Source organism: Salinisphaera hydrothermalis C41B8, assembly GCF_000732535.1.
GTDB lineage: Bacteria > Pseudomonadota > Gammaproteobacteria > Nevskiales > Salinisphaeraceae > Salinisphaera > Salinisphaera hydrothermalis.
Window position 1 is genome coordinate 1 of record NZ_APNK01000027.1, and the last position, 49,865, is coordinate 49,865.

Annotated in this window: 45 protein-coding genes and 1 pseudogene; 19 read left to right on the plus strand and 27 right to left on the minus strand. The window is 64.5% G+C overall.

The window, feature by feature from the left end:
* Window positions 1-119: 119 nt before the first annotated feature.
* Window positions 120-1,331 carry a tyrosine--tRNA ligase gene (gene tyrS, locus C41B8_RS14390; protein WP_037339666.1) on the minus strand — a complete coding sequence of 404 codons (1,212 nt, stop codon included), beginning with the start codon at window positions 1,329-1,331 and terminating at the stop codon, window positions 120-122.
* 430 nt (window positions 1,332-1,761) lie between these two features.
* On the opposite strand from tyrS, the gene C41B8_RS14395 reads away from it, so the two are divergent.
* Window positions 1,762-3,228, plus strand: coding sequence for an OapA family protein (locus tag C41B8_RS14395; protein WP_051883574.1), 1,467 nt, complete (start codon window positions 1,762-1,764; stop codon window positions 3,226-3,228).
* Entirely contained in the window at window positions 3,225-4,376 is a 1,152-nt protein-coding gene (locus C41B8_RS14400; RefSeq protein WP_037339668.1) for an anhydro-N-acetylmuramic acid kinase, read from the plus strand. The genes C41B8_RS14395 and C41B8_RS14400 overlap by 4 nt, the downstream gene beginning before the upstream one ends.
* Before the next feature lie 552 nt (window positions 4,377-4,928).
* On the opposite strand, the pseudogene C41B8_RS21240 reads toward C41B8_RS14400, so the two are convergent.
* The 3 genes and pseudogenes from C41B8_RS21240 to argC all read right to left on the minus strand — a co-directional run.
* Window positions 4,929-5,054: pseudogene (locus C41B8_RS21240) on the minus strand (iron-sulfur cluster insertion protein ErpA); the annotation flags it as partial.
* A 47-nt stretch (window positions 5,055-5,101) separates the two neighbouring features.
* Window positions 5,102-5,470, minus strand: coding sequence for an iron-sulfur cluster insertion protein ErpA (gene erpA, locus C41B8_RS14405; RefSeq protein WP_037339671.1), 369 nt, complete (start codon window positions 5,468-5,470; stop codon window positions 5,102-5,104).
* Window positions 5,471-5,566: 96 nt separating this feature from the next.
* Complete coding sequence (argC, locus tag C41B8_RS14410) at window positions 5,567-6,607, minus strand: N-acetyl-gamma-glutamyl-phosphate reductase (protein WP_037339674.1); 1,041 nt, start codon at window positions 6,605-6,607, stop codon at window positions 5,567-5,569.
* A gap of 260 nt (window positions 6,608-6,867) precedes the next feature.
* On the opposite strand from argC, the gene C41B8_RS14415 reads away from it, so the two are divergent.
* Together C41B8_RS14415 and C41B8_RS14420 are read left to right on the plus strand one after the other, a co-directional pair.
* Window positions 6,868-8,661 (plus strand): chloride channel protein, encoded by a 1,794-nt coding sequence (locus C41B8_RS14415; RefSeq protein WP_051883575.1) that lies wholly within the window; start codon window positions 6,868-6,870, stop codon window positions 8,659-8,661.
* An 84-nt stretch (window positions 8,662-8,745) separates the two neighbouring features.
* On the plus strand, window positions 8,746-9,174 hold the full coding sequence (locus C41B8_RS14420) for a CopD family protein (protein ID WP_037339676.1): 429 nt from the start codon (window positions 8,746-8,748) through the stop codon (window positions 9,172-9,174).
* A gap of 79 nt (window positions 9,175-9,253) precedes the next feature.
* Here the strand turns inward: C41B8_RS14420 and bfr are convergent, their stop codons facing one another.
* The 3 genes from bfr to C41B8_RS14435 all read right to left on the minus strand — a co-directional run bounded on the left by bfr (window position 9,254) and on the right by C41B8_RS14435 (window position 10,667).
* The gene (bfr, locus tag C41B8_RS14425) at window positions 9,254-9,751 is read right to left on the minus strand and encodes a bacterioferritin (RefSeq protein ID WP_037339680.1); all 498 of its coding nucleotides are present in this window, start codon (window positions 9,749-9,751) and stop codon (window positions 9,254-9,256) included.
* Between the two features lie 80 nt (window positions 9,752-9,831).
* Window positions 9,832-10,062, minus strand: a complete 231-nt coding sequence (locus C41B8_RS14430) for a (2Fe-2S)-binding protein (RefSeq protein WP_037339732.1) — start codon at window positions 10,060-10,062, stop codon at window positions 9,832-9,834.
* Window positions 10,063-10,181: 119 nt separating this feature from the next.
* Window positions 10,182-10,667 carry an RNA pyrophosphohydrolase gene (locus C41B8_RS14435; RefSeq protein WP_037339683.1) on the minus strand — a complete coding sequence of 162 codons (486 nt, stop codon included), beginning with the start codon at window positions 10,665-10,667 and terminating at the stop codon, window positions 10,182-10,184.
* Between the two features lie 196 nt (window positions 10,668-10,863).
* Between C41B8_RS14435 and C41B8_RS14440 the strand changes: the two genes are divergently transcribed.
* Window positions 10,864-11,541 carry a histidinol-phosphatase gene (locus C41B8_RS14440; RefSeq protein ID WP_037339685.1) on the plus strand — a complete coding sequence of 226 codons (678 nt, stop codon included), beginning with the start codon at window positions 10,864-10,866 and terminating at the stop codon, window positions 11,539-11,541.
* 22 nt (window positions 11,542-11,563) lie between these two features.
* Here C41B8_RS14440 and C41B8_RS14445 read toward each other — a convergent pair whose 3' ends face one another.
* The 5 genes from C41B8_RS14445 to C41B8_RS14465 form a co-directional block, all read right to left on the minus strand.
* A complete protein-coding gene (locus tag C41B8_RS14445; RefSeq protein ID WP_232226084.1) occupies window positions 11,564-12,373 on the minus strand; it encodes an inositol monophosphatase family protein in 810 nt (269 codons plus the stop codon).
* Between the two features lie 50 nt (window positions 12,374-12,423).
* Window positions 12,424-13,311 carry a regulatory signaling modulator protein AmpE gene (gene ampE / locus C41B8_RS14450; RefSeq protein ID WP_037339687.1) on the minus strand — a complete coding sequence of 296 codons (888 nt, stop codon included), beginning with the start codon at window positions 13,309-13,311 and terminating at the stop codon, window positions 12,424-12,426.
* Window positions 13,302-13,880, minus strand: a complete 579-nt coding sequence (gene ampD, locus C41B8_RS14455; RefSeq protein ID WP_198025219.1) for a 1,6-anhydro-N-acetylmuramyl-L-alanine amidase AmpD — start codon at window positions 13,878-13,880, stop codon at window positions 13,302-13,304. Before ampD ends, ampE begins: the two co-directional genes overlap by 10 nt.
* Window positions 13,880-15,859, minus strand: a complete 1,980-nt coding sequence (locus C41B8_RS14460) for an Lnb N-terminal periplasmic domain-containing protein (protein ID WP_051883577.1) — start codon at window positions 15,857-15,859, stop codon at window positions 13,880-13,882. The genes ampD and C41B8_RS14460 overlap by 1 nt, the downstream gene beginning before the upstream one ends.
* Window positions 15,860-15,992: 133 nt before the next feature.
* Complete coding sequence (locus C41B8_RS14465) at window positions 15,993-16,316, minus strand: hypothetical protein (protein WP_037339689.1); 324 nt, start codon at window positions 16,314-16,316, stop codon at window positions 15,993-15,995.
* Window positions 16,317-16,394: 78 nt separating this feature from the next.
* Here C41B8_RS14465 and C41B8_RS14470 point away from each other — a divergent pair, with 78 nt between their 5' ends.
* Together C41B8_RS14470 and C41B8_RS14475 are read left to right on the plus strand one after the other, a co-directional pair.
* Entirely contained in the window at window positions 16,395-16,709 is a 315-nt protein-coding gene (locus C41B8_RS14470; protein WP_037339691.1) for a putative signal transducing protein, read from the plus strand.
* An 11-nt stretch (window positions 16,710-16,720) separates the two neighbouring features.
* On the plus strand, window positions 16,721-17,167 hold the full coding sequence (locus C41B8_RS14475) for a tRNA (cytidine(34)-2'-O)-methyltransferase (RefSeq protein WP_037339693.1): 447 nt from the start codon (window positions 16,721-16,723) through the stop codon (window positions 17,165-17,167).
* 15 nt (window positions 17,168-17,182) lie between these two features.
* On the opposite strand, the gene C41B8_RS14480 is transcribed toward C41B8_RS14475, so the two are convergent.
* From C41B8_RS14480 to C41B8_RS14500, 5 genes are all read right to left on the minus strand, one after another.
* The gene (locus tag C41B8_RS14480) at window positions 17,183-17,839 is read right to left on the minus strand and encodes an HAD family hydrolase (protein ID WP_198025220.1); all 657 of its coding nucleotides are present in this window, start codon (window positions 17,837-17,839) and stop codon (window positions 17,183-17,185) included.
* A 1-nt stretch (window position 17,840) separates the two neighbouring features.
* Window positions 17,841-18,461 (minus strand): CDP-alcohol phosphatidyltransferase family protein, encoded by a 621-nt coding sequence (locus C41B8_RS14485; RefSeq protein ID WP_051883578.1) that lies wholly within the window; start codon window positions 18,459-18,461, stop codon window positions 17,841-17,843.
* Window positions 18,462-18,764: 303 nt separating this feature from the next.
* Window positions 18,765-19,778, minus strand: coding sequence for an NAD(P)H-dependent glycerol-3-phosphate dehydrogenase (locus C41B8_RS14490; protein WP_084189030.1), 1,014 nt, complete (start codon window positions 19,776-19,778; stop codon window positions 18,765-18,767).
* Window positions 19,779-19,796: 18 nt separating this feature from the next.
* On the minus strand, window positions 19,797-20,291 hold the full coding sequence (gene secB, locus C41B8_RS14495; RefSeq protein ID WP_037339702.1) for a protein-export chaperone SecB: 495 nt from the start codon (window positions 20,289-20,291) through the stop codon (window positions 19,797-19,799).
* A 30-nt stretch (window positions 20,292-20,321) separates the two neighbouring features.
* On the minus strand, window positions 20,322-20,747 hold the full coding sequence (locus tag C41B8_RS14500) for a rhodanese-like domain-containing protein (RefSeq protein ID WP_037339704.1): 426 nt from the start codon (window positions 20,745-20,747) through the stop codon (window positions 20,322-20,324).
* Window positions 20,748-20,904: 157 nt separating this feature from the next.
* Between C41B8_RS14500 and C41B8_RS19760 the strand changes: the two genes are divergently transcribed.
* Window positions 20,905-22,065: a murein hydrolase activator EnvC family protein gene (locus C41B8_RS19760; protein WP_051883579.1), complete on the plus strand. Its 1,161-nt coding sequence runs from the start codon at window positions 20,905-20,907 to the stop codon at window positions 22,063-22,065.
* A gap of 141 nt (window positions 22,066-22,206) precedes the next feature.
* The gene (locus tag C41B8_RS14510) at window positions 22,207-23,850 is read left to right on the plus strand and encodes a S41 family peptidase (protein ID WP_084189032.1); all 1,644 of its coding nucleotides are present in this window, start codon (window positions 22,207-22,209) and stop codon (window positions 23,848-23,850) included.
* Between the two features lie 206 nt (window positions 23,851-24,056).
* Here the strand turns inward: C41B8_RS14510 and ubiB are convergent, their stop codons facing one another.
* From ubiB to ubiE, 3 genes are read right to left on the minus strand one after another with little or no spacing between them, the layout of a single operon-like run.
* Window positions 24,057-25,697 (minus strand): ubiquinone biosynthesis regulatory protein kinase UbiB, encoded by a 1,641-nt coding sequence (gene ubiB, locus C41B8_RS14515; protein ID WP_037339707.1) that lies wholly within the window; start codon window positions 25,695-25,697, stop codon window positions 24,057-24,059.
* Window positions 25,697-26,323, minus strand: coding sequence for a ubiquinone biosynthesis accessory factor UbiJ (locus tag C41B8_RS14520; RefSeq protein WP_037339710.1), 627 nt, complete (start codon window positions 26,321-26,323; stop codon window positions 25,697-25,699). The genes ubiB and C41B8_RS14520 overlap by 1 nt, the downstream gene beginning before the upstream one ends.
* Window positions 26,320-27,093, minus strand: a complete 774-nt coding sequence (gene ubiE, locus C41B8_RS14525) for a bifunctional demethylmenaquinone methyltransferase/2-methoxy-6-polyprenyl-1,4-benzoquinol methylase UbiE (protein WP_051883580.1) — start codon at window positions 27,091-27,093, stop codon at window positions 26,320-26,322. The genes C41B8_RS14520 and ubiE overlap by 4 nt, the downstream gene beginning before the upstream one ends.
* A 393-nt stretch (window positions 27,094-27,486) precedes the next feature.
* On the opposite strand from ubiE, the gene C41B8_RS14530 reads away from it, so the two are divergent.
* From C41B8_RS14530 to C41B8_RS14540, 3 genes are read left to right on the plus strand one after another with little or no spacing between them, the layout of a single operon-like run.
* On the plus strand, window positions 27,487-28,689 hold the full coding sequence (locus C41B8_RS14530) for an efflux RND transporter periplasmic adaptor subunit (RefSeq protein WP_084189034.1): 1,203 nt from the start codon (window positions 27,487-27,489) through the stop codon (window positions 28,687-28,689).
* Window positions 28,689-31,790 carry an efflux RND transporter permease subunit gene (locus C41B8_RS14535; RefSeq protein WP_037339712.1) on the plus strand — a complete coding sequence of 1,034 codons (3,102 nt, stop codon included), beginning with the start codon at window positions 28,689-28,691 and terminating at the stop codon, window positions 31,788-31,790. Before C41B8_RS14530 ends, C41B8_RS14535 begins: the two co-directional genes overlap by 1 nt.
* On the plus strand, window positions 31,787-33,277 hold the full coding sequence (locus C41B8_RS14540) for an efflux transporter outer membrane subunit (RefSeq protein WP_051883581.1): 1,491 nt from the start codon (window positions 31,787-31,789) through the stop codon (window positions 33,275-33,277). The genes C41B8_RS14535 and C41B8_RS14540 overlap by 4 nt, the downstream gene beginning before the upstream one ends.
* A 43-nt stretch (window positions 33,278-33,320) precedes the next feature.
* Here C41B8_RS14540 and C41B8_RS14545 read toward each other — a convergent pair whose 3' ends face one another.
* On the minus strand, window positions 33,321-34,007 hold the full coding sequence (locus tag C41B8_RS14545) for a response regulator (RefSeq protein WP_037339715.1): 687 nt from the start codon (window positions 34,005-34,007) through the stop codon (window positions 33,321-33,323).
* A complete protein-coding gene (locus C41B8_RS14550; RefSeq protein WP_051883582.1) occupies window positions 33,997-35,415 on the minus strand; it encodes an ATP-binding protein in 1,419 nt (472 codons plus the stop codon). The genes C41B8_RS14545 and C41B8_RS14550 overlap by 11 nt, the downstream gene beginning before the upstream one ends.
* Before the next feature lie 1,035 nt (window positions 35,416-36,450).
* Here C41B8_RS14550 and dsbG point away from each other — a divergent pair.
* The 3 genes from dsbG (at window position 36,451) to C41B8_RS14565 (ending at window position 40,125) form a co-directional block, all read left to right on the plus strand.
* The gene (dsbG, locus tag C41B8_RS14555) at window positions 36,451-37,263 is read left to right on the plus strand and encodes a thiol:disulfide interchange protein DsbG (protein WP_051883583.1); all 813 of its coding nucleotides are present in this window, start codon (window positions 36,451-36,453) and stop codon (window positions 37,261-37,263) included.
* Between the two features lie 68 nt (window positions 37,264-37,331).
* Window positions 37,332-38,855 carry an apolipoprotein N-acyltransferase gene (lnt, locus tag C41B8_RS14560; RefSeq protein WP_084189038.1) on the plus strand — a complete coding sequence of 508 codons (1,524 nt, stop codon included), beginning with the start codon at window positions 37,332-37,334 and terminating at the stop codon, window positions 38,853-38,855.
* Between the two features lie 154 nt (window positions 38,856-39,009).
* The gene (locus C41B8_RS14565; RefSeq protein ID WP_037339718.1) at window positions 39,010-40,125 is read left to right on the plus strand and encodes an aromatic ring-hydroxylating oxygenase subunit alpha; all 1,116 of its coding nucleotides are present in this window, start codon (window positions 39,010-39,012) and stop codon (window positions 40,123-40,125) included.
* A 522-nt stretch (window positions 40,126-40,647) separates the two neighbouring features.
* Here C41B8_RS14565 and C41B8_RS14570 read toward each other — a convergent pair.
* The 4 genes from C41B8_RS14570 to C41B8_RS14585 form a co-directional block, all read right to left on the minus strand.
* A complete protein-coding gene (locus C41B8_RS14570; RefSeq protein WP_037339721.1) occupies window positions 40,648-41,619 on the minus strand; it encodes a sugar-binding transcriptional regulator in 972 nt (323 codons plus the stop codon).
* A gap of 22 nt (window positions 41,620-41,641) precedes the next feature.
* The gene (locus C41B8_RS14575; protein ID WP_037339723.1) at window positions 41,642-42,466 is read right to left on the minus strand and encodes a carbohydrate ABC transporter permease; all 825 of its coding nucleotides are present in this window, start codon (window positions 42,464-42,466) and stop codon (window positions 41,642-41,644) included.
* Between the two features lie 20 nt (window positions 42,467-42,486).
* The gene (locus C41B8_RS14580; protein ID WP_051883584.1) at window positions 42,487-43,395 is read right to left on the minus strand and encodes a carbohydrate ABC transporter permease; all 909 of its coding nucleotides are present in this window, start codon (window positions 43,393-43,395) and stop codon (window positions 42,487-42,489) included.
* Between the two features lie 93 nt (window positions 43,396-43,488).
* Window positions 43,489-44,862 carry an ABC transporter substrate-binding protein gene (locus tag C41B8_RS14585; RefSeq protein WP_051883585.1) on the minus strand — a complete coding sequence of 458 codons (1,374 nt, stop codon included), beginning with the start codon at window positions 44,860-44,862 and terminating at the stop codon, window positions 43,489-43,491.
* Between the two features lie 323 nt (window positions 44,863-45,185).
* Between C41B8_RS14585 and C41B8_RS14590 the strand changes: the two genes are divergently transcribed.
* The 3 genes from C41B8_RS14590 to C41B8_RS14600 all read left to right on the plus strand — a co-directional run bounded on the left by C41B8_RS14590 (window position 45,186) and on the right by C41B8_RS14600 (window position 47,629).
* Entirely contained in the window at window positions 45,186-46,322 is a 1,137-nt protein-coding gene (locus tag C41B8_RS14590; RefSeq protein ID WP_051883586.1) for an ABC transporter ATP-binding protein, read from the plus strand.
* Window positions 46,323-46,370: 48 nt separating this feature from the next.
* Complete coding sequence (locus C41B8_RS14595) at window positions 46,371-47,096, plus strand: SDR family oxidoreductase (RefSeq protein ID WP_037339774.1); 726 nt, start codon at window positions 46,371-46,373, stop codon at window positions 47,094-47,096.
* Between the two features lie 350 nt (window positions 47,097-47,446).
* Window positions 47,447-47,629 carry a CsbD family protein gene (locus C41B8_RS14600; protein WP_198025221.1) on the plus strand — a complete coding sequence of 61 codons (183 nt, stop codon included), beginning with the start codon at window positions 47,447-47,449 and terminating at the stop codon, window positions 47,627-47,629.
* Window positions 47,630-47,662: 33 nt separating this feature from the next.
* Here C41B8_RS14600 and C41B8_RS14605 read toward each other — a convergent pair whose 3' ends face one another.
* Window positions 47,663-48,682 (minus strand): DMT family transporter, encoded by a 1,020-nt coding sequence (locus C41B8_RS14605; protein ID WP_051883587.1) that lies wholly within the window; start codon window positions 48,680-48,682, stop codon window positions 47,663-47,665.
* Window positions 48,683-48,895: 213 nt separating this feature from the next.
* Here C41B8_RS14605 and C41B8_RS14610 point away from each other — a divergent pair, with 213 nt between their 5' ends.
* Window positions 48,896-49,807, plus strand: coding sequence for a LysR family transcriptional regulator (locus C41B8_RS14610; RefSeq protein WP_037339726.1), 912 nt, complete (start codon window positions 48,896-48,898; stop codon window positions 49,805-49,807).
* The last annotated feature ends 58 nt before the right edge of the window (window positions 49,808-49,865 follow it).

A 49,865-nucleotide genomic window follows, 5' to 3' on the forward strand; every position in this document is an offset into this window, starting at 1 on the left:
CGCTGCCTTGCGAGAGATGCGCATTCTAGACCTTCGTCGATACGTGTCAACGGTTTTTTTGAAATAAATCTGAAACACCTCTGAAAAGCCCGTCACACGGGCTTTTCTTCTGAAGGCCCTCAGGCGGCCTCCAGCCTCACCCGCGCAATTCGTCGCTTACCCACCTGCAACAGACAGGTCTCACCCGCGTGGACGGTATGCTTGGCGTTCTTGATCGGCTCGCCGTCGAGGCGCACAGCCCCTTGCTTGAGCAGGCGCATACCCTCGCCGTTGCTTTGAGTCAGGCCGGCCGCCACCAGCAACGCGGCCATCTGCAGCCCGTCGTTGTCCACCGGGACTGTAGTTATCGGCAGATCCTCCGGGACGACACCCTGACGAAAACGCGAGACGAAAGCCTCATGGGCATCGGCGGCCGCTTGCTCGCCATGAAAACGCGCGACGATCTCCCCGGCCAGCTTGTACTTGTAATCGCGCGGGTTCGCGCCCGCCGCGACCTCGTCGCGATACGCGGCAATGGTTTCCGCAGGCTCGAACGACAACAGCTCGAAGTAGCGCCACATCAGATCGTCGGATATCGACATGAGCTTGCCGTACTGTTCGTCCGGTGCCTCATCGATGCCCACGTAGTTGCCAAGCGACTTCGACATCTTGTTGACGCCATCCAGCCCTTCGAGCAACGGCATGGTCAGCACGGCCTGTGGCTTCTGGCCATAGATCTGCTGAAGATGACGCCCCATCAGCAGGTTGAACTTCTGGTCGGTACCACCGAGCTCAAGATCCGCCTCGAGCGCTACGGAGTCGTAACCCTGCAGCAACGGGTAAAGGAATTCATGAATCGCGATTGGCTGGTTCGACTGGTAACGCTTGTGGAAGTCGTCCCGCTCGAGCATGCGGGCCACCGTGTGCGTCGCGGCTAGCTTGATCATGTCCGCGCCGGTGAATTCATTCAGCCAGCTGGAGTTGAAGACCACGCGCGTGCGCTCGCGATCCAATATCCGGAAGATCTGAGCTTCGTACGTACGCGCATTCTCCGCGACCTCGGCCTCGGTCAGCGGCTTGCGGGTCACGTTCTTGCCCGTCGGGTCGCCGATCATGCCGGTGAAGTCGCCGATCAGAAACACCACGTCGTGGCCCATATCCTGGAACCAGCGCAGCTTGTTGAGCAGCACGGTATGTCCCAGATGCAGATCGGGCGCCGTAGGATCGAACCCCGCCTTGATTACCAGTCGCTCACCGGCGGCACTCGCTTTTTCGAAACGCTCGCGGAATTCGGCTTCCGGAATGACTTCATCCGCGCCGCGAACGATCTCGGCCCAGTCTTGACTCGTCAACGCCTGCTCCGTTTCTGATATCGCTTAGCGCGCCAAGTCTAGGGCCTGTTCGGATTTCGCGCGAGCCCACGCCATCACCCGGGGGCGCCCTATACGCGGTGCTGCGGCAACACCGTCTCGCCCAAGCGGCGAGGGTCGCTAGGTCGGACGTGCTATACGGAAAAACATCAAGCTTTCCTTGCACTGCAAGGCCCCGGCCCGGGGCATACATTACGGCCCGAACACCCGCACCGACGGCGCGACTCCCGCCTTCTCCTACCCCATATCCGAGCAGCGCACACGCGACATGCTGTTACCACCACGAGACCTCGGGCCGCGCGAATTTGCTAAGCCCCGGTAATTGTGCTCTTTTAAGCCAATTCCGGCGAGGCACGGCATCGGGGGCACGGCACGCCGGCATTAGACTCGGGCAGGAATACGACGGGAATCTATGGGCAAACTTGTCGATCGGGATTATCTGTGGCTGCGCGAAACAGCGCAGAAGTCGCCGGCTTGGCGCCCCTGGGCGCCGATTGCACTGGTACCGGTCGCCGCCGCTGCCCTGGCGTGGTATCTCACTACCCCTGACACGGCAGCCACCGACGGCGACAGCTATACCCCGCCTATCAGCCGAAGCGTGATCCCGGCCGCTCCGAACGCTCGTGCCATACCGGTCAACTTCAACCCGGCGCTCAGCCCGGCACGCGCCATGTCGCCGGCCCGGCCAATCGAGCTGGCGTTCGCTCCGGCCCAGTCACTGACGTCCAACAACGGTAATGGGCCGGATCTCAAGCCGGGCTGGCATCGGGTCACCATCGCGGACGGCGACACGCTTTCTCTCGCCTTCGCCCGCAATGGGCTGTCCTACATGGACTCATTGCGCATCGCCCACATGCCGAAACTGGGCCACTATTTCACCCGCGGGCTGCAGGCGGGCGACGTGCTCGACGTCAAGGCTGACGACACCGGGCGGGTGGAACAGGTCAGTTATACAGTCGACGCACTCCATCATCTGACCGTCCGACGAACCCAGGACGGTTTCGTCGGCGCATTGGCCGAACGTGCCGCCGAGCATCGACAAACTGCAGTCAGCGGCGTCATCCAGGAGAGCTTCTACAAGGACGCGGTGGCGGCCGGACTCACCGACCGGCAGGCCGCGGCGCTCCATCGTATTTTTGCCTGGGACGTGGACTTCAGCCGCGACATCCAGCCCGGCGATCGCTTCGCCGTGGTTTACGACACGCTGTATCACAAGAACAAGAAGATCGGCGTCGGACCGATTTTGGCAGCGGCACTGATCAACCACGGGCGTGTCATCCGCGCCATACGCTACACCGACTCCAGCGGGCAGAGTGAGTACTACCACCCGGACGGGAAGCCGATGCGCCAAGCGTTCGTGCGCGCGCCAGTGGATTACACGCACATCAGCTCGCCATTCAATCTGAACCGGCTGCACCCGATTCTGCATCGCATCCGCCGCCACGAAGGCACCGACTACGCGGCCCCCGAAGGCACGCCGATTCACGCCACCGGCAACGGACGAATCATCTTCGAGGGACGCCGTGGTGGCTATGGCAACGTGGTGATCATGCGACACGATCAACACATCACGATGCGGTTCGCTCACATGTCGCGTTTCGCTCACGGTCTGCACGTAGGCAGCCAGATCAAGGAAGGGCAGACCATCGGCTACGTGGGCATGACCGGATTGGCCACCGGCCCGCATGTGCACTATGAGTTCCGGGTCGATGGCAAGCCGCGTAACCCGCAGACCGTCTCGCTGCCCGGTGCGCCGCCTTTAACCGGCAAGGCGCTGGCGGCGTTCAAATCGCAACAGGCCGACGCGATCGCCAGGATCGACGACATGGCCGACGATGCCCGGGTTCGCATGGCTTCGGCGGCCGATCCGCATTCATGACGACAGCAGACTGCTATGTCGGGCTGATGTCCGGCACCAGCGTGGACGCCGTCGACGCCATCGTGGCGCGTTTTCCTGGCGACGACGAGCCGCCGGCTATCCTCGCGACCCACAGCGAGCCGCCGCCGGAGGCGTTGCGCCGCGAACTGCTGGAGCTGTCGAACGCCGAACGCCGACTGAGCCTGCTGGAGTTCGGTCATTTGGATCAGGCCGTCGGCCAATGGTTCGCCAAGGCTGCGAAAACGGCCATCGCCCGGGCCGGGCTCGCGCCGACACGGGTTACCGCCATCGGCAGTCATGGCCAGACCGTCTGGCATGCCCCCGATAATGACCCGGCGTTCAGCCTGCAGATCGGTGCGGCGCCCCGAATCGCGGCGGAGACCGGCTGCGCCGTCGTCTCGGATTTTCGCAATGCGGACATCGCCCTGGGGGGCCAGGGCGCCCCTCTGGTATGCGCTTTTCATGCCGCGCTGTTCGCTGCGGCCGACGTCAACCGCGTCGCCGTAAATATCGGCGGCATCGCCAATATCACGCTTTTGCCCCGCAGCGCGCGCGAAGACGCTACGACCATTCGCGGCTTCGATACCGGGCCGGGCAACGGCTTGATGGATGCCTGGATCCAGCGCCATCGAAACGTCGGCCACGACGCCGAAGGCGCCTGGGCGGCCTCGGGCCGAGTCGATGACCTGCTGCTGGCGCAGCTGCTCGGCGACGAATATTTCCGTCGTGAACCACCGAAGAGTACGGGCCGCGAATATTTCGGCCTGGCCTGGCTGGATCGGCACCTAGCCGCGCTCGATCACGCGCCGACGCCGGCCGATGTGCAAGCCACCCTCTGCGAACTGACGGCCATCACCATCGTCGACGCCATCGACCGCTTCGGCTCCGGCCGCGAGACGTTATATCTATGTGGCGGGGGCGTGCATAACCGTTATCTGGTCGAGCGCCTGACCGAACTGGCCACACCACGATCCGTGGCAACGACCGAGGCCCTGGGTCTTGATCCGGATTGGATCGAAGCTCTGGCGTTCGCCTGGCTGGCCCGTCAGCGCGTGCTGGGGCGCCCCGGCAACGCGCCCGGCGTAACGGGCGCACGCGGGTTAGCGGTTCTCGGCGGCTGGCACGCGCCACCGCCTATGGATTCCTGACTCGCCCGGCAGCTCAAGAGCAGCCGTACGTGCGCCAACGCCGGAAAGAAATGCGCCACGCAAACCCTACCGGCACGATGACGCGCCGGTACGATTGAGTCGGGCAGAAAGCGCCACGGTCCCGGCCAGCCATAGCATTGGGGTGACGAATCATGAACGGCGCCGCGCTGCGCGCGGGCTTTGCTCCGCAAAGCTCGAGCGTCGTTAATCACCCCGCTTCGCCTGCGGCGAAGCCGCCCCTCAAGGGGCTAGGGCGTGTTGAGGTTTCGTGCCAGTCCGCGTTGGCGTCCGCAAATCGTGTCCGGCAAGGCGCGAGTCGCCGCGTCGTGGCGTGCCACGACCCAGACTCGCTACGCCGAAGGGCGCCCCTGGTTAATTTTTTATGGGCGGCCCACCCCGAAGGGACAAGCGCTGTTTTGCGGCAATCCAGCGTTGTCGCTCTCTCGCGTAGAACGACTACGCCACGTTCGCTACGCCTCGTCTTGCCGCAAAACTGCGCTTGGCGCGGACTCGAACGAAACCTCAACACGCCCTAAGGCGCGCAGGCGGGATTTATACCGCGAACGAGTTACCGCAGCCGCAAGTGGTTGTGGCGTTGGGGTTACGAATCACAAACTGCGCCGCGCTGCGCGCGGGCTTTGCTCCGCAAAGCTCGAGCATCGTTGTCACCCCGCTTCGCCTGCGGCGAAGCCGCCCCTCAAGGGGCGAAGGCGCGCAGGCCGGACCTATACTGCGAACGAGTTACCGCAGCCGCAAGTGGTTGTGGCGTTGGGGTTACGAATCACGAACTGCGCGCCTTCGATCCCATCCGAAAAATCGATTTCGGCGCCCATGAGGTAGAGCACGCTCATGGGATCGACCAGCAGCGTCACGCCTTGTTTTTCGATCAGCGTATCGCCTTCCTCGACGTTTTCGTCGAAGGTGAAGCCGTACTGGAACCCCGAACACCCGCCGCCGGAGACGAACACGCGCAGCTTGAGGGCGTCGTTGTCCTCGTCTTCCAACAGCTCCTTGACCTTGATGGCCGCAGCGTCAGTAAAGACCAATGCAGCCTGGTCGGCTTCCTGGTCCATGGTTTCAGTCGCAGTACTCATAAGCGTTGTCCGTGTCGAACCCGCGTTGACTATCATACGACATCAGTGCGACTCGTATGTTTTCAAGGGGCGGGTCTGCAAGAAATCTCAAAAAATTCAGGGCACCGGCGCCGTAGCAGTCAATCCGCAGGTCTCCGGCGCGCCGATCATCAGGTTGAAGCACTGAACGGCCTGCCCGGCCGCGCCCTTGACCAGATTGTCGATGGTGGACAGCACCACGGCCTGGTCGCCGGCCTGCGGCCGATGCACGGCAAGACGACACATGTTGGTGGCGCGGACATGCCGTGTTTCCGGCGTACCGCCGGCCGCCAACACATCGACGAACGGCTCGTCGGCGTAGGCCTGCTCGTAGAGCTGCTGCAAATCGGCGTTCTCGGTAAGGCTCGCGTACAGGGTCGCATGAATCCCGCGCACCATGGGTACCAGATGCGGCACGAACGTCAATCCGACCTCGCGCCGGGCCAACTCGCCCAGGAACTGGCGAATCTCCGGCAGATGCCGATGCCCGGCCACGCCGTAGGCTTTGAAGGAATCGGTCGCCTCGGCGAACAGGAATCCCGGAGCCAGCTTCATGCCGGCGCCCGAGACGCCGGTCTTGGCATCTGCAATCAACCGATCGAGATCGACGACACCGGCATCGACCAGCGGCTTGAATCCCAGCAGGATCGCGGTCGGATAGCACCCCGGGCAGGCCACCAGATCGGCGGCCGCGATCGCCTCGCGCCGCCCGAGTTCGGGCAGGCCATAGACCGCGCGCTCGATCAGTTCGGGGGCGGCGTGCTCGGTGTTGTACCACTGGGCCCAGAGCTCGGCATCGCGCAACCGGAAATCGGCCGAAAGATCGATGACGCGAACGCCAGCGTCGAGCAGGCGCGGCACGTCGTGCATGGCCGCGGCGTGCGGCGTGGCGAAGAACACCACGTCGCAACTCTCGAGGCCGCCCTCGTCCGGGGTCGAAAACGCCAGATCGACCACACCGCGCAGCTGCGGGTAGGCATCGGCAACCGGCGTGCCCGCGGCGCTACGCGAGGTCACCGCTGCGATCTCGGCCTCCGGGTGCGCCGACAACAGACGCAGTAACTCAGCCCCGGCGTATCCCGTACCGCCGACCAGACCTATTTTCTGCCTGCCAGTCATGACTCGATCGCTACTGCCATAAAAATCAACGTCGCATATTACCACTCGCCATTGGTCGAACCCCAGCCGCCGGCTCCTCCCGTACAAAGCAAGGCCGCCCACCGTCGCATCGTGGCGTGCTATCGCCATCCAGCCAGCCCTCTTGCTCGTGTAAAGTAATTGGACCGCGAGCGCAGCGACCGGGCTGACCGCCAGTCGTCGTTTGCCGGGCACTGGCCGTCGCATGGCAAACCAGCCTCCAGGGGGGTCAACTCCGCCGCATGCCGCCGAAGTCCCGCATGGTGCATTGGCGCCGACGTGTTCGGCGCGCCTGGTCTCGCCGCACGGAGCATTGGCGCAGCCAGCTGGCGGACGTCGAAAACACGCCGGGCCTGGGCTTGTTATGCCTGCTGGGCGCGGTCACCGGCGGCCTCGCCGGGGCGGCCATCCTCGTGCTCTACGGCCTCATCGAAGCGATTCAGCTGCCGCTGTTCGCGCTTTTCGGCGATCACCAGGACACCTTCGTCGAATCCGATCTGGCCTTTCGCCTCGCCGTGCCAATCATTGGCGCGCTCGTGCTCGGCCTGATCGTCGAGTGGCGGCACAAGGCGCTGGAAAACGGCATCGTGCATGTCATCGAACGCCTGATGTATTACCAGGGCCTGCTACCGCTACGGGCGGCGCTCACCGATCTCGCCGCGTCGGCGATTTCGATCGCCACCGGCCAGTCGGTCGGCCGCGAAGGTACGGCCGTGCACGCGGGCGCATTCACGGGCAGCTGGCTAGCCCGACGCTTGTCGCTGCCCAATAACAGCGTGCGCACGCTGGTGGGTTGCGGCACGGCGGCCGGTATCGCCGCGTCGTTCAATACCCCGCTGGCCGCGGTGATTTTCGCGATGGAAGTGGTGATGATGGAGTACACCATCGCCGGTTTCGCGCCGATCATTCTCGCCGCCGTGAGCGGGTCGCTGGTCACGCTGGATCTGCCCAACGTGCACCCCGGCCTGACCGGTGCCGCCGAGCATTTCCACGCCGCCGAGTTGCCGATCATGACCGCGATGGGCCTTGCGCTCGGCGTACTCGGCGGCGGCTTTACGCGCTTGGTGGGCCAGACCGTGCCGTATTTCGCCAAGATACGGATCAGCCTGCGCATGGCGCTCGCCGGCCTGGTCACGGGCGTGCTGGCCATCGTCTTTCCGCAGATCATGGGTTTGGGTTTCGAGACCGTGAACCGCGCGCTGGCCGGCGACTACGGCGCCACGATGTCGCTCGGCATCGGCCTGGCCAAGCTCGTGGCCACCCTGTTCGCAGTCGCCGCTGCCATCCCGGGCGGGGTCATTCTGCCCATGTTTGTCGCCGGGGCCGCCCTGGGTAGCGCGTTCGGCGCCGCAGCCGCCGGCCTGCTGCCCATTCCGGTCAGCGGCCCGGGCTTGTACGCCTTGCTCGGGATTGGCGCCATGATGGCCGCGGTATTACAGGCGCCGTTGTCGGCCCTGGTGGCGGTACTCGAACTGTCCGGCCAGACCGATATGGTGCTCCCGGGCATGCTCGTGATCATCGCCGCGCTGGTTGTATCGCGCCGGATCGCGGTTTCGGATTCGATCTTCCGTTTGCTCATGCGCCGGCGCGGACTCGATTATCGCAACGACCCCGTCTCGCAGTATTTGCGGCGGGCCAGTGTGTTGAACGCCATGAACCGGCGTTTCCGCGTGCTCGATGCCAAGACCACCCGAGGCGCGGTCGTCGATGCCCTGGACGCCGGTGTCGACTGGCTGTTGATCCGGCCGGCCGAAGGCCGCGCCCAGCTCATGCGCCCGGACGAACTCAAGCGCATGCTGGCCGAGGACGAGACCGGCGACCCAAGTCGTGCGATCGATCTCATGGATATTCCCGCTCACCGCGCCGATGCCTATCCGATCGATGTGCGCGCCAGCCTGCAGGAAGCCTACGATCAGTTCGAGTCCACCGAAGCCGAGGCCCTGGTGGTCCAGCGCGCGACCTCGCTGACCGGGCGCCATCCGACGCCCTACGGCATCCTTACGCCGGCCGCCGTCGCCGCAACTTATCGCCGCTGACTGCGACCACAGGTCGCGCCATGCGGCCCCAGCATTCATGACCGATACAATGGCGCCGTTGCCCCATCGCTGTAGGAGAACCGAATGCTGTTTCTTTGGATCGAGGCCTTGCACGTCACATCCATGGTGCTGTGGCTCGCCGGGCTACTGAGCCTGCCCTGGCTGTTCGCTACCCACGCCGCGACGCAGGGCCAGGCCGAGCGCGCTCGGTTTGCGGGCCTCGAGCGCCAACTCTCGATGCTGATGTCGATCGCTGCTCTTGCCACGATCGTATTCGGCATCTGGATGCTGACACTGCTCGGGGGAGGCTGGCTTGCGGCGAACGGCTGGTTCCATGCCAAGCTCACCCTGGTCGTACTGATGATCGGTTACCACGGCTGGTGCCAGGTGCAAGCAAAAAAGTTGCGCGAGGATCGGGCCAGCCGCACCCCTTCCTTCTATCGCGGCGTGACCGTCGTGCCAACGGCCTTGCTGTTGCTGATCATGCTACTGGTCTTCGTCAAACCGTTCTGACCGACGGCGGGTTCCGCCAAGAAAAAACCCGCCGTGATCGCTCACGGCGGGTTTCTTTTCGGACCGTGCCAATCGCCCGCTATTCGGCGTCTGGCGTCTGGTTGATGTTCGGGCCGGTCTGCGACTGCAGATAGTTCGCCTCGCCCATGCTCTTGATCAGGTCGAGCTGGGTTTCGATGTAGTCGATATGTTCTTCCTCGTCCGCCAGGATCTCGACGAACAGATCACGCGTGGCGTAGTCGCCGGCCTCTTCGCAGACCTTGATCGCTTCCTTGTAATGAGCGTGGCCTTCGTATTCCGCCGCCAAGTCGCATTCGAGCATTTCCTGGGGTTTCTCGCCGATGCGTAGCTTGCCCAGATCCTGCAGGTTGGGCAGACCATTGAGGAACAGGATGCGCTTGATGAAGCGATCCGCGTGATGCATTTCCTCGATGGACTCGTTGTACTCGTGCTTACCGAGTTCGAAGAACCCCATGTCTTCGTACATGCGCGCGTGCAGGAAATACTGGTTGATGGCGGTCAACTCCAGTTTGAGCCCTTCCTGCAGATATTTGATGACGGTTGCGTCGCCTTTCATTGCTTGTTCCTGTGTGGGCCTGAGAACTCCCAGCAAGCCTAGCCAAAGACTTCACGCCACACAAATGGGGCCGATACGCGTCAGGCCGTCGCGGCAACGGGCAACGGCTGAGCCTGCTCCTCGGCCATCGCAGCGCGGCGCTCGCTTTCCTGGCGACACTCGCGCAGCACGTCACGAGCGCAGGGCGCACAGCGGCCGCAACACCCGGCTACGCCGAGCTTTTGACGCAGCAGACGCATGCTACAAGCGCCCTCGCAGTAGGCTTCGCGAATCTGGCAGTCGGTGACCGCATTGCACACGCAAACGTACATGAGCATTACCTCCGACGCGCAGTACAACGCTAATGAGAATTATTGTCAACTACGAATGCTTATATCGGTCTCGCCGCACGCTACTGACAGCGGCGGAGTCGCCTCGCCTGTCCTCGCGATCAGGGCGTCGGGCCAGGGTTCAGGCAACAAGCGAGTTCATCGAGCGCGCGCTGGTAAACCTGCCGCTTGAAGAACACGACTTCATCCACCGGGTGCCAGTAATCTACCCAACGGTAACCGTCGAATTCGGGTTTTTCAGTGGCATCGAAGCGCACGCAGGACTCGGGCGCGACCAGCTGCAACATGAACCATTTCTGTTTCTGGCCGATGCAGAGCGGTTGACGATGGCGCCGGATATAGCGCTTGGGCAGGCGATAACGCAGCCAGCTGCGGGTTGCGCCGACAATCTCGACGTGTTCCGGGCGCAACCCAACCTCTTCTTCCAATTCGCGATAAAGAGCAGCCGTTGCATCCTCGCCCTGGCGAATACCGCCTTGAGGGAATTGCCAGGATTGCTGACCAATGCGCTTGGCCCAGAACACCTGACCTTGCTGATTGCTCAAGATGATGCCGACGTTCGCTCGGAACCCTTGTGCATCAATCACGACACGACCCTCGGTAAAACTACTGAATCAATTCTTTCATAAAATCGCAAGAAACGAAAAAACACAGGCTGAATCCATCGAATCGATGCAGACGGCACGCAATTCTATTGTGCTCTAATTTCCCCGCTTCCCACGGCCCCTTGCAGCCGTCATCATTACCCGTCTTCGATTTTCAACGCCAGCCGGGAGCCCCGACGTGCGACTGACTTTTTTCGATCTCGATCAGACCCTGCTCGAAGGGGATAGCGACTACGAGTGGGGGCGTTTCCTGGTCGACGAAGCCGTGGTTGACGGGCCGACCTATGCCCGGGCCAACGAGCAATTCAAAGCCCAGTACGACGCGGGCGAACTGGATATCCATGCGTATCAGCGGTTCGTGCTGCAACCATTGATAGACGAGCCGATCGCGCGCATGCACGCGCTACGAGCGCGTTTCGTCGCCGAACGCATCGGCCCCGTGGTGGCGCGTCAGGCCAGCGCGGTGGTGGACTTCCATCGCCGCCGCGGCGATACCCTGGCCATCATCACCGCGACCAATCGCTTTGTGACTGAGCCCATCGCCGAGCTGCTCGGCATCGAGCACCTGATCGCGACCGAGCCGGAAGTCGTGGACGGCGCCTATACCGGCGCGATCGCCGGCACACCGTCTTATCGTGAGGGCAAGATCACACGCGCCCGGGATTTCGTCGCGAGCCTGGACGCCGCGCCGGAAACGATTACGTTCTATTCCGACTCACACAACGATTTGCCGTTGCTGCGCTGGGCCGATCGCCCGGTGGCGGTCGACCCCGACCCGCGACTCGCCGCCGCCGCACGAGAGGCCGGCTGGCCGGTGATCACGCTACGCGGCGAGACCATGCCAGCGATCGACTGATCGCTGGCTGCAGTCCCGCGCGTCAGTCGCGCGGGGCGTGCTCGGCTTCGTTCCAGGCCGCCAGATACGGGGCCAGCGGCGCACGCACGCGGCCGTTGGTCGCCAGGGCGGTCCGCGACTCCAGATCGATCGGGCCGCCCCCGAGTTCGGTCACGTCGCCGCCGGCCTCGCGCACGATCACCGTCAGTGCGGCGATATCGAGGATATTCAGATCGGACTCGATTACGGCATCGATCGCGCCGCTCGCCAGCAGGTGGTAGTGATAGAAATCGCCGTAGCCCCGAATACGATGCACGTCCCCGACCAGCTCGCCGATCTTCGGCCAGGCCGGCGACGCCCCCAGCGCCCCGATATTGCCGGTCGACAGGCTGGTTTCGGCGATCTCGTCAATCGTGGACACATGGATCCGTTCGCCGTTGAGGAACGCACCCTGCCCGCGTGCGGCATACGCCATGTCGCCGTTACCGAAGGCCGGCGCGTTGGACACGCCCACGATCAGCTCACCCTGGTGCATCAGCGCGATCTGGGTCGAAAAAAACGGGTAGCCGCGCACGAAGCTCTTGGTGCCATCGATCGGATCGATCAGCCAGACATAGTCGGCGTCGATCGATTCACGGCCGAGTTCCTCGCCATAAAACCCGTGGTCCGGAAAGGCCTCGGCCAGCACGCGCTTGATCGTGCGCTCGCATTCGACATCGGCGATCGTCACCGGCGAGGCATCGGCCTTGCGCTCGACCTCGAAATCGCCATGGTAATAGCGATTGATGACCGTCTCCGCCGCGCGCGCGGCCTCGATCGCGGTCTCCAGATAACGGCTCAGATCCTCGGCCACGGTCTCTCCTTGCTTGAACATCCGATGCGTATGCTACTTGCTCGTCCGCTTCAGCGCAGGATGCCGAACAGCGTGAACACGGCGAACAGGGCCAGCAGAATGAGCACGGCGCGCGAGATGAGCGACAACGCATCCAGCAGCGCCTGGTTGAAGCGCTCGGCCGGCATCTCGGTCGTATCGGCCGCGCTTTCGCCAAGCGCACCGCGCCCGACCACGGCCAACAGCTGCCAGCTCGCCGACCCGCTCAAGCGCGTGGTCGCACGCGCGGTCCGCCAGGCCGCGAAGGCGGCGCCGGTCTGACCGGCCACGGCATAGAGCAACGCCACGATCCGCGCCGGTATCCAGGCCGCGATACCGTGGACATACGCGGCCACGCGTTCGGTCGCACGGGTCGCCGGATCGCGCGCGGCCAGCGCCGGCAGCTCACGCACCAGACGATAGAACAACGCGCCGGTTGGCCCGGCCACGAAGAACCAGAGCAACACGCCGAGCACGCGCTCGTGGCCCTGAACCAGCACCGCGCCGAGAATGGTCGGCGCCTTGATGTCGGCAGCACGCTTGCCGGTGGCCCGCCGGCACAGCGCGATCGCACGCGCCTCGGCCTCGTCGTGCGCGGCCTGCGTGCGGGCATTGGCCAGCGCATATACGTCTTCCCAGAGATCGCGCGGGCCCAGACTGATCAGCAGGCCGAGCAGCCCGAAGGCCAGCTGCGCGCCCAGCCAGAGATGGGTATCGATCGCCCACTGGGCCGCGCCAACCACCAGTAGCGGCGGCAGAATCACGGCCACACCGGCCGGCCGCGCCAGCCACAGACGGCCCAGACTTGTGCGCTCGATGAGGCGGACGTAGGCCGAGAACGCATCGACCCGGCGCCAGCGCGTCAGCTGCCCGAGCGTACGCTCGATGAGCAGCGCGGCCACGATCACGATCAGGTGCATACGTGATCCAGCAAGCGGTTGAACACGGCCCAGTCGAACGCCGGCCCGGGATCGGTCTTGCGCCCCGGCGCGATGTCGCTGTGACCCACGATGCGCGAACGATTCATGCCCGCATAATGACGCAAAAGCGCGGCCGTGACAGCCGCTAGCCGACGATACTGGGCCGGCGCATACGGACATGCGTCGGTGCCTTCCAGCTCGATGCCGATACCGAAATCGTTGACGCGATCGCGCCCGTCGAAGTGCGAGACGCCGGCATGCCAGGCACGATCGTCGAAGCTGACGTACTGCGTAAGCGCGCCGGTGCGCTCGATCAGCGCATGGGCGGATACCCGCAGTTCGGCGATCTCGGCATAGACCGGGTGCGCGGTCGGGTCGAGCGTGTTGGTGAACAAGGCATCGACGCCGCCATGCCCGAATCGCCCCGGCGGCACGGTGATGCCGTGCACCACCAGCGTATCCACGGCCACGCCCGCCGGTCGATGATTGTGGTTCGGCGAAGGCAGGTGCCGCGCGCCGACCAGCCAGCCCGCGTCGTCGATCTCCAGCCGTGTCTCCCGTTCGTTCATCAGAAATACGCCTGAATACCAAAATCCACCCGCAGCCCGTCATCCACCCGGGTGTTTTCATAGCCCACGGTCGAACGGAAGGCGAAATTATCCACCAGCGGCACCTGCGCTCCGAATTTTGCCCAGCCGTAATGACCGTCCGCGCCGGCCGCATATTGCAGCCAGCCAGCCTCCGCCTTGAGCTGTACGCCCGGCACCGGATAAGCCAGCACGCCCGCGCTGCCGCCCGCGCCCAGCGCCCAGGCCGGCTGCAGGCCCGGGTTGGCGTCGAACGAGCCCAGACCGAAGGTATAGACCATCAGATCGCGCCCGCCCCAGGCCAGCCCGGGGCCGCCCTGCAAGTAATAGCCGAGATCGTTGGGTGCGTTCGTGAACACATGCGCCGACGGCCGGCGGCGGATCCCGGTGTCCGCCGTGAACGAAACCGGCTTGAACCAGGCATTGCGCGGCGACAGCGACGTGATCGATAACAGATGCACGTTATCGAGCCGGAGCCGACCGTCGCTCGGATCCAGCCGCAGGCCGATATCGGCGAAATCGATCGCCGCGCCGCGGGTGTAGCCGCCCGGGTTGTCCAGCAGATCATGATAGGCCGGCCGAATCCGGAAGCCGAGCGAGAAGTTGTCGTCGACATAGACCCCCGAGACATTCACGCGCAACGAGCGATGCCCATCCTCAGGCGAGGTTTTCGGCGTCGGCACTCGGCCGAACGGCGAGCGCCGCGGAATCGACGCGCGCACCGCGAGAATATGATTGGCGTAGTCGCGCCCGGCCTGGCCCGGCACGGCGGCTTTAACTTCCTTGCTCGACAGCTGATAGTTCAGCGCGTCGTAGGCGACTTCCAGCACGGCCGCGCGCCGCTTGGCCGGCAATGCGTTCAGCGCGGGCGCATCGGGCGCGAGTTCGTGTCGCGAGACCTTGCGCGCCAGCGTCTGTTCGGCCGGCGAGAGCTGCCGGGTTTCCCAGCGCAGCGTGGTCTCCATCGACGGCCGGTACTCCGCCGGGCCCATCAGCCCGGGCACGTCCGCCAGCGAGCGGATCGTATCGGACGGAATCGCATACCAGTTGTACTGACGTGTCAGATGCAGATGCGGCCGGGCGACGTCGAGCAGGCTCAACAACTGGTAGGAACAATTCTTGTTGAGGAAGTAATAGACGAAGTGGACGCTGTCCATCTCCCAGACATGATCCACCAGCCGCGACAGCTGCGCCTGGGTCAGGTTCAGCGGATACGACCAGACATCGCGGTTTTCGATCCAGGCGTATTGCTTGACCTTCTTATAGTAGGGAAACAGGCCGAAGACTCCCGGGTAACCGCCGGTCAGGCCTTTCCAGACAAAACCCAGCCCGCGATTGCCCTGGGGCGCGGCGGCAGCAAAGTTGACCGCATACGACAACAGCTCGGTCCCATGACGTCGGCGGGCCGAGTCGATACGCAACAGTGTATGGCCGAACATCGACGACGGACTGTTGGGAAACGCGGTTGGGAAAACCAGGCTGGCGGCATCCGGCGCGATCACCGCCCGCCAATGACGATAGCCGGGGCAGTCATGTACCGGCAGCGTCGACGTATCGATATCCAGTTTGCGGACCAGAAACTTGCGACGCGCCACGAACAGGCAATACGCCGGCAGCTTGCGCGGGCCGATGGGCTGCTTCGAGAACAGCCCGGCGAGCGTGGCATCGAGCTCGGCCGCGGGATCGGTCTGTCCGTCTTTGGCCAGAAAGAACCACAGCGAAGCGACCTCGCTATGAACGCCGCCATGCATCCAGTTGGGCTCGTAGTGCAGCAACGCATGCCATTCATCGGTCGCGGCCAGATGGGCGCGCGCCGCTCGGGCCTCGAGCCGCTGCAACCGGCTGCTTGGCGTTGACGCGAACGCCGTGCCTGCAACCAGCGGTATCAGCAGGGTCAGGATCATCGCCAGGCGCTTGGGGCGGTATCGGCCGTGCCGAATGGCGTACTCCGATTTCGACATGCTTTCCCCTGCTCGATCCACGCCGGGGCCCGGCGCGCTTTAGCGCGCCATTATTCCAGTTCGGGCGTTCGAGGGGTGGCGATTGGGAACTGACAGCCGACCCAGGCGCCCGACTGCGCGAATCGATCCGATGCTAGTCGTCGCCCGGCGTCTGGGCGTCGAAATCACCGAGCGGCCGGGTGAAGGTATACTTGGCCGGCTCTGCCACGAGGCGCTCGCCGGCCTTGTCGGTGTTGTGGCCCAACAGAGAGAACGGCAGCGAAACGATGAACAGGCCGGTCCCGGCCACGGTCGCGACCAGGCTGGCTGGACGCACGATCACGGCATCGAATGCCATCGCTGCGGCCGACGGCGTGCCGGCGTCGTCGTTATCAGCTGCCAGCGCCGGGTTGGCGCCGATCAGCGACATGGCGACGACCATCGCGACGACGGCACGCCGGATCAAAAAAATTGGCATAGTGCGACCCCCGGGATGCTGCACGCATTGCAGACTAGCAAAGCGGCCCGGCAAGTCAATCGAGCTTTCGGATCAGACATGAACGCGCTTGAAGTCTATCTCGCCGCCGACCCGGTGAACGCCGAAATCGTCAAGGATATGCTGGTGGATCGCGGGATCGCCGCACATGTCCGGCGGCAGCATCTCTGGGGCGGCATGGGCGAGCTGCCGGCCAATGTTTATCCGCAGGTATGGATCGACGATCCGGCCGACTATGATCGCGCCCGCGAAATCGTGAGCGCCTTCGAGAAAGGCCCTGTGGACACCGGCCGGGATTGGGCCTGCCCCGGCTGTGGCGAGCGGGTCGAAGGCCAGTTCCATGCCTGCTGGCACTGCCAGCATCCACGCCCATAGTCGGACAGACCGTGCACCTGATTCTTCACCAGCCCGAAATTCCGCCGAACACCGGCAACGTGATCCGGCTGGCCGCCAATATCGGCGCCGAGCTGCATCTCATCCATCCGCTGGGATTTTCGATCGACGACAAGCACCTGCGACGGGCCGGGCTGGATTATCGCGAGCGCGCGGTCATTCACGAATGGCCGGACTACGCCAGCTGGCGCGCGGCCCATCCCGCGAATCGTGTATTCGCCGCCACCAAGAACGGCACCGTACGCTACGACAGCGTCCGTTATCGCGCCGACGACGCGCTGCTGTTCGGCTGCGAGACCCGCGGCCTGCCGCCCGAACGCGTCGCACAGGCCGAGGCCGCGATCTATCTGCCGATGCGCCCGGGCAATCGCAGTCTGAACCTGTCGAACAGCGTGGCGGTGATCGCCTACGAGGCCTGGCGCCAGCTGGAGTTCAGCTGAGGCCAGCGGTTTCGCTCACGCCTTGGCGTGACGATCCAGCACTTCCCAGCCGGCCCCGGCCGCTTCGGCGGAGAGCTTGCGATCGGGCGCCACCGCCACGGCTTCGCCGACCACACGAAATAGATAAGCGTCATTGATCGAATCGCCGAAGGCCACGGCCTCGGCCAGCGGTAGCCGGGCCTGGCTGGCCAGCGTCTCGGCCGCATCGATCTTGGTCGGCCCGTAGGGATGACGCCGCGGCGGCGCGCTGGTGAAACGCCCGCTCTCGGTACTACAGGCCGCGCCGACACAGAATTCGACGCCCAGCGCCTCGCCGAGCGCGTCGGCCAGAAACTGCGGCGTACCCGACAACAGCACCACGGTATCGCCGGCCGCCTGATGGGCCTTGAGCCGCTCTACGGCAGGCGCATGCAGTGTCGGCACCAGGACGTCGGCAACGAACCGGCGCGCGGTGTCGACGATGTAACCGTAATCGTGGCCCGACAGATAGGCCTTGTTCTTCTGCATCACGTGCTTGCCGAAGCGCGGCAGATAACGCAGCGTGAACCAGGCAAAGGCCAGCAATTGACGCGGGCCGAGCGCACGAATCTGCCAGAGATAGCGCGCGAAACGCGCTTCCGACGATGGACTCGGCACAAGCGTGCCATCGATATCGAAAATTACCAGTCGCATGTCAGCCTCGCTGTGCTGCGACCGACGGCCGCGCATTCATGCAGAACTCCACAATCACCGGCAGCCCGCGCGCCACACAGATCGCGGCCGAAGCCCAGGCCAAAGCCAGGCCGACCCCAGACAGCACGCCGCCCCAGGCCGTCCAGAAATCCGGCGCCAACACGGGGAACGGCTGCCAAAGCAGAATCCAGGCAAAGGTCACCGCCTTGAGCACGGCATAGAAACCGCGCATGAAACGCCCCGCCACCAGAAAACGGCCGATCGGCGACTGCATCATGTCGAAGGCGGCGGTCCCGCTGGCCGCGCCCTTGCTGCGAATCGCATCCACCAGATTGCCGCGGATGATGAACAGTAACGGCACCCACACGCCGATGAAGCCCAGATGCGCCAGCACCACCCAAAGCACCGTTTCCACGATGCGATCGATGGCGATATCGAAAGTGGCGCCAAACAGCGTTTCCTCGTTGAACCGCCGCGCCACCCAGCCGTCCACGCCGTCGAGCGCGATAATCAGTATCGTGAGCGGGGCGTTGACCAACTGCAGTGTCGGCACGCCCGAATAGACGATGCCCAGCAACAGGAACAACAGCAGAAAACGCCCGAAAGTGACCCAGTTCGCCATATCCCCGTCTACATCTTGCCGGGACCGGTCGATATCCTGCACCCGGCCCGGTCGCCGCGTGATCCATCGACCGCTCCGGGGGCGGTGCCTCGTTTTCGCTCAACCGACACGTGCGACGCACATAACTTGCCCGGTTTCACGAACCCGTAACCTTCATTCTACATGAGCTGCGGCGCGTTGCGGTTGTATTCGAACGCCCTAATCGCGCGCCTGGAATCGCATCGGCCCGCGCACCATGCCGCACCCACGGCGATCAGCGCCAGCCGTACAAACCCTGAGAGGCTCGCGAGCGCCGCGGCCGGCTCACTCGGCTTCGGATCGCGACGGCCGGTCGGTCAGTCGGCGCACGGCCTCCTGGGGCGAGTCGCCTTCGTGAAGCACGCGATAGGCCTGCGCGGCAATCGGCATATCGATACCGCGTTCGAGTGCCATGCGGTGCACCTCGCGCGCTACGCGCACGCCCTCGACCACCTGCCCGATGCGGGCCTCGGCCGTGGGCACATCGTCGCCGGCGGCCAGGGCCAGCCCCATGCGCCGATTACGCGATTGATCGTCGCTGCAGGTGAGCAGCATATCGCCGAGCCCGGCCATGCCCGTGAGTGTTTCGCGCGTGCCGCCCAGGGTCACGCCCAGTCGCATCATTTCCGATAACCCACGCGTGATCAGCAGCGCCCGGGCGTTGGCGCCGTAGCCAAGGCCGTCGGAAATGCCCACGGCGATCGCCAGCACATTCTTGACCGCACCGCCGACACCGACACCAATGACATCCTGCGAGGTATAGACCCGAAACACGCCGTCGTGAAACACCCGCGCCATGTCGGCAGCAAACTCGGCGTCGGCGGAGGCAATGGTCACTGCCGTCGGCAGCCCCCGCCCGACTTCGCCGGCAAAACTCGGCCCCGACAACACGCCGGTAGCACGCGATGCGCCCAAGACTTCGGCCGCGACCTCGTGCGGCAGCAAGGCCGTTTCCGGCTCGAGCCCCTTGGTGGCCCAGAGCACACGCTGATGCGGCGCCAACAATGGCGCCAGCGCTTCCAGACAGGCGCGCAGCGCATGGCTGGGCACGACCACGACGATATCGTCGGCGCCGTCCACGGCCGCGGCGAGCTCGGCTGTCGGCTCGAGCGTCGCCGGAAATTCCACACCCGGCAGATAACGGGCGTTGGTACGGCTTTCGGCCATGGCCTCGATCGCCGACGGGTCGCGCCCCCACAGGCGCACCGCATGGCCGCGCCGCGCGAGATGGACCGCCAGCGCCGTCCCCCAGGAGCCGGCGCCGATCACGGCCAAGCATGCCGGACGGTTATCGGCCACGACGATCGACCGTCCGGACTAGTGCGTCGCCTGGCTGGCGTCGCTGGGTGTGCCGTCTTCGCTCGCCCGATGCTGGGCATAGAGCAGATCGAAGTTCACCGGCTGCAGCAGGAAGTGCGGGAAACCGGCGCGCTGCACCATATCGCCCACCGACTCGCGGATGTAGGGAAACAGGATCGACGGGCAATAGGCGCCGAGCACGTGATCACGCTCGTCGTCGGCCTCGAAACCCTCGATCTGGAACACGCCGGCCTGCTGCACTTCGACGATATACGCCGTGCGCTCGCCCTGCTTGGCCGTGACCGTTACGGTCAGGATCACCTGATGGGTTTCCTCGGACAGCGACTGGATCTGCGTATTCAGATCGACGTTGACCTCGGGATTGTATTCCTCGGTGAACACCCGCGGGCCGTCCGGCACCTCGATCGAGGCATCGCGGACGTAGATCTTCTGCAGACCGACCTGGCGCTGGGCCTCGGGCTGCTCGTTCTGACTGCCGTTGTCTTCGGCCATGGTCCCTCCTGGTTGGCGCAACCGCGCCGCTTATTTACTGGTGACCGGCAGCCCGTCGGCCTGCCAGCTGTTGATCCCGCCCTTGAGCGCATAGACCCGGGTATAGCCCTTGGCGCGCAGCTTGGCCGCAGCCGCCGGCGCGGCATTGCCGGCCCCGCAGTAGACGATGATCGGTTTGTTGGTATCGCGCGATATTTCCTTGGCGCGATCGTCGATGCCCGCGGTGGGCACGTGCTTGGCGTTGAGGATGTGATTCTTCTTGTATTCCGACGACGAGCGCGTGTCGACCACGACGGCATCGTCGCTGTTCATCAAGCGCACGGCTTCGGCCGAGGAAATGGGACCGCCGCCGGAGAATGCCCGCCAGGCCTCGTTCGCGATGAAGGCGATCACGATCACGCCCAGCGCGCCCCAGAGCAGCGGATGATGGACGACGAATTCCAGCAACTGATTCATACCGATGTGCCGAGTCTTGATAGATGCGTGCCCGAGCCGCGCGGACGACGGCCCCGCGCGCCGTTGAGATCGCCCGGGGTCCGGGCGCCGGCCGGGGATTATTGCATAGTCGGCGGCGCCCTGACCCGCACGCCGCCGCTTGTCTTACAATCGCCGGATGCGGTTGACCCACGTGCTCGGCGCAACCTTGCTTGCGTTGTCCATTCTCGCCCCGGCGGCCAGCCTCGCCGACGACAGCTCGCGCGCGGCGCATGCCCGTGCGGAACTGTCGGCGCTGCGCAATCGCATCGCCAAGGTGCGCAAGCAGATCGCCTCCGATTCGAACCAGCGCAGCGATCTGTCGGACGCGCTGGCCAAGGCGCAGTCGCGCATCAGCGCGACCCGCAAGCGGCTCGATTCGCTAGATCACGATATCGCCGAGCACAAGAAACGCATCGCGCGCCTCAAGCAACAGCGCGACGCCGAGCGCGACAATCTCTCGGACGAACTCGAAGCCCTGCGCGCCCAGGTACGCTCGGCCTACGAGACCGGCCGCATGAGCCGGATGCGGCTGCTGTTGTCCGGGGCGTCGCCCGATCGCATCGGCCGCATGCTCAATTATTACCAGTATTTCTCCGACGCCCAGAGCAAGCAGGTTGCTCATCTCAAGACCGTGCTCTCACGTCTGGCGTCCAAGCAGCAATCGCTGGAAAACGAACGCGCCCAGCTCGCCGACCAGCGCGCGGCCCGTGCGAAGACGCTGGATTCGCTGGAAGCGAGCGAGAAGAAACAGAAGGCCACGCTCGCCGCACTCGATCGGCAGCTGTCGTCGCATCGATCCAGCCTGTCGGACATGCGCGACCAGGAGGCGCAGCTCAAGAAGCTGCTGAATTCGGTGCAGACCCAGCTGTCCAACCTGCCGCCCGTGCCGTCCGGCGTGCCGTTCTACAAACTCAAGGGGCGCATGCATCCGCCGGTACCGGCCAAGAACGTGCTCGCACGCTACGGCCAGACCAAGAACGGCGGCCCGCTGCGCTGGCAGGGTGAATGGTTCGCCGCACCCCAGGGCACGCCGGTCCATGCCGTGGCCGGCGGTCGCGTGGTCTATGTCGGCTATATGAAAGGCTACGGTCTGATCGTGATCATCGATCACGGGCACGGCTATTATTCGTTGTACGGCCATGCCGCCGCGAGCTATGTCGATGTCGGCGACGCTGTATCCACCGGTCAGCCGATCGCCACTGCCGGCCACAGCGGCGGGCACAACAAAAACGGCATCTACTTCGAGATCCGGCACGGACAGGACCCGGTCAACCCGAGCCGCTGGCTGGCCGGCTGACGGCCGTATGCTATCGTCGATGACCGTTGCGGCGCAGGTGGGATCGTCGATCGACCGGCGTGACCGCGACACGCGTCACGAGCGTCTTACCGGACGCCCAGCGGCCCCGAAAATCGACTGACACCACACTGGAAACGAGACATGGACTCCAAACTGCGCGGCGCCTCCCTGATCGTGCTCGGCGTCATCGTCGGCACGGTCGCCACGATCGGAGAGACCACCTTTGCCGACAGCGCGCCCGCCGCGGCCGATGTCCAGAAGCTGAAGAAACCGGACGACGCCAGCGCCGCCAGCCAGAAGCTGCCGTTGTCGGAACTGCGCAAGTTCGTGGCGATCATGCAGCAGGTCAAGGAGGGGTACGTCGAGAAGGTGTCCGACAAGACGCTGTTGGATAACGCCATCCACGGTATGGTCGAGGGGCTGGACCCGCACTCGGCCTATCTCGACCCCGCCGAATACAAGCAGTTGTCGGTGTCGACGTCGGGCCAGTTCGGCGGTCTCGGCGTAAAGGTGCAGATGGAGAACGGCTATCTGCAGGTCGTCTCGCCGATCGACGATACCCCGGCCTCGCGCGCCGGCATCCAGCCCGGCGACATGATTATCCGCATCGACGACAAGCCGGTGAAAGGCATGTCCATGAGCGATGCGGTGCACGCCATGCGCGGCAAGCCGGGTAGCAAGATCACGCTCACCATTCTGCGCGACGGCCACGACAAGCCGATTCACCTGAGCCTCAAGCGCGCCGACATTCAGGTCGCGAGCGTGAAATCGCGCATGCTGGCGCCCGGCTATGGTTATATCCGCATCAGCCAGTTCACCGAAGGCACGGCCAAGGGCATGAACAAGGCACTGGCCAAGCTGAAGAAACAGGCCGGCGGGTCGCTCAAGGGGCTCGTGCTCGATCTGCGTAACAACCCCGGCGGCGTGCTCAATGCCGCGGTCGACGTCTCCGACGACTTCGTGAGCAGTGGCCCCATCGTTTCGATCCAGGGCCGCTCGGCGGATACCAACCACAAGTTCATGGCCACGCCGGGCGACAAGCTCGACGGCGCGCCGATCGTGGTGCTGGTCAATCAGGGCACGGCGTCAGCCGCCGAGATCGTCTCCGGCGCCCTGCAGGACGATCATCGTGCGGTGATCATGGGAACGCAGACCTTCGGCAAGGGCTCGGTGCAGACCGTGCTGCCGCTCAACGACGGCTCGGCGCTCAAGCTCACCACCGCGCGCTACTACACCCCGTCCGGCCGCTCGATTCAGGCCGAGGGCATTACCCCGGACATCAAGCTTGCCCCGGTGAAGATCACGCCGACCCAGGCCAGCGGCGGCTATGGTTATACCGAGGCCGACCTGCCCGGCGCGCTCAAGAACACCGGGGCCGAAGCCGGAGCCGGCCCGGCAGCCCACGACAACGACAAGGACAACGGCATCACCAGCGGCAGCGAGGGCAGCCAGAACGGCGCGGACCACGGTTCGAAAGCCAAGCCCGAGACCGGTACACCATCGAAGAAACCGGATTCATCCGCACCGGCGAGCCAGAGCGACGATTCGAATGCGTCGTCCGGCGACGAGTCCGGGGCCAAGGCCAAGAGCAAGGCCCAAAAGGAGCCGCTGGTCGAGAAGGACTACGGCGTCTACGAAGCTCTGACTCTGCTCAAGGGCCTGAACACGCTGCACGAGAACCAGAGCCATCGCCAGACGTCCCAGCCGAAGCCGGCCTCGGCCGCCGACGGGACATCCGATAGCGCCAAGCCGCAGGGCAACGGCGACGGCTCGAGCGGTTCTTAGTAAAGGCTTGGGGGCGGGCCAGGCCGGCGCCCGCCCACAACCACCGCGACCCACCGTCACAGGGGCTGATACAGCCTGAATCGCGCGCTCAGGTGGCCGATCGCACCCGTCGTGGCGGGGTGCAGCTCATGAGGCGATGAGGTCGACGTGACGGCTTCCCCACCAAGCGCCAGGTCCCACTCGGGGCAGGCGCCTGACGCGGGTGATTATTTCGGCGCCGGGCGCGGCGTACCGCGCCAGGCCTTGGCCCAGCTCGCGACGCCGGCCAGCCCGGTGATGATCGCCATCCAGACCGGCAGCGGCGGATAGGCCAGCTCGGCCGCGGACACCACGACCAGCCCGGTACCGACGAGCGTCCAGCGCATGGCACGCCGTGCCGAGCGCAGTTCGTAGGTAATCTCGGTCAGGGCGGCTTCGAGCTGATGCGCGCCCGGCGCTTCGCCGGCCCGGGCCCGACGGGCGACAGTGCTCACCAGATCCGGCAGGCCGTCGATTAGCTGCGGCAGCTGCTGGCGGATGCGCTCGGCGGCGATGCGCGGATCGGCCCGACGGCGCATCCAGTCCTCGAGAATCGGCTTGGCAGTCGCCCACAGATCGAGCTGCGGATAGAGATCGCGCCCCAGCCCTTCGACGTTGAGCACGGTCTTTTGTAGCAGCACCAGCTGCGGCTGGACCTGATAGCGATAACGCCGGGCGATCTTGAACAGGCGCACCAGGAACAGACCGAAGGAAATCTCGGCCAGCGGCTTGTTCATGATCGGCTCGGACACCGTCCGGATGGCGCCCTCGAAATCCTCGATGCTGGTATCGGCCGGCATCCAGCCGGATTCGACGTGCAGCTCGGCAATGCGCCGATAGTCCTGGTTGAAGAACGCGAGGAAATTCTCGGCCAGATAGCGCTGATCTTCGGCCGTCAGCGTGCCGACGATGCCGAAATCCAGACCGACGTAGCGCGGGCGCTCGGGGTTGTCGGTCTGTACGAAGATGTTGCCGGGGTGCATGTCGGCATGGAAGAAATTGTCGCGAAAGACCTGTTTGAAGAAGATCTCCACGCCGCGCTCGGCCAGCACCTTGAAGTCCACGCCGGCCGCTTTGAGCGTGTCGACGTCGTCGATCGGCACGCCTTCCATGCGCTCCATGACCAGCACCGACTCGGTGCTGTAGTCGAAGTAGATGGTCGGATGCACGATGAGATCCGAGCCGTACCAGTTGCGCCCGAGCTGGCTGGCGTTGGCGCCCTCGCGCATCAGGTTGAGTTCGTCGTGGATGATGCGGTCGTATTCGGCCACGATCTCCACCGGACGCAGACGCTCAGCTTCCGGATGGAAGCGTGCCGCCATCCGCGCCAGCGTATACAGCACCGAGATATCGCGCGCGACGCGCTCGTGCACGTCCGGACGCAGCACCTTGACCACAACGGACGCGCCGTGGGCTTCGCCCTCGGCCGGGTGTAGCCGCGCGGCATGCACCTGGGCGATCGAGGCCGCGGCCATCGGCTGCTCCTCGAACTCGGCGAAGAAACGCTCCAGCTCGTGGCCGTAGGCGGCCTCGATCAACGAACGCGCCTCGGCGCCTTCGAATGGCGGCACGTCGTCCTGCAGCTTGGACAGTTCCTCGGCCATGCCGTCCGGCAATAAATCGCGGCGCGTGGACAGCGTCTGGCCGAACTTGATAAATACCGGCCCGAGCGATTCCAGCGCCAGGCGCAGACGCACCTCGACGGGCTCATCGAATTGCTTCGGCTTGCCGACCAGCCAGGTCGGCGCGTTGTCGCCGAACAGCTCACCCAAACCGTAGCGGCGCATCGTGCGCAGGATTTCCAGCACACGCCTCGAACGTCCGAACATCAGCGTCGCCGCTCCAGTCGTTTGATGCGGGCGGCGGTACGCTCGACTTCGTCACGGAATGCCTGGACCTCGGCGGCCAGCTTCTCGTGCTCCCAGGCGCCGACCACGTCGCGGGTTTCCTCGCGCAGATATTCGGCGGTCTGGGCCGGCAGCTCACGCCGCAGGCGCGAGAACAGCCCGGCAGCGCTCTTCGCGCCCTGCTCGAGGAAATGCCCGACCACCGGGCCGAAGCGCTGATCCAGCAGATCGCCAAGATTGAAATCCACACCCGAGAACAGATCGGCGAACTGTTGCGCGATGCCGATATCGCCCTCGATGCGCAGGCCACCGCCGGTGAGCCCTTCGCGCCCGCCGGAGAAGAACACGCGCGCGAACACGGTGGAGCGCCCCGTCAGACGCACGTCCGGGTCGCCGTCGGGCGAACCGGCAACCTGCAACCCGTGGCGCTCGCCGATGAAAGTGACCGCCAGGCCGAGATCGGAGAAACAGACGGTCAGCGACCGGCCGGCGAGTGCGGCGGCGCGTTCGAGCGCGGTCGCATCGGCGCCGATATAGCGATTGAGCGCCATCTCGGCGGCGGCCCGCGCCGGACCGGGCAGGCCGCGAAAATCTCCCGCCGGGCTCATGGCGCGTAGCCGCGATGCACGGCAACGATGCCGCCGGTGAGATTGTGATAGCCGCAACGGATGAAGCCGGCATCGCTCATCATCGACTTCAGCGTCTCCTGATCGGGATGCATGCGGATCGACTCGGCCAGATAACGATAGGCCGCCTCGTCACGGGCCACGTTCTTGCCCAGCCACGGCAGCACGGAAAACGAATAGACGTCGTAAACGCGCCCCAGCCCCGGCACCGCCGGCTTGGAGAATTCGAGCACAATGGTGCGCCCGCCGGGCTTGGTCACGCGCGCCATCTCGTTGAGCGCGCTCTGCTTGTCGGTGACGTTGCGCAGACCGAAGCCGATGGTCACGCAATCGAACGAGTCGTCGGCAAACGGCAGCTTCTCGGCGTTGGCCAGACAATAATCGACGTTGGACACCAGCCCGCGCTCGATCATCCGATCGCGCCCGTTGGAGAGCATGGCGTGGTTGATGTCGGACATCAGCACGCGGCCCGACGCCCCGACCTTCTTGGCAAAGCCCGCCGCCAGATCGCCCGTACCGCTGGCCAGATCGAGCACGCGCTCGCCCGGTCGCACGGCCGCCAGGCTAATCGTGAAACGCTTCCATGCCCGATGGACGCCCATCGACATGAGATCGTTCATGATGTCGTAGTTATCGGCCACCGAATCGAACACGGCACCGACGCGCTGGGCCTTGGCCCCGCGCGGCACGCGTTCGTAGCCGAAATCGATGGTATCGGAATCGTCCGATGACGGCTGGCGGGAATCGACCATGACCGAATGGATTGTTGAACTTGGCGGCAAGCTTACCGCACTGGCAGGCGCGGCGGCCAAGCAAACCACCGCTCGTTTTCGGCGGGGTCGGGGTCTCTTACCGCAGCGCGTCACGCCGTTGATACCAGCGGATGAATACATCGACCGGACACGAGTCGCCTGCCCGGGCTCGCCACAGCCCGGCTGAGTTCCCGGCGCAACCGGCTGTCGGCCCGCAACTCGATGCCCGGGACTTCGGGCGCCACACATGGCCGCCACGGCCCATAACGACTCAGTTAGACTCGCGAACTGGGCCATGCGGCCGGGCGGATCCCGGGCGTGGCTCTGGCGCGAAAAATGCATGCGCCGCGCGACGCCTTACCGGCGTCGATTCGAAGGGGGTTCGTCTACGTCATGTCGCTTGTTCACCGGCTCGGCCTGCCCGCTGCGGCCGTTATCGTGCTGTTGCTGACGGCGTGCTCGCAGCCGCAGTCGGCCGCACCGAAGACGCTCACGACAGTCGGCGTGTACAAGGTCATGCCGCAGCCCTACACCGTGACCGAAACGCTGCCCGGACGTACCCGTGCCTACATGAGCTCGGACGTGCGCCCCCAGGTCGACGGCATCATCCAGAAGCGGCTGTTCACCGAGGGCGCCGACGTCGCCGCCGGCGACGTGCTCTACCAGATCGACCCGGCCCGCTACGAAGCCGCCGTGTCCCAGGCGAAGGCCCAGCTGCAACAGGCGCAGGCCGCCGTGAAATCGGCCGCGCCGCTGGCCCGTCGCTATCAGCATCTGGCCGCGATTGATGCCATCAGCAAGCAGGATCGCGACAACGCCGTCGCCCAACTCGCCCAGGACCGTGCGGATGTCGCCAACGCCAGGGCCAATCTGCAGACCGCCCGAATCAATCTCGGCTACACCCGCATCAAGGCGCCCATTTCGGGGCGCATCGGGGCGTCGGCCGTGACCCCCGGAGCGCTGGTGACCGCCAACCAGACCAATGCCCTGACCACGATCAATCAGCTCGATCCGATCTATATCGATATCCAGCAATCGGTGAGCCAGTACCTCACCCTCAAACACGCCGTCGCCACCGGCGCACTGGAAACCGACAAGAACAACGCCGCACCGGTCACCGTTTCGCCCGAGGGCAGCGATACGACATTGAAGGGCAAGCTGGAATTCTCGGGCGCGGAAGTCGCCCCCGACACGGGTGCGGTCATGCTACGCGCGATCGTGCCCAATCCCGATCACACGCTGCTGCCGGGCATGTACGTTCGCGCCACGCTCACCCAGGGCATCGACGTGAAATCCATTCTGGTACCGCAACAGGGCGTACAGCGCGACGCGGCCGGCCGGCCCACGGCGCTGGTCGTGGGCGCCGACGGCAAGGTCGCCCGCCACAAGCTCAAGATCGCCTCGGCCACCGATGACAACCGCTGGCGCGTGACCGCCGGACTGGCAACGGGCGACCGCGTGCTCGTGCAGGGCACGGACAAGGTCAACGTCGGCGACAAGGTCAAGGCCGTACCCGTGACCATCGATGCCGACGGCCATGTGCATGATCTCACCCCCGCCGGCGACTCCGCACACGTCCAGAGCCCGGCCGCCTAGTGTCGCGTTTTTTCATCGACCGGCCGATCTTCGCGACGGTGCTGGCGATCATCGTCAGCCTCGCGGGTGCGCTCGCGATCTTCACGCTGCCACTGGAGCAGTACCCGGAGATCGCCCCGCCGACGATCTCGGTGGCGGCGACCTATACCGGCGCCAACGCCGAAACCACGCAGAATTCGGTGACCCAGATCATCGAGCAGTCGATGACCGGCCTCGACAACCTGCTCTATATCGAGTCGAGTTCGGATTCATCCGGCGAATCCCGGGTGCGGCTCACGTTCGCTTCCGGCACCAATCCGGACATCGCCCAGGTTCAGGTGCAAAACGAATTGCAGCGGGCGATCCCCCGCCTGCCGGCCTCGGTGCAGCAACAGGGCGTGCGGACCTACCAGTCCGGCGGCAACTATTTTCTCGTATTCGCCCTGTCGTCGACCGACGGCTCGATGGACGAAGCCGACATCGGCGACTATATCGCCAGCACGCTCACCGATCCGCTGTCGCGCGTTTCCGGCATCAGCCAGGCGCGCAACTTCGGCGCCGAGTATGCGCTGCGTATCTGGCTCGATCCGCACAAGCTCAATCAGTACCACCTGATGCCGAGCGACATCCGCGCCGCGCTCGAAAGCCAGAATGCGAATGTCTCGGCCGGCCAGCTCGGCGGCCTGCCGCAGTCGAAGGGCCAGCAGTTCACGGCGACCATCACCGCGCGCAGCCGGCTGACATCGGTTGATCAGTTCAAGCACATCATCGTCAAATCCAATCCGGACGGCTCGGTGGTGCGTCTGTCGGACGTCGCGCGGGTGGAAATCGGTTCCGACGAATATTCCGAAATCGCCCGCTTCAACGGGCGGCATGCCGCGGGCCTTGGCCTGGAACTGGCAGCCGGCGCCAACGCCATGCAAACCGCGCAGAACGTCGAGAAACGGCTCGAGGAGCTGTCGCAGTTCTTCCCGCCGGGGCTGGAGGCGCATGTCGCGTTCGACACCACGCCTTTCGTGCGTGCCTCGATCGAGGAAGTGGTCAAGACGCTGTTCGAGGCCGTGCTTCTGGTCGTCGCCATCATGTTTCTGTTTCTGCAAAGCCTGCGCGCCACGCTGGTGCCGGCGCTCGCAGTGCCCGTCGTGCTGCTGGGGACCTTCGGCGTACTGGCGATCTTCGGTTATTCGATCAACACGCTGACCATGTTCGCGCTCGTGCTCGCCATCGGCCTGTTAGTCGACGATGCGATTGTCGTGGTGGAAAACGTCGAACGCGTGATGGCCGAGCGCGGCCTGTCGCCGCGCGACGCGACGATCGCCTCGATGGGCGAGATTCAGGGCGCCCTGATCGGCATTGCGCTGGTGCTGTCGGCCGTGTTCGTGCCGATGGCCTTCTTCCCCGGCTCGACCGGCGTGATCTATCGCCAGTTCGCGGTGACCATCGCCTCGGCCATGGTGCTGTCGGTGGGCGTGGCGCTCATCCTCACCCCGGCACTGTGCGCCAGCCTGCTCAAGCCGATCGAGAAACGCCGCCCGCCGGGGCGCGTGTTTACCGCCTTCAACCGTGGGGTCTCGGCCGCGGCGTCCGGCTCGCAACGTATAGCCCGCCGGCTGATCCATGCGCGGGCGCTGGTCATGCTGGTGTTCGCGGGCATCGTGCTGGCGGTCGCGTGGCTGTTCACTCATCTGCCCAGCGCCTTCCTGCCGAACGAGGACCAAGGCGTGCTGATGGTTTCGATTCAGCTGCCACCGGGCGCGACCGCCAATCGCACGGTCGACGCCATCGATCGCGTGACCGACTATTTCAAGTCGCGGCCGAACGTGAAATCGATCTTCGCCATCGCCAGCAGCGACGGCCAGAACACCGGCCGGGCATTCGTTCATCTGGTCGACTGGCGCAAACGCACTGGCGTCAATCCATCGTCGGAAGCCATCGCCGCGCGCGCCACGGCAGCGCTGTCGAAGATCCGCGATGCCCGGATCTACGTACTCTCGCCGCCCGCATTGCGCAATCTGGGCGATTCGTCCGGCTTCGAACTGGAGCTCGAAGACGTGGGCGGCGTCGGGCGCGACGCGCTCACCGCCGCGCGCGAGCAATTCCTCAAGCTCGCCCGGGCCGACGACAAACTGGCCCAAATGCGCGCCGATACCACCAACCCGAACGCCCAGTTCGCAATCGATATCGACGATGCCGAGGCACGCGCCCACGGCCTGGCGATCGCCGATATCAACAGCACGCTGTCGGCTGCGTTCGGCGGCTCGTATGTCGACGATTTCATCTACCACGGCCGGGTCAAACGCGTGTATATGGAGGGCGATACGCCCTATCGCATGCAGCCAGCGGACGTGAACGACTGGTATGTCCGCAACACGGACGGCGACATGGTGCCCTTTTCCGCATTTTCTACCGCGCATTGGACCACCGGCCTGCCTGAACTGGAGCGCTATAACGGCGTGGCTGCCTATCAAATTTCAGGGCAACCGGCGCCCGGCGTCAGCTCGTCGGACGCCATGGCCGAAGTGAAAAAACTGGTCGCCCAGCTGCCCGAGGGCATCGGTTATGAATGGTCCGGCATCTCGTTCCAGCAGCAACAGGCCGGCAGCCAGGCGCCGTTGCTGTATGCCGTGTCGATCGGGTTCGTCTTTCTGTGCCTGGCCGCGCTCTACGAGAGCTGGTCGATTCCGATCGCGGTGATGCTGGTGGTGCCGCTCGGCGTGCTCGGCGCGTTGCTGGCAATTCTGATGCGCGGCATGCCGATCGACGTCTATTTCCAGGTCGGCCTGCTGACGACGATCGGGCTGTCGGCCAAGAACGCCATCCTGATCGTGGAATATGCCCACCAGCTTGAGCGCGCCGGCGAATCGCTGATGGATGCCGCCCTGCATGCGGTTCGCCTGCGTCTGCGGCCGATCCTGATGACCTCGCTGGCCTTCGGCATGGGCGTGTTTCCGTTGATGATCTCGACCGGGGCCGGGGCCGGCGCTCGCAATTCGGTGGGCACCGGCGTGTTCGGCGGCATGGTGGCGGCCACGGCGCTGGCGATCTTCTTCGTGCCGGTGTTCTTCGTGCTCTCCCGGGCCGGCTGGCGCCGGCTCACCGCCGACGGCCGGGTGGCCCGATGAACTGGCATCGCATCTTCGCCATCGGCGCCGTCGCGGGACTGGCGGGCTGCGTGAACCTCGCGCCGGACTACCCGCGCCCCACGCCGGTCACGCCCACGCTCTGGCCGAGCGTGGGCACGCATCCGGCGCCCAAGCCGGTGGCCGCGTCGGATGTCTCCAATCTCGGCTGGCGCGATTTCTTTCTCGACGATCGCCTGCGGCGCACGGTAGCCATGGCGCTGGCCAACAATCGCAATCTGCGCATCGCGGCACTCAATATCGAAGCCGCGCGGGCGCAATACCGCGATAGCGGCTCGGCCCTGTTTCCGACCGTGAATGCCTCGGCCAGCGCCACATTCTCGAAATCCGGGCGCACGGCAGGCGGCAACGATACCGCCAGCGGCAACGTCGTGACCGGCAGTTCGGTCTCCAAGAGTCTGTCGGCGGAGCTGGGCTTCGCCAGCTACGAAATCGATTTCTTTGGCCGGCTGCGCAATCAAAAACAGGCCGCCTTCGACGCGCTGCTGTCCTCGGCCGCGGCCCGACGCTCGACCCAGATCAGTCTGATCGGCCAGGTCGCCAGCGACTGGCTCACGCTCGCGGCCGATAAGGAACGGCTGAGCATCGCGCGCGAAACACTGGTCAATCAGCGTCAGAATCTGAAGCTGGTCAAGGCACGCCACGATTACGGCGTCGCCTCGGGCTCGGACGTGGCGAATGCGCAGTCGGCGGTCGAGTCGGCGCGGGTGGACGTGGCGAGCTATACCGCGGCCATCGCCCAGGATCGCAACGCGCTCAACCTGGTCGCAGGTGGCACCGCACCGGCGACCGACCTGCCGGGCGCAAAGATTCCGGCGCATCCGGTGATCGCCGATCTGCCAGCCGGTATTCCGTCGTCGGTACTCACCAACCGGCCGGACGTGATTTCGGCCGAATACACGCTACGCGGCGACACGGCATCGATCGGCGCGGCCCGTGCGGCGTTCTTCCCCACCCTCAGCCTGACCGCCGCCACCGGCTGGGCCACGGCAGGGTTGTCGGGCCTGTTTGCCGATCGCAATCGGTCCTGGAGCTTTACGCCGCGGATCGACCAGCCCATCTTCGACGGCGGCTCGCGGCGGGCCCAGCTCGATCTGGCCCACGTCCAACGCAATATCGATCTGGCCGACTACGAGCAAACCATCCAGACCGCGTTCCGCGAGGTCGCCGACGCGCTGGCGACGCGCGCGACCATCGATCGTCAGGTCGAGGCCCAGCAGGCGCTGGTGGCCGCCAACGCGCGGGCCTATCGTCTGTCGCTGGCGCGCTACCAGGCCGGCACCGACAGCTTCCTGGACACGCTCACCGAGCAGCGCGCCCTCTATACCGCGCGCCAAAACGAGGTCGGCAAGCGACTGGCGCGCCAGACCAATCTGGTTACGCTGTACAAGGTGCTCGGGGGCGGCGGATTCGCGACCAGCGACTCTTCGGCGCCGAACCGGCCCGATGATACGTTACCGCACCGCTAACCCGCGCCACACGGTTCGCGCCCACCGGCCCGAGACACCGTATCTAGATATCCAGCTTGTACCCAACGCCGTAGACCGAGCGGATCGGGCGCTCATCCGGCAGGGCCGCCTCCAGCTTGCGGCGCAGATTCTTGATGTGGCTGTCGACGGTGCGATCGGTGACCACGCGGTGATCCGCGTAGGCGCGATCGAGCAGTTGCTCGCGCGAGAACACGCGCCCCTGGCCCGAGGCCAGCGTTTTCAATAGGCGGAATTCGACCGGTGTCAGGTCGAGCGCCACGCCATGCGCCCGGGCCACAAAGCGTTCGGCATCGATTTCGATGGGCGGCGGCGCCGATCGATCGGCCGCGGTACCGGCGGCGCGACGCAGCACGGCGTTAACGCGAGCGACTACTTCGCGTGGCGAAAATGGTTTGCAGATATAGTCGTCGGCGCCCAGTTCGAGCCCGAGCAACCGATCGATCTCCTCGACTCGCGCCGTGAGCATGATGATCGGCACATCGCTGTTTTCACGCAGCCGGCGACAGACCGCAAACCCGTCCATACCCGGCAGCATGACATCGAGCAGAATTAGCGCCGGCTGCAGGCATCGTGCCGCCCCCATCACCTTTTCTCCGTTGTCGACACAGTGCGGCGCATAACCCGCCGCCACGAGATAATCCGCCAGCAGCGCCGCGAGCTTGGGCTCATCCTCGACCACCAACACCGGGGTCAACGACTTATCCGGCATAGGCGCCTCGACTCGCTCGGGGTGCGCCCAAAGGCAGCGTGACGCAAACACCGACGCCGCCGAGTTCGCTGGCCCGGGCAACGATCGTTCCGCCATGCGCCTCGACGATATTGCGACAGATTGCCAGACCGAGGCCCGACCCGCCGGACGCCCGGCTCCGGGACACATCCGCGCGATAGAACCGCTCGAACATACGCTCGCGCTCGCCAGCATCGACGCCCGGCGCGCTGTCTTCCAGCCACACTTCGATCGACCCGTCGGCCGTTTGCATGCGCACGCGGACTTCGCCCCCCGCGTTGGTATAACGCAGGCTGTTCTCCAGAAGATTCTGGAACAACTGGATCAGCCGATCCTCGTCCGCCAGCAGCCAGACCGGCGTTTCGGGCAGCTCCCAGTGGATGCACAGATCGGCCTGGGCGAAGCGCCCGCGATGGCTCTCTTCCAGATCGCCGAGGAGCGCGGTCACGTCGATCTCGGTCTTCCGATACGCCAACGCACCGGCATCCGACAACGACAGCTCATAGAGATCGTCGACCAGCTGCGAGAGCAGCCCGATCTCACTGGTCAGCGAGCGCGTAGCCTCGGGCGTGAACGGCCGCACGCCGTCCTCCAGCGCTTCCAGCTCACCGCGCAGCACCGACAACGGCGTGCGCAGCTCGTGCGAAATGTCCGCCATCATCCGGCGCCGCATGGCCTCATTGCGTGCCAGCGTGTCTGCCAGATGGTTGAAATCCAGGGCGAGACGACCGATTTCGTCGCCGCGCCCGAGCGTTACGCGGGCGTCGTAATAGCCCGCGGCGAGACGGTGTGTCGCATCCGCGATACGGCGGATCGGCGTCAGCAATGTACGAGCCAGTAGCCAGGCCAGCAATGCAGACAGCATGAGCGCGATACCGGCGAACAACCAGATCGCCGTGGACTGACGGCGTTGGAACTGGACATCGGCCTGAGAGGTCGCTTTCTGGATGGGCGTGAGCATAAGCCAGCCGATGAGTTGGCCGTTGGCCCGCTTTAACGCAAGCCAGCGCGGCTCGCCCTGCTCTGGATCCCGAGGCGCGCCTATCACGTGCCTTCCGGACGCATCGAACAGGCCAATGCGCAAGTTGGCGCCCAGCAGATCGGCCGCTGGCGGCGCGTGCCGACTCGGATCGAACGTCGACGTACGCAGGATGTCGAACCAGCGCCGCGGATCATTCCGCATGAAACGCCAGCTCCCGCCATCGCTCTCGTAGGCCCGGATCAGCGGCTTTTCAAGCGCCTTGGTCCGAGCCAGCGCCTGCTGATTCAGATAACCCACGAAGCCGGTGCTCAGGTTGTAACTCGCAATCGCCCCCATCGCGATCACACTGGCCACGCTGGTCGCAAAAATGGCGGTGAACAGCTTGGCCCCTAGATTGATACGTATCACGGGAAGATGGCAGATCGATCGCAGCGAACTCCAGCGTCGCATTAGAGCGACCCGCCCGGCCTGACACAAGCACCAGCGCTAAAACTCCACGATTTCTGCATATTCTCTGCACATTGGACTCGCAGAATTGAGCCATCGAATCGAGCCACTCGATGCCCGCACCGCCATGGAGCTGCGACCGCCGCACTGGGGTAGGAAAAGCTTTCGGGGCTGCCATGCGCCCCCCGGCGACTGGCCAACCCCTGGTCGGGAGGACCTGGTGGGGTCGGGAGGCATGAATCGACGAGCTTGGGCCACAACCGATCCATATCGATCGGGGGTCCCCGAGCAGAAGACACATCAGCCAGCCGTCACATAACGCAACGACACGTTCTTTTTTTCAATCCCAACGGTCGGATCTACCCAAACGAACAATCCGATCGCCCCAGTTTGCCGACGCGTGGTCAAACAAGACCCGCGGTACGGTCGCGATCTTCAGACTATCGTGGTACCCCCATCGCGATCTGCTGCCGGACAGCCCCTCAATGCCGCGTTTCCCCAAGGCGTAGGCATCCGACTTTGTCCATTCGCAGCAGCCGGTCAACGGAGATTCGGCCGTCCCAAAGGTACCGCCTTGCTTTTTTTTGCAGGGAGACCGAGGTGGTGCTTGCATCGCAACGGCCTTACGGCCACCGTCGGCAATTTTTAGTACATCACCCGGATACCGTCTCCGGGTGATGGTTTGCCTGCGCTGCGTTGGCCCGCAGTATCAACATATTATTCAGTTACGAGCCGCATATGGCATTGCTGAATATTCGGTGTCGAACCGCTGGGTAGCGTATTGCATCTTCTGCGCCAAAACTTCCGGGGCGCGTGCCCCTTCGGTCCAGGCCCCAATCCGAATACGACTCGGCGCCTCGTCGATGCGAGCTCGCTGAGACGGAAACCGGCGTTCGTACTCGCCAATTCAGGTCCCGGCTAGTACATTGCCCGCACGGCGGCGGTTACTTGCATCAACGCCGAACCGCCGCTTCATTGTCAATTCCGGAGCCCTGCATGACCACTGCCGTTTTCAAGCGTCTGGCTACCCTAGCCGGCGTCGGACTGCTCGCCACCACGATCGCGGCCAGCGCCCAGCCGACCAAGAAACCGGTCGCCAGCGATCTGCCGCCGGTCCTCGCCAAGGCCGTGAAGAACGGCTCGATCGAGGTGACTCGGCAGTTCAAGACCGATGTACCGGGCGTGACCGGCTATGTGCTGCAAAAAGGCGGGCAACACCAGATCGTCTATGGCGAAAAGGGTTATCTGTTCATGGGTCAGCTGGTGTCGCCGTCGGGCGAGAATCTGTCGGCCCAATACACCGATAAGTACGTGCCCAAGCCGGATGTGGCCAAAGTGGTTGCCGAGCTCAAGAAGACCGGCCATCTGGTGCAGCAGGGCCCCAGCGATGCACCGGTGATCTATGTTTTCGCCGACCCGAACTGTATCTACTGCCATCGCTTCTACCAGCAGGCCGAGCCGCTGGTTAAAGCCGGCAAGCTACAGCTGCAATGGGCCATGGTGGGCTTTCTGAAAGAATCCAGCATGGGGCGCGCCGCGGCCATTCTGTCCGCCAAGGACCCGGGCAAGGCGCTGGTCGAAAACGAGAACGGCTTCGACGAAGACACTGAGGACGGCGGCATCAAACCGGTCGACTCGCCGTCCGACAAGCTCAAGGACATCATCAACGTGCATTACAAGCAGATGTCGGCCGCCGGCGGCACCGGTACGCCCACGCTGCTTTACAAGCATGACGGCCACTGGGCGGCCAAGATCGGCGCCCCGGGCAAAGCCTGGCTCAAGCAGTACATCGATAACCAGGGCAGCTGATCGCCATACCGCGGCACACGGCCGGGTGCTAAAGCGTCCGGCGCCGCTTTATTTGCAGGATAGCCGCTTTGCTGGGACCGACCTTGCGCTCTCGCCTGATCGCCGGCACATGGCCGGCCTACGCCCTTGCCCTGATCGCCGGGATGATTTCGGTGACCGCGTTCGCGCCTTTCGGCGCGTTCTGGGTGCTACCGCTCACGCTGGCCGTGCTGTTTCGCCTCGCCGACAGCCGCACCGTGCGCCGGGCCGCCGCGATCGGTCTGGCATTCGGCATCGGCCAGTTCGGAGCCGGCACCTACTGGATCCTGATCGCGTTATCCGGCGTCGGCGGCGCGCCGCTGCCGCTGGCGGTCGGCCTGCTGCTGGGCCTGATTGTGCTGCTCGCCGCGTTCATCGCGCTGAGTCTGGGCGTGGCCGCCCGTATCGCGCCGCATCCGGGCGCGCTGCGCTACCTGATCTGGCTGCCGATCCTCTGGACGCTGGTCGAGTGGCTACGCAGCTGGGTGTTTTCCGGCTTTCCCTGGCTGTCCGCAGGCTATTCCCAGATCGCCTCGCCGCTGGTCGGCATCGTCCCGATTCTGGGTGTATTCGGGGCAAGCTGGGCAGTCGCCCTGTCGGCTGGCGCGCTCGCCTGGGCCAGCACACAGCCGCGCCGTGCGCCGTGGGCCATCGCACTGCTGATCGTGCTCTGGACGGGCGCTTTCGGCCTGCGGCATGTGCACTGGACAACCCCGAACAGCAAGCCCTTGAGCGTCACCCTCGTTCAGGGCGACATCGCGCAACAGGCCAAGTGGTCGCCCGAGTCGGTAAATCAGGCGATTTATCGCTATGGCGACCTGACCCGGGGCCACTGGCAGTCGGATCTGGTGATCTGGCCGGAAACCGCCATCCCGGATTACTACCGATCGGTCAAACCGGCACTCGAGAATCTCGGCAAGCGGCTGGCCAAACACGACACCACTCTGATCACCGGGCTATTGCGCGCCAGCGACGATGGCCAGCACATATACAACAGCGTGGTCGCGGTCGGCGCGGGCAACGGGCTGTATGCGAAGCGGCATTTGGTGCCGTTCGGCGAGTATTTTCCAGTCCCGGAGATCGTGCGGCGCTGGATGGCCGAATCCGGCATGCCGTATTCCGATCTCACACCTGGCGCGGCGCATCAGAAACCGATCGTCGCCGGCCAGCTCGCGCTCGGGATCTCGATCTGCTACGAGGACATCTTTGGCGACCTGATCGCGAGCGACGTGCCACCCGCGAACGTGCTGGTCAACGTCTCGGACGATGCCTGGTTCGGGCGCTCCATCGGCCCGGATCAGCACTTCGAGATCGCCCGCATGCGCGCGGTGGAAACCGGGCGCTATCTGCTGCGCGCGGACAACAGCGCGGTGACCGGCATCGTAGCGCCGAGCGGCGTCGTGGTCGCGCGAGCGCCGGATTTCAAATCGACCGCCCTCACCGGGCACTTTCGCTCGTACACCGGGCTCACGCCGTTTGCACGCTGGGGCAACGACGGCGTAGTGGTCCTGGCGCTGGCCATCGGCGGGCTGGCCGCGCTCGGCCAATGGCTGCGCTCGCGCCGTCGGCGCTGATCGAGTCGGCGGCCGGTCGCCGGCTCATCGGCCTTGCTTTAACGGCCCCACTTGAAACTCGCGGCCTCTCCGTTGACTCCCGGACTGTAGCTGGCCGGCAAATCCTGCTAAAACGAGTCGAGTTGTATTTGCCGACCGTTCGGAGGTCCCTGACATGTCATCGGTTTCTCCCGCCCCCGTGGATCGTCGTGCCGATCGCGGCATTGCCGCGCCACTACCGCGCGATATCCGAAAGACCGCCATCGATCCCGACTACTGGTATCCGCTGGCTCGATCGCGCGACATACCGCGCGGCGGCAAGAAGGGCGTGAGCTTTGCCGGCGAGCCGATCGTGCTCGCGCGCACGGAAACCGGCCATATCTTTGCGCTGGAAGATCGCTGCGCGCATCGCCAGGTGCCGTTGTCGCTGGGCGAAGTCCGCGGCGAGCGCCTGCTCTGCGGCTACCACTGCTGGGCGTACAACACCGCGGGCGCCTGCATCAACGTACCGTATCTCGATAAGGACAAGTCGCTGCCCAACGGCGTGAAGAGCTATCCCTGCGTGGAAGCCTACGGTCTGGTCTTCGTGTACCCGGGCGACGTGAACGCCGCCGGTATCGAGCGCTTCCCGCACATCCCGACCTGGGGCGATCCGGCCTACAAGACCCGCTATCTGGACCGGCGCATCGATTGCCACTACAGCTTCATGCACGAGAACCTGATGGATATGAACCATCAGTTCCTGCATCGCAGCCTGATGGGCAGCATTAACCCCACGGCACTCGACATCCGCGAAGGCGATGGCTGGGTCGAAGTCGACTACACCTTCCATCGGGCCCGCGGCAAACAGCCGATCGGCGAGAAGTTCATGCTGGGGCGTCGCTCGAAAGCCCCGAACGCCAAGTCCGAGGCGCGCGAAGACAAGGACATCATGACCATCCGCACGGGCTATCCATACCAGACGCTGCAGTTCTGGACGGCAGGCTCGAGCGAACCGGCGCTCGACCTGTGGAATGCTTACGTCCCGATCGATGCCGAACAACGCAAGAACCACACCTTCGGGTTGATGATGGTGCGCAAACCGGGCGTCCCGGGTGCGATTCATCTGCTGTGGCCGTTCATCATCGCTTTTACCAACGGCATCTTCGGCCAGGACGAGGACATCGTCGAAGCCGAACAGCGTGCGTTCGATGCCCAGGGCGAGGATCGGAACAACGAAATCTTCCCGATCATCCAGAAACTGCGGCATCTGCTGGTGACCCAGGGCCGGCCCATCCCGGGCGTGGAATAGCCGCTGCGTTAATCAGCCCGACCCAAGACGCCGTCGCGCCCCGAGCGGCGGCGTCCATCCGAGGCTCCGCGAAGCAGGTTCGCTGGCGTGCCACGTGTTCAATCCGCTAATGAACGCATAAGCGCATGCACGACGGACGGGGTTCGCGGCTCTTTGGGGCCTCGTGCGGCGTGTGCCGGTCGCTACGTTGTTTGAGGCACTGATCCGCAGATTTCACAGATCACGCAGAGGGCGGTTAATCGTTGGAGGGCAAGTTCGCTCGGGGGCACGAACGGGCGTTGCTCATCCGTTGCCCGACGAATCGTGCAAGTTGCAAACTTTATCTCGCGCCGTCGCCAGTGAGCGCCTCACATCCGCTACGCCACGAAAGCAGAACTGTACCTGCGAAATCTATGGATCGTTTTCTGCACGGAACGAAACAATGGCGCCCCGTGTCAGCCGAGCCAAAATACGGGTTCGCCATTCGCGTTCATTTGCGGACTGGCCAGGCTTTTTGAAACAAGCCAAAAAAGCTTGGAGCGCCTATGGCGCGTCCAGGATCTGGCGGGCGTTGTGTTCGTCGGTAATCAATACATTCGCGTAGCCGCCGCGCAGGGCGGCCCGGGTGACTTCGAACTTACCGCGGCCACCGGAAATAAGCACGACATGATCGAGCGCGCGCAGGTCTTCGAGGCCGACCGCGGTCGTCCGGTCGTTGACCGGGTGCGCCACGCGTGCACCGTGGGCATCGATGAAGTGCCCCAGCAGATCGCCGACCGCCCCGGCCGCACGCAGATCAGTTACATCCTGCGGGTCATGCAAGCCATGATTGACGACCAGAGAATCGACCATGTTACCGGCGGTGAGCACGGCGATATCGGCCCGGCGCGCCCTGTCGTAGGTTTCGCGGATTGCGCTCTGGGCCAGCAGCAGGTCGCGCGCGGCTTCGTTTTCGGCATAAATCGGTGCCGCGAAGTAGTAGCAATCCGCCGACAACCGATTGGCGAAATCGAACACGATTTCGAAGGTATTGAGGATCGGGCAGCGCGACAGCCCGCCCTGTAACGAGACCACCGACATCGCGCGATAGGTCCGGGCCTCGAGCGCCCGCAGCGTGTGCTCGAGCGTTTGCCCCCATCCGATGCCCACGGTCTGGCCGTCGCGCAGGGCTGCGGTGAGATAGCGCCCGGCCCCCAGGCCCAGCGCGACACGATGCTTGTCGGCGTTGTCCGGGGCCGGCACGACCACCGCCTGGCGCAGCCCATAGCGGGCCACGAGCCCGGCTTCCAGGGCCACGCAGTCGGCCAGCGGACTGTCGATCCGGATCCGTACGACGCCGGTTTCCCGGCCGGCCGCCAGCAGCCGGTTGATGCGCCCGCGATGGGTATTCAGCCGGTCGGCGATCTGTTGCTGAGTCAGGTGACCCACGTAGTAATACCAGGCCACCCGCGTAAGGAGTTGTTCGTCGACATCAAGCGCCGAATCGTGTTCGGCGCCGATCCTGTTTTCGGGCATATTCGGGCTCGATGCGCGCTGCTTATTTCACCGCACCCAGCGTCAGCCCGCGCGCGATGTACTTGTGGACGATGATGCCGCCGATGATCACCGGCGCACAGATCATGGTGGAGCTGGCCATGACCTTGGTCCAGGGTACCGAGTATCCGCCCAGATAGGCCATGGCGATGGTGGGCGCGGTACGGGCGCTGTCGCTGGGCGTCAGCACGAAGGCATAGAGCAGATCGTTCCAGGCGAAGATACCGGACAGAATAGCGGCGACGGCGATGCCGGGTTTGACCAGCGGCAACGCAATCCGCAGGAAGATGGTGAACCGGTTGAGTCCGTCCAGCTGGGCCGCTTCTTCGAGCGCGACCGGCACCGAGCGGAATTGATCGACCAGCAGCCAGATGATCAACGGGACAACGAAAACCTGATACACCAGAATCAGCACGATCGGGTTGTTGATCAGATGCAGCTTGACCGCCGTCATGTAGAACGGCAGCAGAATCACCACCGGCACGAGCATCCAGTTGGTGACGTACCAGAACCACACTTCCTTGCGTCCGCGGAACTGGTAACGGGCAATCCCGTAGGCCGCCGGCGCCCCGACCATCAGGCCGAGCAGCACGGCACAGCCGACCACCAGCGCCGAATTACCCAGCGCCCGGAGAATGCCGGAGTTGGCCAGCGCGTCGACATAGCCAGCCACCGTGGGCGACCACAGCCAGGGCGGCGGCACCCGGAAGAGCTGGTCCGCGCTCTTGAACGAAGCCGCGACCATCCAGTACAGCGGGAACAGAATCACGACCAACACGATCAGGATCAGCACGGCGTGCCCGATACGGGCGACAAGGTCTCGAGTCATGGCAGTTCTCCCCCTTCTCGTCAGTCGTCTTTGTCGGTATAGAACAGCCGGATATAGATCCGGGCGAGCACGATCGACATGATCAGCATGAGAATCGACTCGGCGGAGGCCAGACCGATGTTGAAGCCACGGAACGCGGTGCGTTCGATCTGGAGCATCGCAAACATGGTCGAAGTACCGGGCCCGCCCTGGGCGATCGAATAGATCATGCCGAAAGACTTGATCGTGAACGCCGTCTGGAACACGAGCGCTGCCGTGATGCCGGGCCACATGTAAGGCAGGATCACGCTCTTGAAGCGCGGCCACCAGCGATCGGTCTCCAGCATGACCGCTTCTTCGATATCAGTGGGCACGGTCGACAGACTGGCCGAGAGCACCAGCGCCACGAACGGCGTCCACTCCCAGATATGGACGGCTACGACGGTGGCGAAGGCGCTCACGGAACCGCCCAGCCAATCCACCGGCGCGATCCCGATCAGCCCAATCAGGTAATTGATGATGCCGAACTGCTGATTGAACATGAGTTGGGCCAACAGGCCGATCACCGCCGGCGTGATCGCGATCGGGATCACCAGACAGACCTGCAGGGCCCGCCGCAGCCAGACGTTGTGGGCCGAATCCAGAGCGAAGGCGATGACCAGCCCGAGCACGAGCTCAATCGGCAGCGTGATCGCCAGCAGGATGAGGGTCCGCAACACCGACCAGCCGAAATCCGACGAGGTCAGAGCCTGTACGTAGTTGCCGAAACCGGCAAAGCTCGGCGTACCGAAACCCATCGTCCAGTTGAAGGTCGAGTAGTAACCGGTGTAGATGACCGGAAACAACCCGATCGCCAGCAACAAAACGAGCGATGGCGAAACGAAAAACCACGGCGCCAGACGTTCACGCCACGGCTGCTTGTATTCGGGTTTGATGGGTGTCTGGCTCACGTTGAAGACCCGGCCGAAAGAAAACCAGCAGTCGACAGATCCGGGCAAGAAAACGCCCGGACCTGCCGACAGGACTTGTGCCCAGCAGCGCGCTTACTGCGCCGACTTGGACTCATACTTGGAGATGTACTTCTCGGGCTGATTGGCATGAGCCCAGCAATCCGAACTGTCCATGTACTTCTGCAACGCATCGGCCATGTCGTGCAGGCTCGACTTGACCGGCAGGCGTTTCTGCTCGATGCGTGAACCCCAGTCCGAGACGATGTTGGAGAACTGCGGATAGCACTGCAGCTGCGGACGCCAATCCGGCACCGTCGAATGCTCCCAGGTCGCGACCATTGGCTTGAGGTAAGGATTGTCCGCCTGGATCGACGGATCGGTATCGGCGCTGCGACGGGCCACGACCGCACCTTTCTCGATCAGCGGTTTGGCCATTTCCTTGGAGGTCAGCCACTGGATGAACAGATAGGAGGCGTTCTGCTTTTTCTCCGGTATCTGGGCACTCACCATGTAGGCAAAGCCGCCAAACGCCGACGCGGCCTTCTTCGGGCCTTTCGGCTCGACCGCCACACCGATATCGTCACCGATCGGCGACTGCTTCAGGGTGGTGTAGAACGACGACCACTCGGTGACCATCGCCGCTTTCTTCTGGATCAGCATCTGGATGACCTGCGGATGGTCATCCGACACAATGCCCGACGGCATCAGTTTGACCAGCTTGCGCCGGAACTGGATGCCGGCGACCGAGTCCGGCGAATCCACCATCACCTTCTTCTGGCCGATATCCAGGAACCGACCGCCCCACGGCCACAGGAAGCGTGCGAAGGCATCCGCGGTCTGGGTCTCGTTATGAGCCGACTGCAGGACATAGCCGTAGACGCCTTTGTCCTTGTTGGTCAGCTTCTTGTCGTAGTTATACAGCTCGTCCCAGGTCTTGGGCGGGCCGTCGAAGCCGGCATCGGCCAGCATCTTCTTGTTATAGAATAGCAGCCCGGCATAGCTATCGAAAGGCAGACCGTAGAGCTTGTCGTTGACCGTAAAACTGGCCAGCCAAACGGGGAAGAAATCCTTCAGGTCGAGCGCCGGATCGGCCAGCTTCGGGTTGTCCGTGAAGTGCTTCATCGGCACGACCCAGCCCGCATCGACGAAGGTTACCGGCCAGACGACGTCGCTGAGTACGACATCGTACTGTCCGCTCTGCGAGACGAAGTTCAGCGTCTCGGCCTTGAGCGTGCTCTCGTAGGGGAAAGTGGTCCAGTTGACATGGATTCCGGTTTCTTTCTCGAACTCCGGGGTTAGAGCCTGGGCCGCCTTGTAGCTGGGCCGTTCGAGACCGACCACGTTAATAGTGACGCCCTTGTAGGGCTGCGCGGCTTCCTTGAGGTTCCAGGCCAACGAGCTGCCGCTGAACATCAGTCCCAGCAGCGCCGTGCCGGCTATGGCCAATCGCCGATGATTTTTTCTCATAACTCCCTCGCCTGGATACCCGGGGCCGCGCCACCACCGAACGAATCCGGCCGCCGGCACCCATCGATCCGCTTTGTATGTTGCCGCCCTTGCGCCGGTCTACGACGTAAGGACAGGTTGCTCCACACGGCTGACGGCGAAACAATTGCAGAGCCGTCGTTACACATGTGAAACCATAAGCTACGAGTTGTACGACGAGACAAACAATGCGTCTTTCGGCTTATAGGGTTCGCGCTGCGTCAATGGCGGATCCTCAACGCCGCCAAGGCATCGATGGGCGTCCGTTCCTGCCGGGCGTTCGGGTTTTCGCGAAGGAGTCCGCTATGGCACAGGTTCGGCTCGAAGGAATCGACAAGGTCTTTGGTACGCAGCAGGTACTGCACAGCGTCGATATCGATATCGAGGACAGCGAGTTCATGGTCTTCGTCGGGCCGTCCGGCTGCGGCAAGACCACCTTGATGCGTACGATTGCCGGCCTGGAGCGGCCAGACCGCGGCACGGTGCGTATCGGCACCACCGACGCCACCCACCTGCATCCCGCGCATCGCGGCGTAGCGATGGTGTTCCAGTCCTATGCGCTGTATCCGCACATGACGGTGCGCGAGAACATCGCGTTCGGGCTGCGTCTGTCGAAAAAGTCGCGCGCCGAGATCGCCAAGGCGGTCGACGAAGTGGCTGCGATTCTGCAGATCGAGCCGCTTCTCGACCGCAAGCCGGCCGCCTTGTCGGGTGGCCAGCGCCAGCGAGTGGCGATCGGACGTGCGATCGTGCGGGACCCGCAGGTCTTCCTGTTCGACGAGCCGCTATCCAATCTCGATGCAGCGCTACGCGTACAGATGCGGGTGGAACTGATCAAGCTCCATCGGCGCCTGGGCGCCACCATGGTCTATGTCACCCACGATCAGATCGAAGCCATGACCATGGCCGATCGCATCGTGGTGCTGCGCGACGGCCGGGTCGAGCAGGTCGGCACCCCGCTCGACCTCTACGAACGGCCGAACAACCGGTTCGTAGCCGGCTTCATCGGTTCGCCGAAAATGAACTTCCTGGAAGTGCCGTTGCACGAAAGCACCGGCCAGAGCACCACGATCGGCCTGCCGGACGACCAGAGCCTCACCGTACCGGCCGACAGCCGCAACGCCGATCCCGAGGGGCCGTTCGTGCTCGGTATCCGGCCGGAACATTTCGGCCTGGATGACGGCGTCGACGGCCCGGCCGATGTGCATCTGGCGGCCGAGGTCTCCGTGGTCGAGCACCTGGGCGGCGAGATCATCGTCCATGCTCGCCTGGCCGATGGCCGCGAAGTTCAGGTCAAGGAAGCCGGCCATCGCCGGATCGCCAACGGCGATCAGGTCCAGATTGCGCTGCGGGCCGCGCACTGCCATCTGTTCGATGCCTCCGGGCGCGCCCTGACCCGTTACGACACCCACCGCGAGGCCGAAACGCCGGTCGGCGCCTGATGCCGGTCTTTCCGCGCTTGTCCTATTCGAGGAGCGAAGATGTCCCATTTGCGTTTCGCCGGCCGTCGCGCGCTGGTCACCGGCGCCAGCCAGGGTATCGGCAGCGCGACCGTCACGCGCCTGATCGAAGAAGGCGCCGAAGTCTGGGCGCTGGCGCGTAACCGCGAGCGGCTCGACGCGCTCGCCGCGGCGACCGGCTGCACCCCCTGCCCCGTGGATCTGTCCGATCGCGGCGCGATCGAGGCCTTTCTGGACGCCGCACCGCCCTGCGACCTGCTGGTCAACTGTGCCGGCTTGGTGCACGTCGAACCGTTCGTCGATACCGATCTGGCACGCGTCGACGAAACCCTGCAGGTCAACACCGTCGCCCCGTTACGTCTGGCCCAGCGCCTGGCACGAGGCTGGATCGAACAAGGCACGCCCGGCGTAATCGTGAACGTCTCCAGCATCGCCAGCACGGTCGGCACCCCCGGCCATGCCGCCTATTGCGCGTCGAAGGCCGGGCTCGACGCGCTGACGCGCGTGATGGCGATCGAACTGGGCCCGCACGGGATTCGGGTCAACAGCGTCAACCCGGTGGTTACGCTCACGCCGATGGCCGAAAAAGCCTGGGCCGATCCCGACAAGGCCGCTGGCATGAAAGCCCGTATCCCGCTGGGCCGTTTCGTCGAAAGCGAAGAGGTCGCCGCAACCATCGCCTATTTGCTGAGCAGCGACGCAGCCATGGTGCACGGCGTATGCCTGGACGTGGACGGCGGCTTCAAGGCCGGCTGAGAACGACCACGGCCGATCGCCGCGTCGGCGATCGAGCCGCGGCGCCGGCGACTGGCACGCATTCCAGCCGGTCGTGATCAGGCGCCCGACGTGGAATCTCGGATCAGCCACGCCCTAGCCATGCAAGACTTCGCCGCGCTGTGCCGCATCAGAAATCCGTCTCCAAGGCGTGGCGTCGCGAGAGACGCCTTGGTATTTCTACCGATAGCGCACCCGTTTGCACGGCGCTAGCTTCATCTAGCGGGCCATTCCGGCCTGCCGGCTCAGAAGCCGCCATCGCATTGACAGCCCCCGTCGATGCGTCGAAGTGTCTATCCCCGGACGCTTCAATAGAACCGGAGGGTTCTCCCATGATTGACGAGGATCGCAAGAAAGGTACGGCCGACAAGATCAAGGGTAAGGTTAAAGAAACCGTCGGCAAGGTGAGCGGCGATAAGGACAAGGAAGCCGAAGGCAAAGTCCAGAAGAACAAGGGCAAGGCCCAGGACAAGCTCGGCAAAGCCAAAGACAAGGTTCGTGACGCTCTGGATTAAGCGCCGATTCTGTTAAGGCGACGGCCGGGGCGCTTAGCGCCCCGGCTGTTCGTGACCGGCGATACGGCCAAGGTCGGCGCCGCTGCGGGGGGCGTTATTTAAAGCGAACTGTGGCGACGCGCCGTCGCCGCGGGTCGCTACTACGCCCGCCAGCGCGATGAGCGCCATGCCGACCAACGCCAGCATATCCGGCACTTGGCCGAATAGCGCAAGGCTCCAGAACCCGGAGAACACGAGATAGCTGTAGTCGCCAGCCGCCACCAGCGGCGCCGGTGCCATCTGGTAGGCCCGTGCCATGGCAATGCTGGCCGTCACGGCGATTACGGCCAGGCCGGCGAGCAACGGTGCGATCTCAACCGCCGAAGTCACCGTGATCGCGTGCCATCCGGTCGCGATGAACGCCAACCCCGGATCGGAAAGCGACGTCGCCGAGAACATCGGCACCACGATCAACCCCACGCTGCCGACGATCAGAAACAGCACATGCATGGCCAGCGCCATGGCAAGCGGGGACTCCGCACGACAGTGCGAGGCCGTAATCAGTGCCGCCAGCGCATATAACACGGCGCCGCCGACCGGCAGCAGCATCATGGGCAAGAACGCCGAACCGCCCGGCCGCAGCAAGACCAGCACGCCGACAAAGCCGAGGGCTACACCGACGCCTTCCATCCGCGCCAGAGCCCGGCCCGGGCGTAGCGCCACGAACAACGAAATGAGGACCGGCGCTGTGTACAGGCCTGCGGACACAACGGGCAGGGTGAGCCGCGTGAGCGCCAGATACACCATGAGCCACATGCCGACCAGCAAGACACTACGCAATGCCACCCAGCCGGGACGGCGTAGTCGGAGCATACCGGACGAGCGCGCGAACATGGCCAGCAGCGCGATCATCGGCAGCGCGATGAGCGACCGCAGGAACACCAGCTGCCATACGCTCACCTGATCCGAAATAATCTTGACCAGGCCATCGCCCAGCGCCAGTACGATCGCCGCGAACACGATGCAGCCCAATCCGCCCGCGGCCGGCGATATCCGAAATCCGAACAGATCCATGACGTCGCTCCATGCGCTCCGGATGGTCGATGCATCGCCAGCATGGGCCTGACACGACGCCCGCCCCGGCCGACAGCCGATGGCGATGCGCCGAGATCAGACGCTCTCGCTGACGGCATCGCTCGTCTTTATCGAACGCGATGATCGACCGGCGGGCGGGCGGCGTCACGCGATGATTCATCGCGTTCGCATAATCTGGCGTAATGTGTGCACATGAATCGCCTACGCCGTAGCCTGCCGCCGCTCGCCAGCCTTATGCCGTTCGAAGCGGCCGCCCGTTTGGAGAGTTTCACGCGCGCCGCCGCCGAACTGCATCTGACCCAGGCCGCAATCAGCCGCCAGATCCGAGCGCTGGAAGACGATCTCGGCGTGACGCTGTTCACCCGAGGCCATCGCGCGGTCCACCTCACCGAAGCGGGAGCCGAACTTGCCCGGGCGGTCACCGGCGGGCTGGAAGGCATCGCCGCCTGCGCGGACCGACTACGCGCCCGCCGCGATCACGACGACATCGTGCTGCTCGCGGAAATGTATGTCGCCATGTACTGGTTGATCCCACGGCTGCCGGCGTTTCAGGCTGCCCATCCGGACATTCGGCTGCGCGTCAACGCCTCGACCCAGCCGTTGACCCAGGCCGAGGAATCATTCGACCTGGCGCTGCAATGCAGCACCCGCCCGGCTGGCACGATCGAACCGATGTTCTCGGTACCCGACGCCGTGTTTCCGGTGTGTGCGCCGAGCGTGGCCGGGGCCGGCACCCTGACCGCCCGCGACCTGTGCCATCACCGGATTCTGCATTGCCGGGATGATCCCCAGGACGGCTGGCTGACCTGGCCGGCATGGCTGGACGCGGTACAACGCCGCGCGACGCTGGGCGACGGTACGATTTTCGACAGCTACCCGGTGGTACTGCAGGCCGCGATCATGGGCCAGGGCATCGGGCTCGGCTGGGAACGCGGTATCGAGCATCTGCTGGCCGATGGTCAGCTCGTGCGCCCCATGACCGAATCGCTCACGCTGCCGCGCGGTCTGTCACTCTATGCCGCGCCCGGCCGCGAAGACGACGACCGCGTAACCACCGTGGCCGGGTGGCTGGCCACGGCGCTGGGCGGCCCCGCCGGGTGCTAGGTGTCCAGTCCCGCCAACAACTGGTTTGGCGGATAAAAGAATGGCTGGGGATCTCGCG

Coding starts and splice junctions, on each gene's coding strand:
- bfr (WP_037339680.1), bottom strand. CDS start 9,751: ATGAAAGGCGACGCAACCGTCATCAAATATCTGCAGGAAGGGCTCAAA.
- C41B8_RS14605 (WP_051883587.1), bottom strand. CDS start 48,682: ATGGATCTGTTCGGATTTCGGATATCGCCGGCCGCGGGCGGATTGGGC.
- dsbG (WP_051883583.1), top strand. CDS start 36,451: ATGACCACTGCCGTTTTCAAGCGTCTGGCTACCCTAGCCGGCGTCGGA.
- C41B8_RS14480 (WP_198025220.1), bottom strand. CDS start 17,839: ATGCGACTGGTAATTTTCGATATCGATGGCACGCTTGTGCCGAGTCCA.
- ampD (WP_198025219.1), bottom strand. CDS start 13,880: ATGAACGAACGGGAGACACGGCTGGAGATCGACGACGCGGGCTGGCTG.
- C41B8_RS14420 (WP_037339676.1), top strand. CDS start 8,746: ATGCTGTTTCTTTGGATCGAGGCCTTGCACGTCACATCCATGGTGCTG.
- C41B8_RS14610 (WP_037339726.1), top strand. CDS start 48,896: ATGAATCGCCTACGCCGTAGCCTGCCGCCGCTCGCCAGCCTTATGCCG.
- C41B8_RS14500 (WP_037339704.1), bottom strand. CDS start 20,747: ATGAATCAGTTGCTGGAATTCGTCGTCCATCATCCGCTGCTCTGGGGC.
- argC (WP_037339674.1), bottom strand. CDS start 6,607: ATGACTGGCAGGCAGAAAATAGGTCTGGTCGGCGGTACGGGATACGCC.
- C41B8_RS14575 (WP_037339723.1), bottom strand. CDS start 42,466: ATGACTCGAGACCTTGTCGCCCGTATCGGGCACGCCGTGCTGATCCTG.
- secB (WP_037339702.1), bottom strand. CDS start 20,291: ATGGCCGAAGACAACGGCAGTCAGAACGAGCAGCCCGAGGCCCAGCGC.
- C41B8_RS14600 (WP_198025221.1), top strand. CDS start 47,447: ATGATTGACGAGGATCGCAAGAAAGGTACGGCCGACAAGATCAAGGGT.
- C41B8_RS19760 (WP_051883579.1), top strand. CDS start 20,905: ATGCGGTTGACCCACGTGCTCGGCGCAACCTTGCTTGCGTTGTCCATT.
- C41B8_RS14590 (WP_051883586.1), top strand. CDS start 45,186: ATGGCACAGGTTCGGCTCGAAGGAATCGACAAGGTCTTTGGTACGCAG.
- C41B8_RS14415 (WP_051883575.1), top strand. CDS start 6,868: ATGCCGCCGAAGTCCCGCATGGTGCATTGGCGCCGACGTGTTCGGCGC.
- C41B8_RS14400 (WP_037339668.1), top strand. CDS start 3,225: ATGACGACAGCAGACTGCTATGTCGGGCTGATGTCCGGCACCAGCGTG.
- C41B8_RS14545 (WP_037339715.1), bottom strand. CDS start 34,007: ATGCCGGATAAGTCGTTGACCCCGGTGTTGGTGGTCGAGGATGAGCCC.
- C41B8_RS14485 (WP_051883578.1), bottom strand. CDS start 18,461: ATGGCGAACTGGGTCACTTTCGGGCGTTTTCTGCTGTTGTTCCTGTTG.
- C41B8_RS14570 (WP_037339721.1), bottom strand. CDS start 41,619: ATGCCCGAAAACAGGATCGGCGCCGAACACGATTCGGCGCTTGATGTC.
- ampE (WP_037339687.1), bottom strand. CDS start 13,311: ATGCACCTGATCGTGATCGTGGCCGCGCTGCTCATCGAGCGTACGCTC.
- C41B8_RS14470 (WP_037339691.1), top strand. CDS start 16,395: ATGAACGCGCTTGAAGTCTATCTCGCCGCCGACCCGGTGAACGCCGAA.
- C41B8_RS14395 (WP_051883574.1), top strand. CDS start 1,762: ATGGGCAAACTTGTCGATCGGGATTATCTGTGGCTGCGCGAAACAGCG.
- C41B8_RS14510 (WP_084189032.1), top strand. CDS start 22,207: ATGGACTCCAAACTGCGCGGCGCCTCCCTGATCGTGCTCGGCGTCATC.
- C41B8_RS14465 (WP_037339689.1), bottom strand. CDS start 16,316: ATGCCAATTTTTTTGATCCGGCGTGCCGTCGTCGCGATGGTCGTCGCC.
- C41B8_RS14565 (WP_037339718.1), top strand. CDS start 39,010: ATGTCATCGGTTTCTCCCGCCCCCGTGGATCGTCGTGCCGATCGCGGC.
- C41B8_RS14520 (WP_037339710.1), bottom strand. CDS start 26,323: ATGAGCCCGGCGGGAGATTTTCGCGGCCTGCCCGGTCCGGCGCGGGCC.
- C41B8_RS14430 (WP_037339732.1), bottom strand. CDS start 10,062: ATGTACGTTTGCGTGTGCAATGCGGTCACCGACTGCCAGATTCGCGAA.
- ubiB (WP_037339707.1), bottom strand. CDS start 25,697: ATGTTCGGACGTTCGAGGCGTGTGCTGGAAATCCTGCGCACGATGCGC.
- C41B8_RS14530 (WP_084189034.1), top strand. CDS start 27,487: ATGTCGCTTGTTCACCGGCTCGGCCTGCCCGCTGCGGCCGTTATCGTG.
- C41B8_RS14540 (WP_051883581.1), top strand. CDS start 31,787: ATGAACTGGCATCGCATCTTCGCCATCGGCGCCGTCGCGGGACTGGCG.
- erpA (WP_037339671.1), bottom strand. CDS start 5,470: ATGAGTACTGCGACTGAAACCATGGACCAGGAAGCCGACCAGGCTGCA.
- ubiE (WP_051883580.1), bottom strand. CDS start 27,093: ATGGTCGATTCCCGCCAGCCGTCATCGGACGATTCCGATACCATCGAT.
- C41B8_RS14460 (WP_051883577.1), bottom strand. CDS start 15,859: ATGTCGAAATCGGAGTACGCCATTCGGCACGGCCGATACCGCCCCAAG.
- C41B8_RS14585 (WP_051883585.1), bottom strand. CDS start 44,862: ATGAGAAAAAATCATCGGCGATTGGCCATAGCCGGCACGGCGCTGCTG.